This window comes from Mycobacterium sp. IS-2888 (assembly GCF_001954215.1).
Taxonomy (GTDB): Bacteria; Actinomycetota; Actinomycetes; order Mycobacteriales; family Mycobacteriaceae; genus Mycobacterium.
Map to the genome: position 1 here is coordinate 1 of NZ_MBET01000071.1, position 57224 is coordinate 57224.

The 57224-nt window shown below is 69.0% G+C and carries 56 protein-coding genes and 1 pseudogene; 25 read left to right on the forward strand and 32 right to left on the reverse strand.

Annotation, left to right across the window (positions count from 1 at the left end; genetic code table 11):
- Positions 1-115: class I SAM-dependent methyltransferase (locus A5745_RS24395; RefSeq protein WP_175879821.1), on the forward strand; the 115-nt coding region annotated here is incomplete at its 5' end.
- 7 nt (positions 116-122) lie between these two features.
- On the opposite strand, the gene A5745_RS13860 is transcribed toward A5745_RS24395, so the two are convergent.
- Complete coding sequence (locus A5745_RS13860; RefSeq protein ID WP_254848574.1) at positions 123-869, reverse strand: demethylmenaquinone methyltransferase; 747 nt, start codon at positions 867-869, stop codon at positions 123-125.
- 180 nt (positions 870-1049) lie between these two features.
- Here A5745_RS13860 and A5745_RS13865 point away from each other — a divergent pair, with 180 nt between their 5' ends.
- The 3 genes from A5745_RS13865 (at position 1050) to A5745_RS13875 (ending at position 4609) form a co-directional block, all read left to right on the forward strand.
- On the forward strand, positions 1050-1310 hold the full coding sequence (locus A5745_RS13865; RefSeq protein ID WP_076060875.1) for a Nif11 family protein: 261 nt from the start codon (positions 1050-1052) through the stop codon (positions 1308-1310).
- 141 nt (positions 1311-1451) lie between these two features.
- Positions 1452-4298, forward strand: a complete 2847-nt coding sequence (lanM, locus tag A5745_RS13870; protein ID WP_175879822.1) for a type 2 lanthipeptide synthetase LanM — start codon at positions 1452-1454, stop codon at positions 4296-4298.
- A 50-nt stretch (positions 4299-4348) separates the two neighbouring features.
- Positions 4349-4609 carry a hypothetical protein gene (locus tag A5745_RS13875; RefSeq protein WP_076060871.1) on the forward strand — a complete coding sequence of 87 codons (261 nt, stop codon included), beginning with the start codon at positions 4349-4351 and terminating at the stop codon, positions 4607-4609.
- Between the two features lie 47 nt (positions 4610-4656).
- On the opposite strand, the gene A5745_RS13880 is transcribed toward A5745_RS13875, so the two are convergent.
- From A5745_RS13880 to A5745_RS13905, 6 genes are all read right to left on the reverse strand, one after another.
- Positions 4657-5811: a glycosyltransferase family 1 protein gene (locus tag A5745_RS13880; RefSeq protein WP_076060968.1), complete on the reverse strand. Its 1155-nt coding sequence runs from the start codon at positions 5809-5811 to the stop codon at positions 4657-4659.
- 77 nt (positions 5812-5888) lie between these two features.
- Positions 5889-6416, reverse strand: a complete 528-nt coding sequence (locus A5745_RS13885) for a DUF3592 domain-containing protein (protein WP_076116830.1) — start codon at positions 6414-6416, stop codon at positions 5889-5891.
- A gap of 8 nt (positions 6417-6424) precedes the next feature.
- Positions 6425-8059: a 2-succinyl-5-enolpyruvyl-6-hydroxy-3-cyclohexene-1-carboxylic-acid synthase gene (menD, locus tag A5745_RS13890; RefSeq protein WP_076116672.1), complete on the reverse strand. Its 1635-nt coding sequence runs from the start codon at positions 8057-8059 to the stop codon at positions 6425-6427.
- Positions 8060-8093: 34 nt separating this feature from the next.
- The gene (locus A5745_RS13895) at positions 8094-8882 is read right to left on the reverse strand and encodes an alpha/beta fold hydrolase (RefSeq protein WP_076116832.1); all 789 of its coding nucleotides are present in this window, start codon (positions 8880-8882) and stop codon (positions 8094-8096) included.
- Positions 8879-9850 carry an o-succinylbenzoate synthase gene (locus A5745_RS13900; protein WP_076116674.1) on the reverse strand — a complete coding sequence of 324 codons (972 nt, stop codon included), beginning with the start codon at positions 9848-9850 and terminating at the stop codon, positions 8879-8881. Before A5745_RS13900 ends, A5745_RS13895 begins: the two co-directional genes overlap by 4 nt.
- The gene (locus A5745_RS13905) at positions 9847-11463 is read right to left on the reverse strand and encodes an amidohydrolase (protein ID WP_076116677.1); all 1617 of its coding nucleotides are present in this window, start codon (positions 11461-11463) and stop codon (positions 9847-9849) included. The genes A5745_RS13900 and A5745_RS13905 overlap by 4 nt, the downstream gene beginning before the upstream one ends.
- Positions 11464-11548: 85 nt before the next feature.
- On the opposite strand from A5745_RS13905, the gene fadD8 reads away from it, so the two are divergent.
- Positions 11549-13183 (forward strand): fatty-acid--CoA ligase FadD8, encoded by a 1635-nt coding sequence (gene fadD8 / locus A5745_RS13910; RefSeq protein ID WP_371336943.1) that lies wholly within the window; start codon positions 11549-11551, stop codon positions 13181-13183.
- A gap of 36 nt (positions 13184-13219) precedes the next feature.
- Here the strand turns inward: fadD8 and A5745_RS13915 are convergent, their stop codons facing one another.
- Positions 13220-13768 (reverse strand): TetR/AcrR family transcriptional regulator, encoded by a 549-nt coding sequence (locus A5745_RS13915; RefSeq protein ID WP_076116681.1) that lies wholly within the window; start codon positions 13766-13768, stop codon positions 13220-13222.
- Positions 13769-13853: 85 nt separating this feature from the next.
- Here A5745_RS13915 and A5745_RS13920 point away from each other — a divergent pair, with 85 nt between their 5' ends.
- The 11 genes from A5745_RS13920 (at position 13854) to A5745_RS13970 (ending at position 23464) form a co-directional block, all read left to right on the forward strand.
- Positions 13854-14753 carry an aldo/keto reductase gene (locus A5745_RS13920; protein WP_076116834.1) on the forward strand — a complete coding sequence of 300 codons (900 nt, stop codon included), beginning with the start codon at positions 13854-13856 and terminating at the stop codon, positions 14751-14753.
- A gap of 80 nt (positions 14754-14833) precedes the next feature.
- On the forward strand, positions 14834-15736 hold the full coding sequence (locus A5745_RS13925; RefSeq protein ID WP_076116836.1) for a 1,4-dihydroxy-2-naphthoyl-CoA synthase: 903 nt from the start codon (positions 14834-14836) through the stop codon (positions 15734-15736).
- Positions 15737-15758: 22 nt separating this feature from the next.
- Positions 15759-16649 carry an SDR family oxidoreductase gene (locus A5745_RS13930; protein WP_076116684.1) on the forward strand — a complete coding sequence of 297 codons (891 nt, stop codon included), beginning with the start codon at positions 15759-15761 and terminating at the stop codon, positions 16647-16649.
- A gap of 15 nt (positions 16650-16664) precedes the next feature.
- On the forward strand, positions 16665-17288 hold the full coding sequence (locus A5745_RS13935) for a maleylpyruvate isomerase family mycothiol-dependent enzyme (protein ID WP_076116686.1): 624 nt from the start codon (positions 16665-16667) through the stop codon (positions 17286-17288).
- A gap of 13 nt (positions 17289-17301) precedes the next feature.
- Entirely contained in the window at positions 17302-17712 is a 411-nt protein-coding gene (locus tag A5745_RS13940; RefSeq protein WP_076060854.1) for a VOC family protein, read from the forward strand.
- A 93-nt stretch (positions 17713-17805) separates the two neighbouring features.
- Positions 17806-19038, forward strand: coding sequence for an inorganic phosphate transporter (locus tag A5745_RS13945; RefSeq protein ID WP_076060853.1), 1233 nt, complete (start codon positions 17806-17808; stop codon positions 19036-19038).
- Positions 19035-19340 carry a hypothetical protein gene (locus tag A5745_RS13950; protein WP_076060851.1) on the forward strand — a complete coding sequence of 102 codons (306 nt, stop codon included), beginning with the start codon at positions 19035-19037 and terminating at the stop codon, positions 19338-19340. Before A5745_RS13945 ends, A5745_RS13950 begins: the two co-directional genes overlap by 4 nt.
- Positions 19341-19392: 52 nt before the next feature.
- Positions 19393-19695 (forward strand): DUF3349 domain-containing protein, encoded by a 303-nt coding sequence (locus tag A5745_RS13955; RefSeq protein ID WP_076060850.1) that lies wholly within the window; start codon positions 19393-19395, stop codon positions 19693-19695.
- 68 nt (positions 19696-19763) lie between these two features.
- The gene (gene menE, locus A5745_RS13960; protein ID WP_254848582.1) at positions 19764-20846 is read left to right on the forward strand and encodes an o-succinylbenzoate--CoA ligase; all 1083 of its coding nucleotides are present in this window, start codon (positions 19764-19766) and stop codon (positions 20844-20846) included.
- 11 nt (positions 20847-20857) lie between these two features.
- Complete coding sequence (locus A5745_RS13965) at positions 20858-22210, forward strand: hypothetical protein (protein WP_076116689.1); 1353 nt, start codon at positions 20858-20860, stop codon at positions 22208-22210.
- A 6-nt stretch (positions 22211-22216) separates the two neighbouring features.
- The gene (locus A5745_RS13970) at positions 22217-23464 is read left to right on the forward strand and encodes an APC family permease (RefSeq protein WP_076116691.1); all 1248 of its coding nucleotides are present in this window, start codon (positions 22217-22219) and stop codon (positions 23462-23464) included.
- Positions 23465-23535: 71 nt separating this feature from the next.
- Here the strand turns inward: A5745_RS13970 and A5745_RS13975 are convergent, their stop codons facing one another.
- The 4 genes and pseudogenes from A5745_RS13975 to A5745_RS24720 all read right to left on the reverse strand — a co-directional run bounded on the left by A5745_RS13975 (position 23536) and on the right by A5745_RS24720 (position 28649).
- Positions 23536-24201, reverse strand: coding sequence for a DUF2064 domain-containing protein (locus tag A5745_RS13975; protein WP_076116694.1), 666 nt, complete (start codon positions 24199-24201; stop codon positions 23536-23538).
- The gene (locus A5745_RS13980) at positions 24198-24851 is read right to left on the reverse strand and encodes a glycosyltransferase family 2 protein (protein WP_076116697.1); all 654 of its coding nucleotides are present in this window, start codon (positions 24849-24851) and stop codon (positions 24198-24200) included. The genes A5745_RS13975 and A5745_RS13980 overlap by 4 nt, the downstream gene beginning before the upstream one ends.
- A gap of 326 nt (positions 24852-25177) precedes the next feature.
- Positions 25178-26830, reverse strand: a pseudogene (locus tag A5745_RS13985) (hypothetical protein); the annotation flags it as partial.
- A 148-nt stretch (positions 26831-26978) separates the two neighbouring features.
- A complete protein-coding gene (locus A5745_RS24720; protein ID WP_076116701.1) occupies positions 26979-28649 on the reverse strand; it encodes a hypothetical protein in 1671 nt (556 codons plus the stop codon).
- A 447-nt stretch (positions 28650-29096) separates the two neighbouring features.
- Between A5745_RS24720 and A5745_RS13995 the strand changes: the two genes are divergently transcribed.
- Positions 29097-30656 (forward strand): hypothetical protein, encoded by a 1560-nt coding sequence (locus tag A5745_RS13995; RefSeq protein ID WP_254848583.1) that lies wholly within the window; start codon positions 29097-29099, stop codon positions 30654-30656.
- Here A5745_RS13995 and A5745_RS14000 read toward each other — a convergent pair.
- Entirely contained in the window at positions 30653-31699 is a 1047-nt protein-coding gene (locus tag A5745_RS14000) for an NAD-dependent epimerase/dehydratase family protein (protein WP_076116704.1), read from the reverse strand. The genes A5745_RS13995 and A5745_RS14000 overlap by 4 nt on opposite strands.
- Complete coding sequence (locus A5745_RS14005) at positions 31696-32472, reverse strand: S-methyl-5'-thioadenosine phosphorylase (RefSeq protein ID WP_254848575.1); 777 nt, start codon at positions 32470-32472, stop codon at positions 31696-31698. The genes A5745_RS14000 and A5745_RS14005 overlap by 4 nt, the downstream gene beginning before the upstream one ends.
- 34 nt (positions 32473-32506) lie before the next feature.
- Here A5745_RS14005 and A5745_RS14010 point away from each other — a divergent pair, with 34 nt between their 5' ends.
- Positions 32507-33385 carry a 1,4-dihydroxy-2-naphthoate polyprenyltransferase gene (locus tag A5745_RS14010; protein WP_076116707.1) on the forward strand — a complete coding sequence of 293 codons (879 nt, stop codon included), beginning with the start codon at positions 32507-32509 and terminating at the stop codon, positions 33383-33385.
- Between the two features lie 56 nt (positions 33386-33441).
- Here the strand turns inward: A5745_RS14010 and A5745_RS14015 are convergent, their stop codons facing one another.
- Positions 33442-34008: a Clp protease N-terminal domain-containing protein gene (locus A5745_RS14015; protein WP_076062460.1), complete on the reverse strand. Its 567-nt coding sequence runs from the start codon at positions 34006-34008 to the stop codon at positions 33442-33444.
- Positions 34009-34011: 3 nt separating this feature from the next.
- Entirely contained in the window at positions 34012-34242 is a 231-nt protein-coding gene (locus tag A5745_RS14020; protein ID WP_076062462.1) for a helix-turn-helix domain-containing protein, read from the reverse strand.
- A gap of 121 nt (positions 34243-34363) precedes the next feature.
- Between A5745_RS14020 and A5745_RS14025 the strand changes: the two genes are divergently transcribed.
- On the forward strand, positions 34364-35371 hold the full coding sequence (locus A5745_RS14025) for a beta-ketoacyl-ACP synthase III (protein WP_076116709.1): 1008 nt from the start codon (positions 34364-34366) through the stop codon (positions 35369-35371).
- A gap of 10 nt (positions 35372-35381) precedes the next feature.
- Here A5745_RS14025 and A5745_RS14030 read toward each other — a convergent pair whose 3' ends face one another.
- A complete protein-coding gene (locus A5745_RS14030) occupies positions 35382-35717 on the reverse strand; it encodes a DUF4229 domain-containing protein (protein ID WP_076116711.1) in 336 nt (111 codons plus the stop codon).
- Between the two features lie 46 nt (positions 35718-35763).
- Between A5745_RS14030 and A5745_RS24420 the strand changes: the two genes are divergently transcribed.
- Entirely contained in the window at positions 35764-35925 is a 162-nt protein-coding gene (locus tag A5745_RS24420; RefSeq protein ID WP_139329607.1) for a hypothetical protein, read from the forward strand.
- An 8-nt stretch (positions 35926-35933) separates the two neighbouring features.
- On the opposite strand, the gene A5745_RS14035 is transcribed toward A5745_RS24420, so the two are convergent.
- The 7 genes from A5745_RS14035 to hemL all read right to left on the reverse strand — a co-directional run bounded on the left by A5745_RS14035 (position 35934) and on the right by hemL (position 43180).
- Complete coding sequence (locus A5745_RS14035) at positions 35934-37172, reverse strand: MinD/ParA family protein (protein ID WP_254848584.1); 1239 nt, start codon at positions 37170-37172, stop codon at positions 35934-35936.
- A 94-nt stretch (positions 37173-37266) separates the two neighbouring features.
- Entirely contained in the window at positions 37267-38244 is a 978-nt protein-coding gene (gene ccsB / locus A5745_RS14040; protein WP_076116714.1) for a c-type cytochrome biogenesis protein CcsB, read from the reverse strand.
- Complete coding sequence (locus tag A5745_RS14045; protein ID WP_076116716.1) at positions 38241-39803, reverse strand: cytochrome c biogenesis protein ResB; 1563 nt, start codon at positions 39801-39803, stop codon at positions 38241-38243. The genes ccsB and A5745_RS14045 overlap by 4 nt, the downstream gene beginning before the upstream one ends.
- Positions 39804-39850: 47 nt before the next feature.
- Entirely contained in the window at positions 39851-40639 is a 789-nt protein-coding gene (locus A5745_RS14050) for a cytochrome c biogenesis CcdA family protein (RefSeq protein WP_076116718.1), read from the reverse strand.
- Positions 40636-41220 carry a TlpA disulfide reductase family protein gene (locus A5745_RS14055; RefSeq protein WP_076116840.1) on the reverse strand — a complete coding sequence of 195 codons (585 nt, stop codon included), beginning with the start codon at positions 41218-41220 and terminating at the stop codon, positions 40636-40638. The genes A5745_RS14050 and A5745_RS14055 overlap by 4 nt, the downstream gene beginning before the upstream one ends.
- A 17-nt stretch (positions 41221-41237) precedes the next feature.
- Entirely contained in the window at positions 41238-41846 is a 609-nt protein-coding gene (locus A5745_RS14060; protein ID WP_076116720.1) for a histidine phosphatase family protein, read from the reverse strand.
- Positions 41846-43180 carry a glutamate-1-semialdehyde 2,1-aminomutase gene (hemL, locus tag A5745_RS14065; protein ID WP_076116722.1) on the reverse strand — a complete coding sequence of 445 codons (1335 nt, stop codon included), beginning with the start codon at positions 43178-43180 and terminating at the stop codon, positions 41846-41848. Before hemL ends, A5745_RS14060 begins: the two co-directional genes overlap by 1 nt.
- 73 nt (positions 43181-43253) lie before the next feature.
- On the opposite strand from hemL, the gene A5745_RS14070 reads away from it, so the two are divergent.
- Both A5745_RS14070 and A5745_RS14075 read left to right on the forward strand, forming a co-directional pair.
- Positions 43254-44129 (forward strand): hypothetical protein, encoded by an 876-nt coding sequence (locus A5745_RS14070; protein WP_254848576.1) that lies wholly within the window; start codon positions 43254-43256, stop codon positions 44127-44129.
- Positions 44130-44161: 32 nt separating this feature from the next.
- Complete coding sequence (locus A5745_RS14075; protein ID WP_076116844.1) at positions 44162-44557, forward strand: nitroreductase family deazaflavin-dependent oxidoreductase; 396 nt, start codon at positions 44162-44164, stop codon at positions 44555-44557.
- A 27-nt stretch (positions 44558-44584) separates the two neighbouring features.
- Here the strand turns inward: A5745_RS14075 and A5745_RS14080 are convergent, their stop codons facing one another.
- The 4 genes from A5745_RS14080 to A5745_RS14095 all read right to left on the reverse strand — a co-directional run bounded on the left by A5745_RS14080 (position 44585) and on the right by A5745_RS14095 (position 49956).
- Entirely contained in the window at positions 44585-45943 is a 1359-nt protein-coding gene (locus A5745_RS14080; RefSeq protein WP_076116846.1) for an amino acid permease, read from the reverse strand.
- Between the two features lie 55 nt (positions 45944-45998).
- Positions 45999-47363, reverse strand: coding sequence for an HNH endonuclease signature motif containing protein (locus A5745_RS14085; protein ID WP_076116723.1), 1365 nt, complete (start codon positions 47361-47363; stop codon positions 45999-46001).
- 104 nt (positions 47364-47467) lie between these two features.
- Complete coding sequence (locus tag A5745_RS14090) at positions 47468-48808, reverse strand: MFS transporter (protein WP_076062482.1); 1341 nt, start codon at positions 48806-48808, stop codon at positions 47468-47470.
- Between the two features lie 2 nt (positions 48809-48810).
- Positions 48811-49956, reverse strand: coding sequence for an LLM class flavin-dependent oxidoreductase (locus tag A5745_RS14095; protein WP_076116725.1), 1146 nt, complete (start codon positions 49954-49956; stop codon positions 48811-48813).
- Positions 49957-50193: 237 nt separating this feature from the next.
- Here A5745_RS14095 and A5745_RS14100 point away from each other — a divergent pair, with 237 nt between their 5' ends.
- Positions 50194-51069: an esterase family protein gene (locus A5745_RS14100; protein ID WP_083662929.1), complete on the forward strand. Its 876-nt coding sequence runs from the start codon at positions 50194-50196 to the stop codon at positions 51067-51069.
- Positions 51070-51114: 45 nt separating this feature from the next.
- Positions 51115-53241 carry an acyltransferase family protein gene (locus A5745_RS14105; protein ID WP_076116729.1) on the forward strand — a complete coding sequence of 709 codons (2127 nt, stop codon included), beginning with the start codon at positions 51115-51117 and terminating at the stop codon, positions 53239-53241.
- Between the two features lie 247 nt (positions 53242-53488).
- Here A5745_RS14105 and A5745_RS14110 read toward each other — a convergent pair whose 3' ends face one another.
- Positions 53489-54184, reverse strand: a complete 696-nt coding sequence (locus A5745_RS14110; RefSeq protein ID WP_076062489.1) for a GDSL lipase — start codon at positions 54182-54184, stop codon at positions 53489-53491.
- A 199-nt stretch (positions 54185-54383) separates the two neighbouring features.
- A complete protein-coding gene (locus A5745_RS14115) occupies positions 54384-55622 on the reverse strand; it encodes an acyltransferase (RefSeq protein ID WP_076116731.1) in 1239 nt (412 codons plus the stop codon).
- 362 nt (positions 55623-55984) lie between these two features.
- Between A5745_RS14115 and A5745_RS14120 the strand changes: the two genes are divergently transcribed.
- Positions 55985-56404, forward strand: coding sequence for an STAS domain-containing protein (locus A5745_RS14120; protein ID WP_076116733.1), 420 nt, complete (start codon positions 55985-55987; stop codon positions 56402-56404).
- Here the strand turns inward: A5745_RS14120 and A5745_RS14125 are convergent.
- On the reverse strand, positions 56388-56642 hold the full coding sequence (locus A5745_RS14125; RefSeq protein WP_371336944.1) for a hypothetical protein: 255 nt from the start codon (positions 56640-56642) through the stop codon (positions 56388-56390). The genes A5745_RS14120 and A5745_RS14125 overlap by 17 nt on opposite strands.
- The gene (locus A5745_RS14130) at positions 56642-57160 is read right to left on the reverse strand and encodes a DUF3093 domain-containing protein (protein ID WP_076116734.1); all 519 of its coding nucleotides are present in this window, start codon (positions 57158-57160) and stop codon (positions 56642-56644) included. The genes A5745_RS14125 and A5745_RS14130 overlap by 1 nt, the downstream gene beginning before the upstream one ends.
- Between the last annotated feature and the right edge of the window lie 64 nt (positions 57161-57224).

Genomic DNA, 57224 nt, shown 5'->3' on the forward strand with positions numbered 1-57224 from the left:
CGACCAGGCGACGCTGGCGGGTCGAATTTCGGCCGCGGGTTGGTCAGCGGTGCGGTGGCGCAACCTGACGGGCGGCATTGTCGCCTTGCACGCCGCGTACAAGGCGCTGCGTTGACCGGGGCCTAGCGACCGGCGCTTTGTACGAAGCCGACCTGGTCGGGGCAGTAGTGGTCGACCGCGGCGCCGAGGAACTGGAACGCCTGCCCCTCGGTGGTGCCGCCCGTCAGGTTGCGCCACCGCACCGCTGACCAACCCGCGGCCGAAATTCGACCCGCCAGCGTCGCCTGGTCGGGCCAGGCCCTGATCGACTCCGCGAGATACACGTAGGCGTCGGGGTTGCTGGACACCGCCCGCGCCACCCGCGGCAGCGCGCGCATCAGATATTCCTTGTAGGCGGTGGCGAACAGCGCGTTGGTGGGAGTGGAAAATTCGCACACCACCAATCGACCGCCGGGCCGGGTGACCCGCGCCATCTCGCGCAGCGCCGCCTGCGGGTCGGCCACATTGCGCAAGCCGAAACTGATTGTGACCGCATCGAATACGTTGTCACCGAACGGCAGCTGGGTGGCGTCGCCGGCGACCTTCGGCACCGTGCGCGCGGCGCCGGCGGCGAGCATCCCGATCGAGAAGTCGGCCGCCACACACCACGCCCCGGACTTGCCCAGCTCCACGGTCGACACTGCGGTGCCGGCGGCCAGGTCGAGCACCTTCTGGCCGGGCGCGAGCCTCAGCGCCGAACGGGTTGCGCGACGCCAGTACCGGTCCTGGCCCAGCGACAGCACGGTGTTGGTCAGGTCGTAGCGGCGGGCGACGCCGTCGAACATCGACGCAACGTCGCGGGGGTCCTTGTCCAGCGCCGCGCGGCTCACGCCGTCGACGCTACGCCCAGCGACAACGCAGCCCGCGCAGCGGGTCGGGGGGCCGTGAAAATTCAGAATTGCGACCAATTTTCGCGAACGGTCCAGCCTGGCGCTCAGCACGTCCGCTCCATGTCTTGCCTCAATTTTCCGAGATCAGTACGCTCAGGCTCGAGGAAAGGGCGGCAGCGAATGAGCGAATACAGCTTGGAGCAATTCTTTCAGGCCCTTGCGTCCGACGCGGCGCTCAGGGAACGCGTCGTCCAGGCTGAGCAGGAGGCCGACAGACGCATGCGGCGCGAATCCGACGCTATCGCCGCAATTGCTGCCCAGGCCGGCTTCGACCTGAGCGAATGGGCCAAGCGGCCATCCGATGGCAAGCCCGAGCCGTCTGGCCATCAGACGCACTGCTCACTGACCTGTTGCGCGGTGGGGACTTCGTCGTTCTGGTGATCGGTTGGGCGGGTGCGGTTTTCAGCGATTCAGGCGTGGTTGCGCGAATCGCCGCCCATTCGAGACGATGGCACACGACCGGGCCCGGCACCCTCTTTCGCTGAACTTTGGGCGCCGATCGCCGCCGGTGCCGGTGCGGTCTTGGCTTCGAGCCTGACCGACGGACCCGAGCCGGGGGTTATCCAGGACCTGCGCGACGACCTGACAGGTCGGCTATCGGAGGTCGGCGAGGCGGTCGTCTGGCAATTCTTCAACACCCACCGAACGCTTCCCGAGTTAGTCAAGGCGCATCTGCAAGCCTCGGACGCCGGGTTTCCGCGGACGCTGTATTGTCGCGCGCTCGAAGCGCTCCGCGCGGACGGTCTAGTGCAGCTGACCGACGAATACCCGGTGCTAGCACGCCATCTCGGCATGACGGTCGCATCGTGGCTGGATTCAAGCCGAGAGCTTCTTGAGCGAGTCCGACGCGATCGCAATGTGCTGGCGGAAACGTTCGGCCTGCCATCCGAAGCCGGACTCGTCGGGGTGCGGACCGGCCTCAGCGATCCCCACCGCGGCGGGCGTACCGTCGCGATCCTGACGTTCGCGACGGCCGCCGACACCCGAGCCGTCGTGTACAAGCCGAAGGATCTCGAGGTCGATGCCGCCTATAACGCGCTGATATCCGACCTGTCGCGGGCGACCCCCGGCGCTCCGCCTCTCCGCAGCCTGACCGTTCTGCCGCGCGAAGGCTACGGTTACGCGGAATATGTCGGACATCGAATCTGCGAGAGTGACGAAGAGTTACGCGGCTTCTATCGCAACGCGGGACGTCTGACCGCCATCCTCTACATCCTGGGCTGCAATGACTGCCATTACGAGAACGTGATCGCCCACGGCGACCAGCTGATTCTCGTCGACGGCGAAACCTTGTTCCAGGGCACCCTGCACCCCGGGTTTTCGGGCGCCGGCGTGGCGACCGCACGCGCCGCACTGGATACGCGTCTCGCCGACTCTGTCGTCAGGATTGGGCTGCTGCCGCACTGGTTCTTCGTCGGCCCAGAGCGCATGCCTCGCGACTTCAGCGCGCTCGGAATCGAGTCGCGGAAATCCGCTCACGAGAAATTCACGGGTTGGCTGGCGTTGAACACCGACGGCATGGTCACCGGCGACGCGGAACGGACCGCGGCCCAGCCCATGTCGTTGCCGGTCGGTATCGGTACCCTCAACCCGCTCAACAAGTTCTCCCGCGACTATTGCGCGGGATTCGAAGGGCAACTCAAAGTCGTTGTGGCAAATAAAGACTCATGGTTGGCCAGCAACGGGTACCTCGAACGGTTCCGCGATCAGCGATGCCGTTTCATTCGGCGGCCGACGTGGACCTACATGAAAGCGCGTGGGCAGTTGCTCGAGCCGGCGGCCATGACGAGCGAAACCGCCCAACGAGAGGTTCTGGAACGCCTCGGACAGTCGATTGCGACCGCGGCCGGGGTAACGGACGACGCCGTATTCGATGCCGAGCTGGCTCAGCTGCGCGACCTCGATGTCCCCTTCTTCGAGCACTCCAACACCGAACGCGACCTCCGGCTCGGCGATGGTGCTTGCGCGGCGGGCTTCTTCTCCAGCAGCGGTCTCGCCAGCGCACGCCGCCGGATCGAATCACTCGATTCCGAGGAAATCCACCTGCAGCTGACACTGATCAACGGACTGCTGTCCGTTAAGGACAGGCTGGCGCATCGCGACCAGCAGCCCGACTTGTCGTTGGCCGACGCCACCGTCGAGCTGCCAACGGCCGGTACCCGTCTCGGCGCCGCCATTGCGATCGGCGAATTGCTATCTCGCACAGCGGTATCCGACGACACCGGCAGCATGGAATGGCTCGGCATCGACTCCGCGGTCGACGCGGAACACTCCTGCTACGGGCCCCTCGGCCCATCGCTCTACAGCGGCCGGACGGGGATCGCGCTGTTTCTCGCCGCACTGGCGCGTGCGCAATCGGACCAGCGAACCTCTGGCGTGTATGCCCGGGCGGCCGCGGGCGCCTGCGCCGATCTGGTTCGGTTGCTCGCGGATTCGGCGCTCGACAAGCAGCGGTGGTGGCGGGAAAAACCGCTCGGCCTGGCGGGAGCCGGTGGCCAGCTGCTCGCGCTTATCCTGCTCAATGACCAACTGCCTGATTTAAGTCGCGCGGCGGATACCGGATTGCCCGCACTTTTGAATTCGCTGGATCCGGAAACTGTCCGCGCCGACGAGGATCTGGACGTCATCTTCGGGTGCGCCGGACTGATCGGCCCCCTGCTGAAGATCGGCACACCCCTTGCGGTTCAACTCGCACGGGTGGCCGGCGACCACCTCGTCGATAGGCAGGGCAAGGACGGCGGCTGGGTGGTGCCGTCGACGGGAGGCCGCGCGCTCACCGGGTTTTCCCACGGAGCGTCGGGCAGGGCCGCCGCGCTCGGGCGTCTCGCCGCCGTGACGGGGCAGGGTAGCTATCGCGAAGCCGCCGAGCGAGCGTTGGGGTATGAGCGATCGCAATTTGTCCCGGCCGAGGGCAATTGGCCGGACTACAGGCGCACCGAGATCGAGTCGGAGGAGCCGCGATTCATGCTCAGCTGGTGCCATGGAGCACCCGGAATCGCGTTGGCCCGGCTGTGCCTCAAGACCACACCGCTGTGGGACGACGCGGTCAATGCGGATCTCGAACACGCACTGAACGCGACGACCGACCTCACCCGGCCGGAGGACTCCTTGTGCTGCGGTCGCTCTGGTCGGGCGGCCATTCTGCGTGCCGCCGGTCGTCGCGACGGCGACCCGCGTTGGACCGAAGCAGCCGACAACCTCGAGGGCCAGGTGCTCGCAAATCGGCGCGCACGAGATGCGTTCAGCTTCGGCGAGGTCCTCGGACTGTTTCAAGGCGCGGCGGGCGTGGGCCTGGCGCTACTGGATGGCCTGCCGTGCACAGCTGCGCCGCTCTTGCCGATGATCTTGTCCGCCGCCTTGATCGATTGACGCATGCCTCATTACGATTGCACCGGCGCCTACACAGAAAGGCCTCGTTCATGAGCGAATCGGCCATGGCTGGGTTTCTCCACTACCTCGTCGACCACCCGGAAGAAAAGCTCCGTGTCCTCGATTTGGAGCGTTCGCTCGCCACCGCGTTCCGCGAGGGACAGGACACGATCGTCGGGATCGCGGCTGAGGCAGGTTTTGACATCACGGGGTGGGTACGCCGACCGGGCGTGGTGGAACCGGCATCGAGCCATTCGGTCTGCTGCGGGATATTGACGTGGCCCACCGACGATCAGGCGAAGACTCCGTAGCGCCCAAACCGCCCGGACACAAATACTTTCGTCGTATCCGGTGATCTTCACTCACCCTGCGCGTGCCGCCGGAACGACATGCGCGCCGGGGCGTATGGCGAAAGAACGGCCTCGTAGTGGCCGAGCAGCTCGTCGCAGATGACCGGCCAGCTGCGGCCGAGTACGCTGCGCCGAGCGGCGTGCGAATAGCGGTGGCGTTCTTGGAGCAGGTGCGCGACGGCGCCGGGTAACCGCGCCTCGAACTCGTTGACTCCCAACAGGAGTCCGGTCCGCCAAGGAGCGATCAGGTCACGCGGTCCGCCAGCGTCGGGGGCGATCACCGGCAGTCCCGACGCCAGCGCTTCCTGCACGACTTGGCAGAACGTCTCGTGCTCGCCGGTGTGCACGAAGACGTCCATGCTGGCATATGCTTCGGCGAGCTCCTCGCCATACAGCGCACCGGTGAAAACCGCTGTGGGCATTGCCAACTGCAGTTTGCGTTGGTCGACGCCGTCGCCGACGATGACGAGCTGCACCGAGTCGTCGGTCCTCAGCGCGGCCAACCGCTCGGCGTGCTTTTCCGGCGCGAGGCGGCCGACGAACCCGACAATGGGCTTGCCCTGCGGCGACCACCGCCGGCGCAGGGCCTCGCTGCGCGCCGACGGCGCGAATCGCAGCACGTCGACGCCGCGCGCCCATCGGTGTACCCGCGGAAACCGGTGGGCCACAAGAGATTCCATTGTCACGCTGGATGGGGCCAGGGTGCGGTCGGCGAGGCTGTGCAGGTGGCGGAACCACGCCCACGCCGCGCGTGCCGTCATCGGAATCCCGTAGCTGGCCGCAAAACCGGGGACGTCGGTTTGGTACACCGCGACCGTCGGCACCCCCAGCCGCCGGGCCGCCTTCACTCCGCCGTAACCGAGCAGCGCCGGAGACGCGAGGTGCATGACGTCGGGATCGAAACCGCGTAGCACGCTAAGCATCCGGGGCGTCGGCACACCGAGCGGCAGCGTGGTCACCTTGGGGAACATCCGCGACGGCACCCGATGTATCCGCACGCCGTCGTGAACCCGATCCGCCCGGGGCTGGCCCGGCGGATTGTCCGGTGCGATCACAAGGGCTTCGTGACCGGTACGGCGCAGATGCTCCAGGACGCGCAGCACCGAATTGCTGACACCGTTGACATTGGGGAGGAATGATTCGGCGACGATTGCAACGCGCACGCCATCACCATGCCAGCATTGGCTGTCGTCAAGGTTGCCGACGGGCATACGGGGCGCGAAATCTGCTGCTTAACGCCCTACGACGGCGATTCGCCCGACTCCTCGGCGCCCGTCACCCGGCCGTCCAGCCGCCTGTCCAACAGCGCCAGGACGGCCAACACGGCGCCGGCGGCCAGCCAGGCCACCACCGCGATGGAGCCCGCCGGGATGATCGCGAGCCCGGCGTTGCGGTGCTGCACGCGGACCAGGTTCGGATCCCGTTTGTTGTATTCGACGTAAATCCGCATGCCGGTAGACAATTCCGACGGATACAGCACGCCCAGCTCGGGCCGATACGTGATTCGCTCGGGCGTGACGAATTCGATCGTGGATCGCCGTGGCCCGGCGCTGAGCACTTCGGCCTGCGCGACGCCCATGTTGCGTTGGATGGCAATGTCGTCGCGCCAGGCGCCGGCGACCAGCAGCACCGACTGCAGCGTGACCAAGCCGGCCACGATCAGCACGGCAATGCGCACCCACCGCAACGCGATTCTCGGGCGGGTCTTCGGCGGTTCATCACTGCGGCCGTGAATGAGGATGCGCAACAACGTCTTCGGCGATATCACACCGATCCTCATAGTGCCGCCTTGATGGCGGCGTGCAGCTGCCGCAGGGAAGACCGGTCCGCCTTGACTTCCAGCACCCGCATACCGGCCCCGGGTTCGTCGAGGGCCGCGTTGAGCTCTTCGACCTCGATCTGCCGGCTCTCCACGTGGTAGGCGCGACACAGCGCGCCCACGTCGACATCGTGCGGCGTCCCGAAGATCCGCGACGACACGTCGGAGAACCGCGGGTCGCCCTGCTCGAGGAGTTCGAAGATGCCGCCGCCGTTGTCGTTGGACACCACGATGGTCAGGCGCCGCGGTGTCGGCTCGGTGGGGCCGATCAACAGCCCGGAGCTGTCGTGGACGAACGTGAGGTCACCGATGAGCGCGACGGTGCGCCCGTCATGGGGCCCCTCATGGGCCAGTGCCGCCCCGATCGCGGTCGAGACCGTCCCGTCGATGCCGGCGACGCCACGGTTGGACCGGACCTTGATGCCGTGCGTGTTCAGGCCGACCAGGGCCGCGTCGCGCACCGGGTTTGACGCCCCGAGCACCAGCTGGTCGCCCGGGCGCAGCGCGTCGGCGACCGCGGCCGCGACATGCAGGCCGGTGGTCAGCGGGTGGGCCGCGAGCTGGCCCCGGACCGCGGTGACGGCGTGGCGGTTCATCTCCGCGCAGCGGTGCAGCCACGCCGGATTCGGCGTCCCGGTGGTGACGGCCCGGGTGCCGGTGGCCTGCGAGTTACCCGAGACGTCGGGCCAGCGCGGCCCGGTGGTCAGCGCGTACACCGGCACCTGCGGGTCGGCCAGCAGCGCCGACACCGGCCGGTGCAGGGTCGGGCGGCCCAGCATGATCACCTGCTTGGGGCGCAGCAGCGGCAGCGCCAGCGGATGCAGCGGATTGGCCGGCGGCGGGGCCGTCGGCTCGGCGACGGTGGGCAATTGCGCCAGCTCGGGCTGCGCGCCCGCCCCATGCCCGGCGATGACGACCGTGTCGGGTGCCAGGTCGATGTCGAGCGGCTGGTCGAAGCTGACCGCAGGGGTGTAGGTCCACGGTTTGCCGCCGGGCCGGCCCGGCGGCGTCACCGCTTGCGGTTCCGGATCCGGCACCAGCGGCTCGCGCAGCGGGATGTCGAAGTGCACGGGGCCGGCGTTGGCGGTGCGAGAACCCGTGGCGGCCACCAACACTCGGCAGGTGGCCGATCGCCAGGTGGCGTTGAACTCGGGCAGGCGCTCGGGCGAGTCCTCGGCCAGGCCCAGGCTGATGGTGGCGCGAACCTGGGTGCCGAAGTAGCCCAGCTGCTCCATGGTCTGGTTGGCCCCGGTGCCGAGCAATTCGTAGGGCCGGTTGGCCGAGAGCACGATCAGCGGCACCCGCGCGTAGTTGGCCTCCACCACCGCCGGGCCGAGGTTGGCTACAGCAGTGCCCGACGTCATCGCGACGCACACCGGCGCGTCGGCCGCGATCGCCAGACCGATGGCCAGATAGCCGGCGGTGCGCTCGTCGATGCGGACGTGCAGCCGGAGCCGGCCGGAACGATCGGCGTCCTGTAACGCGAACGCCAGCGGGGCATTGCGCGAGCCGGGGCATAGCACCACGTCGCGGACGCCGCCGCGGATCAGCTCGTCAACGACGACGCGGGCCTGTGTCGTCGAGGGGTTCACTCCTACAGGGTGTCACAGGGCCGCTGAACTGGCCTCAGGCCTTGTCGTCGGCGAAGAACTTCAACATCTCGGCGTTGACGACCTCCGGCCGCTCGAAGAAGCCGAGGTGACCGGTGTCGGGGATCTGCACGTAGCGGCCGTTGGGGATGGCGTCGGCCACCTCGCGCCCCAGGTGCGGCGGCGTCACCAGGTCGTCGCCGAACCCGATGACCAGCACCGGCGCCGAGATGGTGCGGTAGGCGGGCAGCCGATTGGTCTGCGGAGAGATGTTCAGCTGGCAGCGCGTTCCCGGGGTTTGCTTGGCCGGCCACGTGCTGAACATCGCGATCCAGTCCGCGACCGCCACGTCGTCGTTGAGGGTCTTGCGCGAAAAGCTTTCCATCAAGCGCATTTTCGCTTCATAGCCGGCGGGCAGCTTGACACCGGACGAGAAGAACTCGTTCTCGGCTTGGTGAAAGAACTCCCGCGCGCGGTCCAGGCGGCCGCGCGTCGCCATCAGCACCGCGGCGCTCACCAGATCGGGCCGGGCCACCATGAGTTCCTGGGCGATGTAGGAGCCCATCGAGACGCCGACGAGGCGGGCCGGTGCAGCGCCCAGCTTTTCGATCAGGGCCGCCGTGTCGGCGACCATGGTCTGCGTCGTGAACCCTTCGTCGTTCTCGGTGGCACCGATCCCGCGATTGTCGAAGGTGATGCAGCGATAACCCGCCGCCAGAAACGCCGGCACCTGATGCGGCAGCCAAGTGCGCCCGGCACCGCCGTGGCCTGCGATGAAGACGACGGGTTCGCCCGTCCCGCGGTCGTCGTAAGCCAGGTTGGTCACTCGGAGCACGTTACAAGCAGCGGGTGGCAGGCCTTGACCCGGTCGATCCACCACTGCCGCCGCGCCGGCGGCGCGCCCAGCTCCCCCAGCCGCGCGGGATCCGGCGTCACCGGCGCGACGGCCAGGCTCCCGTCGACGGGTGCGGCGCGCTCGGCGACGTCCTCGGCGAACAGGCCGCCGGTGCCCAGCCCGCACGCATGCCGGAGTTGCGGTAGCGCCGCGGCGGCGGTCAGGCCATGGCTTATGCCGACCGCCGAGTCCAGCGCACTGGAGACCACGACGGGGATGTCGATCCGCACGGCGATGTCGAGCAGCGCCGAAACCCCGCCCAGCGGAGCAACTTTCAGCACCGCGACGTCGGCAGCGCGAGCGCGGACGACGGCCAGCGGGTCGTCGGCTTTGCGGATGCTTTCGTCGGCGGCGATCGGCACGTCGATCCGCCGGCGCAGTTCGGCGAGTTCGTCGACGGTGGCGCAGGGTTGCTCGAGATACTCGAGCGGGCCGTCGGCGGTCAGGGCGGCCGCGGCCCGTACGGCCTGTTCGACGGTCCAGCCGCCGTTGGCGTCCACCCGCACGGTGGGGCACAGCTCCCGCACGGCGTTGACGCGCTCGACGTCGTCGGCGATCGTCTGTCCCGGTTCGGCGACCTTTACCTTGGCCGTGCGCGCCCCCGGGAACCGCGCCAGCACCTCGCCGACCTCATCGGCGGAAACGGCCGGCACGGTGGCGTTGATCGGGATCCGGTCGCGTCGCGCCGGCGGCGGGCGACGGTAGGCGGCCTCGATACCCGACGCCAGCCACGCGGCGGCCTCGGCGGGCCCGTATTCCACGAACGCACCGAATTCGCCCCAGCCCGCCGGGCCCTCGATCAGCGCGACCTCGCGGGTGGTGATGCCGCGGAAACGCACCCGCATGGGCAGCGCCACCACGTGCAGGCGGTCCAGCAGGTCGTCCAGTGCGGGCTTCACCGGCGGTAGACCTCGCGGCCCGCCAGAAACGTGGCGCGCACGTCGAGCTCGGCGATCCGCTCGGGCGGCACGGCGCGGGGATCGGCCGACAACACCACCATGTCCGCGTACTTGCCGACCTCCAGCGAGCCGATTACGTCGTCGGCGAACAGCTGCCAGGCGGCGTCGATGGTCTGCGCGCGGATCGCCTGCTCGACCGTCAGGCGCTCCTCGGGCGCCAACACCCGGCCGCTGGGCGCCGTCCGGGTCGCGGCCACGCTGATGTTGCGCAGCGGCTCCTCGGGCGTGACCGGTGGGTCGTTGTGCAGCGAGATGCGCATCCCCGTGGCGACCGCGGATCCCGCTGGCATCCAACGGGATCCGCGCTCGGGTCCGAACAGGCCGTCGACAATGACGTCACCCCAGTAGTGGATCTGGTCGACGAAGATGCTGCAGGTGACGCCGAGCTCGGCGGCGCGTTTGAGTTGTTCGGGCCGGATGGCGCCGACGTGCTCGAGCCGCAGCCGGTGGTCTGGACGGGGCCAGCGCTGCAGTGCTTTTTCGTAGACATCCAGGATGGTGTCGACGCCGTTGTCGCCGTGCACATGGCAGGCCATCTGCCAGCCCAACGGAAAGTAGGCGCCGACGATTTCGGTCAGCTGCTCGGCGGTGTAGTTGGCGCATCCGCACGAGCCGGGCGTCACGCCGATGGTGCGGGTCGCATCGGTGTCCAGGTAGGGGAAGGACAGGGCGATGTTGCCGACCCACGGTGACCCGTCGACCCAGATCTTGATGCCGACCTGGCGCAGCATGTCGTCGCCGCCGCCCGGTGCCGCGGTGGTCGACATCTGCGGGTTGGAGATCTCGTAGGTGCGCAGCCGCACCGTGAGCTCGCCGCGCAGTTGCTCGACCAGCGGCCGGAACGCGGGGTCGAAGGCCATCTCCGAGCAGGTGGTCAGCCCGGCGCGGTTGAGCCGGGCGCATTCGGCGTGCAGCATCGCCGGGTAGTCGGCGGGCTGGACGGCGCCGGCCAACAGGGGAAACACCGCGCCGATCTCCTCGGCGGTGCCGTCGAGTTCCCCGCCGGCGTCGCGGCCGAACCGGGCGCCCTTGGGATCCGGCGTGTCGCGGGTCAGCCCGTTGAGGCGGGCGGCGTGCGAGTTGAAGAAGGCCTTGTGCCCGGAGTTGTGGATGATCACCAGTGGCCCGTCGGGCGCGATTTCGTCGAGCCAGGCCAGCGTCGGCTCCGGAAGTCCGGACTGCAGGAGCGGATCCCAGCCGTTGAGGTAGGCGCCGTCCGCGCCGCGCTTTCCCACTTCGCGCCGGACGGCCGCGACGACGTCGTCGGCGCCCCGGAGGGTGACCGGGCGGATGTCGACGATCCGGTCCGACAGCGCGACGGCCTCCATCAGCGGATGGCCGTGCGCCTCAACGAATCCCGGCATGACGCAGGCGTCGCCGAAGTCGATGGTCTGGGTGCCGGGGCCTATCAGGCCCTCGACGTCGGACCGGGTGCCGACGGCGGTGATACGGCCATCGGCGACGGCCACGGCCTCGGCGGTGGGGCGCGCGTCGTCGACGGTCAGCACGGTTCCGGTGATGACGACATCTGCCTTGAGATCGGCCCCAGCCATGTGCAGGAATCCTAGTGATCCCAGGGTCCGACCGACCCGAATTGCAACACGTTCTAGTCTTGGGCCATGAGTCGCGCCGGCGACGATGCAGAACGAAGTGACGAGGAGGAGCGGCGCCATGGGTGACGAGCTGCTGCGCAACCCGACCCACAACGGCCACCTGCTGGTGGGCTCGCTCAAGCGCCACAAGAACAAGCCGGTGCTCTTCCTCGGCGACACCACGCTGACCGGCGGCCAGCTGGCCGAGCGGATCAGCCAGTACACGCAGGCGTTCGAAGCACTGGGCGCCGGCACCGGGGTCACCGTCGGCCTGCTGTCGCTCAACCGTCCCGAGGTCCTGATGATCCTAGGCGCCAGCCAGACCCAGGGTTATCGGCGCACCGCGCTGCACCCGCTCGGCTCGCTCGACGACCACGCCTACGTACTCAACGACGCCGGGGCGAGCGCGCTGATCATCGATCCCAACCCGAATTTCGTCGAGCGCGCGCTGGGACTGCTGGAAAAGGTGGACTCGCTGAAGCGGATCCTCACCATCGGTCCGGTTCCCGAGGCTTTGAGCGGCGTGGCCGTCGACCTGTCCGCCGAGGCCGCCAAGTACGAGCCGAAGCCGCTAGTCGTTGCCGACCTGCCGCCGAACCATATCGGCGGCCTGACCTACACCGGCGGCACCACCGGCAAGCCCAAGGGCGTGATCGGCACCACCGGCAACATCGCCACCATGACGTCGATCCAGCTCGCCGAATGGGAATGGCCGGAGAATCCGCGCTTCCTGATGTGCACGCCGCTGTCGCATGCCGGGGCGGCATTTTTCACGCCCACCCTGGTCAAGGGTGGCCAGATGATCGTGCTCGCCAAGTTCGATCCCGCCGAGGTGCTGAGAGTCATTGAAGAGCAACGCATTACGGCGACCATGCTGGTGCCGTCGATGCTGTACGCGCTGATGGACCACCCCGATTCGCACACCCGCGACCTGTCGTCGCTGGAGACCGTGTACTACGGCGCCTCGGCGATCAACCCGGTGCGGCTGGCCGAGGCGATCCGGCGGTTCGGCCCGATCTTCGCCCAGTACTACGGGCAGTCCGAGGCGCCGATGGTGATCACCTACCTTCCCAAGGCCGATCACGACGAGAAGCGGCTGACATCCTGTGGACGCCCAACGCTTTTCGCGCGGGTCGCGCTGCTGGGTGAGGACGGCAAGCCGGTGCCGCAGGGCGAGCCGGGCGAAATCTGTGTCAGCGGACCGTTATTGGCCGGCGGCTACTGGAATTTACCTGACGAGACGTCGAAGACTTTTAAAGACGGCTGGCTGCACACCGGCGACATGGCCCGCGAGGACGAGGATGGCTTCTACTTCATCGTCGACCGGGTCAAGGACATGATCGTCACCGGCGGCTTCAATGTGTTTCCCCGCGAGGTCGAGGACGTCGTCGCCGAACATCCGGCCGTCGCGCAGGTCTGTGTCGTCGGGACCCCGGACGACAAATGGGGCGAGGCCGTCACCGCCGTGGTGGTGCTGCGCTCCGATGCGGCCCGCGACGACGCCGCGATCGAGGCGATGACCGCCGAGATCCAGGCCGCGGTCAAAGACCGCAAGGGCTCGGTGCAGTCCCCCAAGCGGGTGGTCATCGCCGAGTCCCTGCCGTTGACCGGGCTGGGCAAGCCGGACAAGAAGGCCGTCCGCGCGCAGTTCTGGGAAGGCGCGGGACGCGCGGTCGGCTGAGTTAGTTGCCGGGCGCCCGGCTGGCCGGGCGCTCCCTCAGGCGGCGATCCCCGCCACCAGCAGGTCGAGCATGCGGCCCGTCTGCTCCGGAGAACCGCTGACGAGAAAGATTCCGATCAGGCTGGACACCACATCTTCGGCTTGCACATCGGGGCGGAGGGTCCCGTCGTCGGCGCCGGCCCGCAACAGCGTGTCGGTCGCGGCGACAATGCTGTCGCGAGTCTGGCTCGGCTCCATGGCGCCGGAGTCGAAGATGGCCTGCAGCGACTCGGCCATCCCGCGCTTGGCGGCCACGAAGCTGGCGTAGCGGTCCATCCAGCGGCGCAGGGCGGTCTTCGGCGGATGCCTCTTGAGCAGCCGCTCGGCCGCGGCCGCCACCTCAGCGAGCTCCGCACGGTAGATCGCCTCGACGAGGGCTTCCCGACTCGGGAAGTGCCGGTAGAGCGTGCCGACACCGACACCGGCCTCGCGGGCGATCGACTCGAGCGCGACCGGCCCACCGTTCGCGGCGGTGAACGCCGCGGTCGCCGCCTCGAGCAACCTTTCGCGGTTGCGGCGCGCGTCGGACCGGGCACTGCCTGACAAAGCGGAGGGTCCTCCGTTTCTGCTACCATCGACTAAGCGGAGGGGCCTCCGCATTTCTCCAGTGTCTCACGAGATTGGGAGCACCATGACAGACAAAGCTCGCCCCGGCGGCCAGAGCAGCATCGGCACGAATACCGTCGCGCGGGTCGGCTACGGCGCCATGCAGCTGTTCGAGGGCACGTCCGATACCGACGCCGCGGCGGTCCTGCGTCGCGCGGTCGAGCTCGGCGTCAACCACATCGACACCGCATCGTTCTACGGCCCCGGCGAGGTGAACCGCCGGATCCGACAGGCTTTGGCCCCCTATCCGGAAGACCTCGTCATCGTCAGCAAGGTCGGCGCCCGGTGGACCGGCGAACAACCGATGCCCCTGGCGTCGGCGCAGAAGCCCGCCGAATTGCGCGCGGCTGTCGAGGACGACCTGCGCCAACTCGGACTCGACTGTGTACCCGTGGTCAACCTGCGCCGCCACGACCTGGGGCCCAGGCCGGAAGTCGAGGAAGACCAGAAGATCGACCTCGATGACCAGTTGGCCGAGATGATCGCCCTGCGCGACGAGGGCAAGATCGGGGCGATCGGGATCAGCAGCGTGCCGCGCGACATCGTGCGTCGGGCGTTGCCTGCGGGCATCGCCTGCGTACAGGACGCCTACAGTCTGCTCGACCGCAGCGCCGAAGACGCGCTGGAGCTGTGTGAGGCTGAGGGCATCGCCTGGGTTCCGTACTTTCCGCTGGGGTCGGCGTTCCCCGGCGTCCCCAAGGCCACCGACAACGCTGTGGTGATCGACATCGCCGGCGAACTCGGGGTCACACCCGCGCAAGTCGGGTTGGCCTGGATCTTGGCTCATGCACCGAACACATTGCTGATTCCGGGCACTCGCTCGATCGCGCACCTCGAGGAGAACATCGGCGCGGGGAACGTCACGCTGAGCGCCGACGCCGTGGCGCGGCTGGATGCCGTCAGTGAGTTATCCCATCGAACGTGACACTGCAGTCACGTTCGCGGTCGAGTGTGACTGTGGCGTCACGCTCGACGGGCGCGGTTAGGGTTGCGGTCATGTCTGCCTTGAGTGACAACCCTTTTGACGCGACGGCATGGCGGCCCATCGACGGCTTCGGCGATCTGACCGACATCACCTACCACCGCCACGTCGACGATGCCACGGTGCGGGTGGCGTTCGACCGGCCCGAGGTGCGCAACGCGTTCCGGCCGCACACCGTCGACGAGCTGTACCGGGTGCTCGACCACGCCCGCATGTCGCCCGACGTGGGCGTGGTGCTGCTGACCGGTAACGGGCCATCGCCCAAGGACGGCGGCTGGGCGTTTTGCTCCGGCGGCGATCAGCGCATCCGCGGACGGTCGGGCTATCAATACGCGAGCGGGGAGACCGCCGACACCGTCGACGCGGCCCGGGCCGGCCGGCTGCACATCCTCGAGGTGCAGCGGCTGATCCGGTTCATGCCCAAGGTGGTCATCTGCCTGGTGAACGGGTGGGCGGCCGGCGGCGGGCACAGCCTGCACGTGGTCTGCGATCTCACCCTGGCCAGCCGCGAGCACGCCCGCTTCAAGCAGACCGACGCCGACGTCGGCAGCTTCGACGGCGGCTACGGCAGCGCGTATCTGGCCCGTCAGGTCGGCCAGAAGTTCGCCCGCGAGATCTTCTTCCTCGGCCGCGCGTACACCGCCGAGCAGATGCACCAAATGGGCGCGGTCAACGAGGTCGTCGCGCACGCCGAGCTCGAACACGTGGGGGCGCAGTGGGCGCGCGAGATCAACGCGAAATCGCCTCAGGCGCAACGGATGTTGAAGTTCGCGTTCAATCTGCTCGACGACGGTCTGGTGGGTCAGCAGCTCTTCGCGGGTGAGGCCACCCGGCTGGCGTACATGACCGACGAAGCCGTCGAGGGCCGCGACGCATTTCTGGAGAAGCGGCCACCGGACTGGACCCCGTTCCCCCGCTACTTCTGAGGGCCGCGCTTAGACTCCCTCGGTGAGCAAGAGTCCCCTTCGCCGCCTGACCGACCAGCTGGTGCTGGCCACGATGCGGCCGCCGATTTCGCCGCAGATTCTGGTCAACCGGCCCCCGATCAAACCGGTCAGCCTCGACGGCAAGCGGATTCTGCTCACCGGCGCGTCGTCGGGCATCGGCGAGGCCGGGGCCGAACTGTTCGCCAAACACGGGGCCACCGTCCTCGCCGTGGCCCGCCGCCAGGAGCTGCTGGACGCGCTGGTCGACCGGATCGCGGCCGCGGGTGGCGAGGCGACGGCGATGGCGTGTGACCTCTCGGACATGGACGCCATCGACGCGCTGGTGTCCGAGGTCGACGAGCGCCTCGGCGGCGTCGACATTTTGATCAACAACGCCGCCCGTTCGATCCGGCGGCCGCTGGCCGAATCGCTGGAACGCTGGCACGACGTCGAGCGAATCATGGCGCTGAACTACTACGGCCCGCTGCGGCTGATTCGCGGGCTCGCGCCCGGGATGCTCGAGCGCGGCGACGGCCACATCATCAACGTCTCGACCTGGGGAGTGATGTCGGAGGCATCGCCGATGTTCGGGGTGTACAACGCGTCGAAGGCCGCGCTGGGAACCATCGGCCGGGTCGTGGAAACCGAGTGGGGCCACAAGGGCGTGCACTCGACAACGCTCTACTACCCGCTGGTCGCAACTCCTATGATCAAACCCACGAAGGCGTATGACGGGATGCCCGCTTTGAGCCCGGAAGAAGCCGCCGAATGGATGGTCACCGCCGCCCGCACCCGGCCGGTGCGGATCGCGCCGCGGATGGCCGTCGCCCTCAACGCGTTGAACACCGTCGGCCCCCGCTGGGTCAATGCGCTCATGTCACGCCGCGCCGACCACCTCAACGATTCCGATTAACTCCGGGAGGTCGCCATGTCTGATCTGTGGGCCACCATCGCCGCCGAGCGCGGGGCGCTCGCCAACGACCTCGCCGACCTGGAGCCGGCGCAGTGGGATACGCCGTCGCTCTGCCCGGGCTGGACGGTCCGCGACATCGTCGCGCACCTGTCGGCGACCGCCTCACTGAACCCGGCCACCTTCTTTCTCAACATGGCCAAGGCCGGGTTCAGCTTCGACAAGTTCGCCAACGCCCAGATCGCCAAGCACCGCGGCCCCGATCCGGCTGCCACCCTGCGCGAATTCCGTGACTTGCAGGACTCCACCTCGGCACCGCCGGGCCCCAAGACCTCCTGGCTCGGTGAGGTGGTGGTGCATGGCGAGGACCTGCGGCGGCCGCTGGGCATTGCGCACGCCTACCCGCCCGACGCGGTTCGCGAGGTGATCGACTTCTTCAAGGGCTCCAACATGCTGATCGGATCCAAGAAGCGCGTCGCCGGGCTCGCCCTGAAGGCCACCGACGACGACTGGCAGCACGGAGAGGGCGAGGCGGTCGAGGGTCCGCTGCTGTCGTTGCTCCTCGCGATGACCGGCCGTGCCGCCGGGTGCGATGATCTCGCCGGTCCGGGCGTCGAAACCCTGCGCAGCCGGTGCACGTGATAGACACGACGCTATGGAGATCCTGGGCAGCCGGATGCTGCTCCGGCCGGCGGACTATCAGCAATCGTTGAGCTTCTACCGCGACAAGATCGGCCTGGCCATCGCCCGCGATTACGGTGCGGGCACAGTGTTTTTCGCCGGCCAATCGCTGCTGGAGCTGGCGGGCTATGGCAGCCCCGACCACTCCCGGGGCCCCTTTCCCGGCGCGCTGTGGCTGCAGGTCCGCGACGTCGCGGCGACACAGGCCGAGCTGGAGGGCCGCGGGGTGGCGATCGCCCGCGAGGCACGGCAGGAACCCTGGGGCCTGCGCGAGATGCACGTGACCGATCCGGACGGAATCACGCTGATTTTCGTCGAGGTCCCGCCCGAGCACCCGCTGCGCCGGGACACGCGCGGCGGGGGTGGGGAACGTAAGGTTAACTAAGCGCTAATATTCAACGACGAGTCGAGGTACACCTGCGTTTCCGCCATCTCAGCGTTCGACAATTTAATCCCCCAACTACCAGAATCAGGCGCTGTGAACATCGATTTGTTCCTCCTCATCATCGTCGTAATCACGGCACTCGCTTTCGATTTCACCAACGGCTTCCATGACACGGGCAACGCGATGGCGACCTCCATCGCCAGCGGCGCCCTGGCGCCCAAGGCCGCCGTCGCGCTGTCCGCTGTCCTCAACCTGGTGGGCGCGTTCATGTCCACCGCGGTTGCGGCCACGATCGCCAAGGGTCTGATCGACGGCCACATCGTGACGCTGCAATTGGTGTTCGCCGGCCTGGTCGGCGGCATCGTCTGGAACCTGCTGACCTGGCTGCTCGGCATCCCCTCCAGCTCCTCGCACGCGCTGATCGGCGGCATCGTCGGCGCGACGATCGCCGCCGTCGGCGCGCACGGCGTGATCTGGAAGGGCCTTGTGTCCAAGGTGCTGATCCCGGCCGTCGTCGCCGCGATCCTGGCCATCGTCGTCGGCGCGATAGCGACCTGGCTGGTCTACCGGATCACCCGCGGCATTGCGACCAACCGCACCGAGGCCGGCTTCCGGTACGGCCAGTGGGGCTCGGCGTCGCTGGTCTCCCTGGCGCACGGCACCGGCGACGCGCAGAAGACGATGGGCATCATCTTCCTGGCGCTGATGTCCTACGGCGCGGTCAGCAAGACCGACGCGGCGCCGCCCCTTTGGGTCATCGTCTGTTGCGCCCTGGCGATGGCGGCGGGTACCTACCTGGGCGGCTGGCGGATCATCCGCACCCTGGGCAAAGGACTGGTCGAGATCAAGTCGCCGCAGGGCATGGCCGCCGAATCTTCCTCGGCCGCAGTCATTTTGCTGTCCACCCACTTCGGCTACGCGCTGTCGACGACACAGGTCTGCACCGGTTCGGTGCTGGGCAGCGGGCTGGGCAAGCCCGGCGGCGAGGTGCGCTGGGGCGTGGCCGGGCGGATGGCGGTCGCATGGCTGGTGACCCTTCCGTTAGCCGGGCTGGTCGGGGCGATCACCTATTGGATCGTGCACCTCATCGGGGGATTCCCCGGCGCGATCATCGGCTTCGGCCTGCTGATCGCCACCTCTACGGCGATCTACCTGCGGTCGCGCAGGGTCAAGGTCGACCACAAGAACGTCAACGCCGAATGGGAGGGCAGCCTCACCGCCGGCCTCGAGGGGTCGGACGAAAAACCGCCGTCCGATACCGGCCCGAGGTCGGGCGCGGCCGGCACCGGCTCGCAGGACACCGTGAGCGCCGGGAACCCCTCATGAGCCACTTCAGCGATTGGTTCAACTACCAGGCGTCCCTGAAGATCCTGGTCTTCGCCATGCTGGCCGGCGCCGCGCTGCCGGGACTGTTCGCCCTCGGGCTGCGGTTGCACGCCGTCGGGGCCGGGCAGGTCACCACCGACGGCACCGCGCCACACAAGAATCCGATGCTGCTGGCGATCGCGTGGGTGATCTACGCGGTGGTGATTGCGGTGATTGCCTTCGCTCTGCTGTACATCTCCCGCGACTTCATCGCGCACCAGATCGGCCAGCCCTTCCTGGGAGCAAAGCCGCCGCACAAGTAGCATTGAATCGTTGTCCACCGACCTGCCGATCCCTCGCCCGGAGAGATAGCAAGTGAACCGATTCCTGAGTTCCGTTGTCTCGTGGTTGCGCGCGGGGTATCCGGAGGGCGTTCCGGCGACCGACACCTTCGCGGTGCTCGCGCTGCTATCCCGGCGGCTGACCAACGACGAAGTCAAAGCCGTGGCCGGTGACCTGATGGCGCGCGGCGAATTCGACAAGATCGACATCGGTGTGGCGATCAGCAAGCTCACCGACGAACTGCCGTCCGAGGACGACATCGAGCGAGTGCGCGTCCGGTTGGCCGCCAAGGGTTGGCCGCTCGATGGAGAACACGACGGCGGGGCCCACGCATAGCCGTTCTGCGGGCGCTGCGCGTCGCGCCGGGCTCCGCCACCAAGGAGCTGCTGCCCGCGCTGGCCGGGGTGCTGGATGGCGGTGATCCGGCTCTGGTCGTGGCCCCGGCGGGTGAGGGCGATTCCGAGCTGCACGCGTTGCGCGTGGGCGACGCCATAGACGACGACGTCGCCCTGGTGGCGACGACGTCGGGAACCACCGGCGCGCCCAAGGGAGCCTTGCTGACCGCGGCCGCCTTGGTCGCCAGCGCATCGGCGACCCACGACCGGCTCGGCGGCCCGGGGAGCTGGCTGCTGGCGTTGCCGCCCCATCACATCGCCGGCGTACAGGTGTTGGTACGCAGCGTGCTGGCCGGGTCCACGCCCGTCGAGCTGGATGTTTCCGCCGGCTTCGACGTCACCCAATTGCCCGGCGCCGTAAGGCGATTGGGCGCCGGCCGGCGGTACACGTCGCTGGTGGCCGCGCAGCTGGCCAAGGCCCTGACCGATGCGGCGGCGACGGCGGCGCTGGCCAACCTGGACGCCGTGCTGATCGGCGGAGGGCCGGCTCCGCGGCCGGTTCTCGAGGCCGCGGCCGAGGCCGGGATCGCGGTGGTGCGCACGTACGGGATGAGCGAGACCGCCGGCGGCTGCGTCTATGACGGCGTCCCGCTGGACGGGGTCCGGCTGCGGGTGACCGACGGGCGCATCGTGATCGGCGGCGCGACGCTCGCCAAGGGCTATCGCAACCCGGTCGATCCCGATCCGTTCGCCGAGCCGGGCTGGTTTCGCACCGACGACCTCGGCGCCATCGACGACGCGGGCGTGCTGACCGTGCTCGGCCGGGCCGACGACGCGATCAGCACCGGCGGGTTGACCGTGCTGCCGCAACCGGTGGAGGCGGCGCTGTGCACCCATCCCGCCGTCAGCGACTGCGCGGTCTTCGGGCTGGCCGACCCGACGTTGGGCCAGCGCGTGGTCGCCGCGGTCGTGGTGAGCGACGGTTGCGCGCCCCCGACGCTGGACGAGCTGCGCGCGCACGTGTCGCGCACGCTCGACGCCACCGCCGCGCCGCGCGAGCTGCACATCGTCGCGGCGCTGCCGCGTCGTGGGATAGGCAAGGTGGATAGGGCGGTGTTGGTGCGCCGGTTCGCCAACGCGGGCGATCAATAGGCTGGGCGATCGTGAGGATTGCTCGCCGGGAGTGGCTGGCCGTCGCCTTCGCTGTCGTCCTGCTGGCGGCGGCGTTCGTGCTACCGCGGTTGAACTGGGGCGTCAAACCCCGTTCGGATACCGGGCTGGAGCATTTTGCCATGCGGGCGGGCGCCGCGCCGATCTTCGGCTATTGGGACGCCCATGTCGGCTGGGGAACCGGCCCGGCCATTCTCATCGCGGTCGCCGCCGTGTTATGGGGACCGGCTGTGGCGCAACGTCTTTCGTGGCGCGCCCTAGTGCTGGTCAGCTGGGCAACCGCGTGCGGGTGGGCGTTTGCGCTGGCGATGATCGACGGCTGGCAAGGCGGCTTCGCCGGCCGGCTGACCACCCGCGACGAGTACCTGTCGCAGGTGGGAAGCATCACCGATATTCCAGCGGCGGTGCGCACCTTCTCCAGCCGGATCCTCGACTTCCAGCCGAACTCGTGGATCACCCATGTCTCGGGGCATCCGCCGGGTGCGCTGTTGACGTTCGTGTGGCTGGACCGGGTCGGCCTGCACGGCGGGGCCTGGGCCGGCCTGCTGTGCCTGCTCGCCGGGTCCAGCGCGGCGGCGGCCGTGCTGATCGGCGTTCGCGCGCTGGCCGACGAGCGGACCGCGCGACGGGCCGCACCGTTCGTCGCGGTGGCGCCGACGGCAATCTGGGTGGCGGTCTCCGCCGATGCCTACTTCGCGGGAGTCGCGGCGTGGGGCATCGCGCTGCTGGCGGTGGCGGTGCACCGGCCGGTTCGGTTTCCCGCGCTGGTTGCCGCCGCCGCGGGCCTGCTGCTCGGGTGGGGGGTGTTCGTCAACTATGGCCTGGCGCTGATGGGCATTGCGGCGTTGGCGGTGTTGGTGTCGGCGCCTGGCTGGCGAGCGGTCCTGCGGGCGCTCGGCCCGGCGTTTTTGGCCGCGCTGGCGGTGGCGGTGACCTTCGCCGTGGCGGGATTCTACTGGTTCGACGGCTATACCCTTGTGCAGCAACGCTATTGGCAGGGAGTGGCCAAGGATCGGCCGTTCGCGTACTGGAGCTGGGCCAACCTGGCGAGCGTGGTGTGCGCGATCGGGCTGGGCAGCGTCGCGGGGATCGCCCGGCTGTTCGACCGGGCCGCGATCCGCGGCCGCTCCAGTTTTCACCTGGTGCTGCTGGCGATGCTGGCGGCCATCGTCGTCGCCGACCTGAGCATGCTGAGCAAGGCCGAGGTCGAGCGGATCTGGCTGCCATTCACCGTCTGGCTCACCGCGGCGCCCGCGATGCTGCCGGTACGCTCACACCGAATGTGGTTGGCGCTCAACGCTGCCGGCGCCCTGGTGATCAACTCCGTAATCTTCACGAACTGGTAGGCGACTATGGAAGAACAGCCGCGGCTGGCCCGTCGGCTCGGCACGATCGACGCGGTGGTGATCGGGCTGGGCTCGATGATCGGCGCCGGTGTATTCGCGGCGTTCGGCCCGGCCGCGCGGGCGGCCGGCGCGGGCCTGCTGATCGGGCTGGCGGTGGCCGCCGCCATCGCGTACTGCAACGCCACCGCGTCAGCGCAACTGGCCGCGGTCTATCCAACGTCGGGCGGGACATATATCTACGGGCGTGAACGCCTCGGCCCGTGGTGGGGCTTCATCGCCGGTTGGGGATTCGTGATCGGCAAGACCGCCTCGTGCGCGGCGATGGCTCTCACGGTCGCCAGCTACGCGATTCCGGGGCCGGCCTGGGCGCAGCGAATCATCGGGGTGGGAGCAGTGGTCCTGTTGATCGCGCTGAACTACCGGGGCGTCACCAAGACCGCGCTACTGGCCCGAATACTGTTGGCCTGCACGGTGATTGCGCTCGCCGCGGTGGTCATCGGGATCGCGGTGACCAGGCCCGCACCGTCGCAGTTGATGCACTGGCCGACCGGCACGGTCTACGGTGTTCTGCAGTCGGCGGGGTTTCTGTTTTTCGCCTTCGCGGGTTACGCGCGGATCGCGACGATGGGCGAGGAGGTTCGCGACCCGGCCCGCACCATCCCCCGCGCAATAACGCTCGCCCTGGCCATCGCGGTAGCGATCTATTTCGTGGTCGGCGTGGCGGCCCTGCTCGCCGCGGGACCCGACCGCCTCGCACATGCCGCCGCTCCGCTGGCGGAGGCCGTCCGGGCCGCCGGGATCCCGGCGCTGGTGCCGGTGATCACCGTCGGCGCCGCGCTGGCCAGCCTGGGCGCGTTGCTCGCGCTGATCGCCGGGCTCGGCCGCACCGTGCTCGCGATGGGCCGTCATCACGATCTGCCCGCGTGGCTGGCGGCCGTTCACCCCCGCTACCGGGTGCCGCACCACGCCGAGGTCGCACTCGGCGTCATCGTCTGCATCCTGGTGGCCACCGTCGATCTACGCGGGGTGATCGGCTTCTCGTCGTTCGGGGTATTGATCTACTACGCGATCGCCAACGCCTCCGCTTACACGCTGCCCGCCGACAGGCGCCGCCGCCGCCTCCTGAACGTCTGCGGCGTGACGGGTTGCCTGCTGCTGGTCGCCACCTTGCCGTGGCAGGCGGTGATTTCGGGGCTGGCCGTATTCGCCGTCGGGATCGTCGGGCGGTTAGTGGCGTTGCGGTTGCGGGCCTGAATTCGCTTGCCGCGTGTGCGTTGATGGCGCCCTGGACGCAGTCTGACCGCCCAGGACGCACACCCGGGCGGTCAGAGTCCGGCTGCGCGCGTGACGCGGGCGAACCGACTGGCCGGCCCGCAGGCATCGCGGACCGCGGCGATGTCGGCGGCGACATCGAAGTCGGCCAGCCGTTGCACCAAGGTGACGTCGATACCGTTGTCCTGCAACGCTTTCGCTGTGAGCTCCCCGGTGTCGGGTTGAGACATCGGGATGTCGCGCAGGCATTCGGCCATCGCCGGCGTGCGCACGCCCAGCACCCACCATCCGCCGTCGCGCGCCGGCCCGAGCACGGCGGGCGACTCGACCAGGCGCCGCGCGCAGCCGGTCAACACCTCGGCGGTCACCTGCGGGGTGTCCATGCCAATCTGCAGCACCGGATATCCCTCGACGCCCGCGTCGGCGTGTGCGTTGGCGAGCCGGTCGGCGAAGCCATCACCACGCTGCTCGAACACAGTGAACGACGCGAGCCGTTGCCGGATGTCCTCGGCGCCGGCGGCGGCGTCCAAATCGCCGGTGAGCGCCACCACCCGCGCCGCCACCCGGGCGGCCGCCACCGCGTCCAGCGTGTCCAGGAGCGCGGCGGCGGCGATGTCGGCCGCGACCCCGTCGCCGACCGTCGCGGCGAGCCGGGTCTTGGCCAGGCCGGGCTCCGGCGCCTTGGCGACCACCAGCAGGGTCACCGGCAAGCCACTCATGAAATCACCTTCCAGAAGTCCACGATCGCGGTGATGCTGCCCCGCAGCGAACCGCTGACCTTCGACTTGCCGCCCGTCCGGGGGCCATAGCTGACGTCGAGCTCCACCACACGCCAGCCGGCGGCCGCGGCTCGCACCAGCAGTTCGAGCGGGTACCCCGACCGCCGGTCGGCAACTCCCAGACCAAGCAGCGCCTCCCGCCGCGCGACGCGCATCGGCGCGATGTCGTGCACCGGGAGGCCGTGGCGGGTGCGCAGCCGCCAGCTCATCACGACCGTGCCGATCCGGGCGACCCACGGCCAGTGCAACCCCGGAACGGGTCGGCGCCGGCCGATCACCAGGTCGGCACCGTCCTCGAGCGCGGCGACGAGTCGCGGCAACTCGCCGGGATCCATGGAGCCGTCGGCGTCGATGACCGCGACGATCGGCGTGGCGGCTGCGACGACGCCGGCGTGCACCGCGGAGCCGTAGCCGGGCCGCGGCTCGGCGACCACCTCAGCGCCGTGGCGGCCCGCGACCGCGGCCGTGCCATCGGTGCTGTTGTTGTCGACCACCAGCGCCCGATAACCGGCGGGGATCGCCGCCAGCACCTCCGGCAGCGACTCCTCCTCGTTGAGGCAGGGCAGGACCACCGTCACCACGTCGGGCATGGCTGCCGAGAATAGCCCGACGACGGGGTTCGGGATGCCGTGGCGGGCCCTTAGTAGTGGCGTGGCTGCTGCGGGACCAGCGGCTGCTGGGGGACCAATGGCTGCTGCGGGACCAATGGCTGCTGCGGGACCACCGGCTTTGGGACCACTGGCTGTTGCGGGACCAGTGGTTGCTGCGGCACCACAGGTTGCTGCGGGACCACCGGCTGCTGCGGGACCAATGGCTGTTGCGGCACAACCGGTTTCGGGACCACCGGCTGCTGCGGGACGAGTGGTTGCTGCGGCACCACAGGTTGTTGCGGCACCACAGGTTGTTGCGGCACCACAGGTTGTTGCGGCACCACAGGTTGTTGCGGCACCACAGGTTGCTGCGGCACCACCGGTTTCGGGACCACCGGCTGCTGCGGCACCACAGGTTGTTGCGGCACCACCGGCTGCTGGGGCACCACCGGTTTCGGGACCACCGGCTGCTGCGGCACCACAGGTTGTTGCGGCACCACCGGCTGCTGCGGCACCACAGGTTTCGGGACCACCGGCTGCTGCGGCACCACCGGCTGCTGCGGGGCTACCGGCGGCAGCGGCACCACTACCGGCGGTGGCACCACGGGGGGCTGGGGCACCACCACGGGCGGCTGCGGGACTACGGGCGGCAAGTTTGGCGGTGCCTGTTGCACCGGCAACGGAATGATGATCGGGATCGGCACAAGCGGGTTCGGGTTGGGCACAAAACCCGGAAGGCCCGGTGCTGCCGGGGCCGGGTTGACCGGCGCTTCCGGCACCGGGTTGACCGGAGCAACCGGGGCCGGGTTGACCTGGACTACCCGCGCGGGAGTGCCGCCACCGCGCGACACCAACTGCGGCGGAATGTAGCCCTTGGAGTCCGGAACGACGCCACCCTGGAAACCCGCGTTGGGCTGATTTTGCGGGGGTGGCGGAACCGGCGCCTGCTGCTGCGTTGGCAACAGTGGCATGAACTTCCCGGGGGCGGCATTCTGGATCCCCACCAGAGGCGCCGCGCTCGCGGTCGGCCGAACGGCGACCGCCACCGCGACGGCCAGCGACGCGAATCCGATGACGGCGAACGCGATGACCGCGTTACCGAGCAGCACCGACCGTCCGCTCAGCGGTATCCGAACGGTCGCGGCGGGGTCGTCATCAAAGTCGTCGTACTCGTCAAAGTCGTCCGCGAATGGTTCGGCATCGTCGGTCTCCGAGTATGCGAGCTGTGGTTCCTCCGCACCCGAATCCGCCAGCCCGGACGTGGGGGCGATCGCGGTCGAGTCTCCGCCGACCGGGGTCACGGGAGCTATCGAGGTCGCCGCTGCCGCTGTGATCGTGGGCGTCAACCCGGCTGCCAGCGCCGCGCCGCGGGCGAGTGCGAACGTGGGGTCTTCGGGAATCTCCACTCGCACGGTTGAGGCGTCGCGAAGCTGGTCGGCTACCCCGATGAGGTTGGACGACGCGCCGACGAGGTAGACGTCCTGCGGGACCCCCGGCTGGCCGTCGAGGGTGGCCATCATCGTGTTCAACGCGGAGGTGGCGTCACCGCCCCCAAGGGGCTGCCTGGACAGCATCGTCGGCGCTTGACCATCGCCGTCCGCACCCACCAGCGACAGCGTCGCCGTGTCGTCGTCAACGACGAGCACACCGCCGGCCCGCCCGGCCGCACGCATCAACGCCGTCACCGCCTCCGACTCCGACAGCACGGCAACATCGCGCACACCCGAGTCTTCGAGCGCGCGGCGGAGATCGTCGGCCTTCGGGGCGTCCGGCCAGCACAGCCGGGTCGCGACCAGGCGATGGTCCTCGTCGGCCAGCAGCCGATCCGTTCCGACCACGGCACGGGTTAGGGTGTCGATCGGCTGGTCGGCGATGTCGAACACGGATTGGTCGAGCACGCCAGATCCTGGTGCGCCTGACCCGACGAGCGCCATGCGTGCGACGGGACCTGCGACCGCGACTCCCAAGACGACGTCCATCCCGGCGCTCCTTAGGCTGGCTAACTCGCAACCAGCATGCCCAGGGATCATTACACTGCGTTACCGCCCGCAATAACAGTCATTTGGGCAAAAATTTTTGCCGGTCCCAGTGGCCGGGTCAGCAAACCGCTCGAGCGCTACGACACGATCAGTGGTGCGGGGTCAAAATGGGCGCCTTTGGGGTCACCGGCTGCTGCGGGGTCACCGGCTGCTGCGGGGTCACCGGCTGCTGCGGGGTGACCGGCTGCTTCGGAATCGTCTGAGTCGGAATCGTCTGAGTCGGAACTGTCTGCTGCACCGTCGAGGTCGGCGGTGTCGTCGTCACCACCTGCTGCTGCTTCGTCGTCGTCGGCTGCGTGGTGGTCGTCGTCGGCTGCGTCGTGGTGGTCGTTGGCTCCGTCGTGGTGGTCGTTGGCTCCGGGGTAGTCGTCGTCGGCTCCGTCGTAGTCGTGGTCGTCGTCGATGGACCCAGCGACGTGGTTGTCGTGGTGGTCGTCGTCAGCGTCGTCGTGGTCGTCGTCGTAGTCGGCCCCAACGGCGGGTACGGAACGATGATCGGGATCGGCACATACGGATTCGGGTTCGGCACGAAACCGGGAACGCCCGGGGCGGGGTTGACCGGGGCAGCCGGCGCCCCACCCGACATCAACTGCGGGGGAATGTAGCCGTTTGAGTCCGGAACAACACCGCCCTGGAACCCCGCGTTGGGCTGACCGGGCGGGGGCGGCGGAACCGGCGCCTGCTGTTGCGTCGGCAGCAGCGGCATGAACTTGCCCGGGGCGGCGTTCTGGTGCCCGACCACCGGCTGCGCGCTCGCGGTCGGCCGAACGGCGACCGCCACCGCGACTGCGAGCGACGCGAATCCGACGACCGCGAACGCGATGACCGCATTGCCGAGCAGGACCGACCGCCTGCTCAAGGGCAACGGACCGGTCTCGGCGTCGTCGCCGTCGAACTCGCCGTACTCATCGTCGAACTCATCGGCCCCGAGGGGCTCGCCCTCTTCGGCCATCGAATACGCCAGCTGTTGATCCTCGGCGGCCGGTTCGGCCGCGGGCGCGAAGGCGGTCTCGTCTCCGGTGCGCCCGGTCACGGGCGAATAGGCCGTCTCGTCTCCCGTGAGCCCGGCCGCGGGCGCCATCGCGGTCGCGTCTCCGGCCGCCGACAGCGCCCCCGGCACGGCGGCCAACGCCGCTCCGCGGGCCAGCGCGAAGGTGGGGTCGTCGGGGATCTGCACCCGCATCGTCGACGCCTCGCGAATCTGGTTCGCGACGGTGTTGAGGTCGGACGACGCGCCCACGAGGTAAAGGTCGCCGGCGGCGTTCGGCTGGTCGCCCAGCCTGGCCATCAACGTGTCGAGTGTGCCCGTGGCTTGATCGCCCGAGTCGCCCGCCAGCGGTGCGCTGGCCAGCAGGGTAGGGGGCGCGTTCTCGTCCCCCACCGCAGGGCCCAGTAGGGTCGCCGCGTCGTCGCCGACCACCAGCGCGGGACCGGACCGACCCGCCGCGCGCATCAGCGCGGCGACCGCCTGCGATTCGGACAGCACCGCGACGTTGTTGACGCCGGAATCTTCCAGCGCCTGCCGCAGCCGGTCAGCTTCGGGGTGGTCGGTCCAGCAAAGCCGCGTGGCAGTCAGCCGATGGTTCTGATCAGCCAACAGCCGATTCGTGCCGACCACGGTCTCGGTCAGCGTGCCGACCGGGTTGGCAGCCAGCTCGACCTCGGATTGGTCGATCACGTCGGCACCGTGCGCGCCCTGCCCGACAAGCGCCAAGTGGGCAACGGGGCCGGTGACCGCGACCCCCAAAACGACGTCCATCCCCACTCTCCTTCGGCTGGCCACCCGGCAACCAGCATGTCCCTGCGTCACTACACTGCGATACGTCGGCAGTAACAGTCATTCGGGCGACAGCGTCCGCCTATGAGCGCAGCGTAACCGTTCCCAGACCGCGGGACCGTCTCCGCGGAACAACATCCGCGGAATCGCACGTTCTCATCGCAGCCACTGCCGCGTCGTCCGAACGGGGATTATGTTTCCAAGTAAGCAACGCAGTCGGCCGGGCAGGTGGTTCCCGCGCCACCCAACCGAAGCGGCGCCGCCAGCAACCGTCCTCGATACCCGGGGGGAACAGTGAGCCAGAGCAGCGACGACGCGCCCACCGGCCCGATCCACGACCAGACGCAGCGACTAACCGCGGTCGACCCACCCGGTCAGGCTCCGCGCGCGGCGCAGCGGCCGAAGCGGCGCCGAAACGTCGTCAGCGACCTGATCGCCGCCGCGTTGCTGGTCATCGCGCTGGTGCTGCCGTGGAATCTGTACTCGGGCCTGGCGATCCCCGGCAGCAGCCGGATCCTGTTCGCGGTGCTGTTCGCGGTGACGTTGCTGTCCCTGATCTCGCTTGTCGCGGCCGGTGCCTGGCGGTCGTCCACCCCGCAATACAACGCCGCGGCGGCCAACCGGATTCGTCTCTGGCTCAACGTCCCCTACCTGGTGCTGGTGCTCGGCTTCGTCGCCTTCGATGCGGTCGAGACCATCCGCTTCGGTGGCACCGTGACCGTGCCCGGCGGCGTCGGACCGGGTGCATGGTTCGGCATCGCCGGCTCGCTGCTTTGCGCGCAACCGGCGATCACGGGTGCCGGAGGGGACGACGAGAAGTTCGCCGGGTGGCAGCGCTCCGCCCGGATCATGGGTTACGCGTCCTTGGTGCTGGCGGTGCTGAGTTTTGCGTTCAACCTCTACTGGCGGATCAAGTACGCCGTGACCGGCGGATCGGGCGGCTTCGGCAAGCAGAACATCTCGGTCATCGCGACGGCGGTGGTGTACGGCGTGGTGGCATTGGTCGCCGTGCTCCTCGCGTCGCGGTGGCTTCTTCGCAGCACCAAGGCTTCCCGGCTGGCCACCGTCGCGCTTGGCGCGTCGACACTCGTCGCTGGGCTCGTTGTGTGGAGCCTTCCCGCCGGCCGTGACATCGACGCTTTCCATGGCATCGCGCAGAACACGTCGACGGCCGGGGTCGGGTTCGAGGGCTATCTGGCGTGGGCGGCGGTCGCGGCGATCTTCGCGCCCCGGGCGCTGTTCGGCGACCGCACCCGCTCGACGACCCAGGAAAACGTTTGGCGCGCGGCCGCCCGAAATGGCTTGCTGCTGATCGTCGTGTGGTGCGTGGGATCCATGGCGATGCGGTTTACCGACCTATTCGTCGGGGTGGCGCTGAACTACCCGTACTCGCGATACGACAGCATCGTGCTGGCGGGATTCGATCTGGGCACCGCCGCCCTCGCGATCTGGCTCCGCGTCAACCTGGCCAACGACGCTATGTCCGCGCGGCTGATCTCGTCGCTGTGCGGACTCGTTGCCACGCTGAGCATTTCGCGTGTGGTGGTCGGCGTCGTACTGGCTCCGCGGTTCGAGGAAATTCCGAACTCCGCCGCGCAAAACCCGGTCTACGGAAACAATCTCGCCCAGCAGATCACCAGCACCTTCGACGTCGCGCTGTGCGGGCTGGCCCTGTGCATACTGGCCGCCGCGATCGTCACGGGTCAGCTCACCGGCCGGCGGCTGCGACGCAAGAAGCCCCGCGCCGCGCACACCCGTGGTGCGGGGGCTCAGCCGGGTCCTCAGCAGGAGGCGGGGACCACCCGCATTCCGGCCGCGGCGACCACCCGCATCCCGGCCGGCGCGCCGCCGCCGTCGGCCGCACCGACGACGCGTGTGCGGGTCGGCGGCGGGTCCGACGCGCCCCGGATCTTCCGCGGCGACGACTCCGGCACCCGCCAGATTCCCGTCCCGAAACCCAAGATCTTCCGGCCGCCGGCCGGTCGCTAGCGCAGCGGGGCGAACGCGAATTCGCGCAGCCCGTCGCGCGGATGAACGGCCGCACGGAATCCCAGCACCTCGGCGGCCCGGGAGGGATCCGCGACGATGTGGCGCACGTCGCCGCTGCGGTACTGCCCGGTGATCACCGGGTTGACCGCACCACCGGAATCCCTGCGCGCATCGCACAGTGCCGTGGCGACCTCCAGGATCGAAATCGGCTGTCCCGAGCAGACATTCACCGCGGTGAAGCCGGAGCCGCCGGCCGAAACCGACGCCGCCGACACGTTGGCGGCGGCCACGTCGTCGACGTGGACGAAGTCGCGCATCTGGCCACCGTCCTCGAAAACCCTTGGCGGTTCACCCTTTTCCAGCGATGAACGAAAGATCGCGGCCACGCCGGAGTAGGGGGTGTCGCGCGGCATGCCCGGACCGTAGACGTTGTGGTAGCGCAATGCCACGACCGAGCCGCCCGTCGACTCCGACCACGCCAGCGCGTAATGCTCCTGCGCGGTCTTGCTGGCCGCGTACAGGCTGCGCGGTCGCAGCGCGGCATCCTCGTCGACCAGCAGCCACCCCAGCTCCTCGCCACCCTCCGGGCAGCGGTGCTCGAAGATCCCGGCGTCCAGGTCCGCGCGTCGCCGCGCCAGCGGGTCGACGGGCCCGTGTTCGGGGCAGTGATAGCGGCCCTGCCCGTAGACCACCATCGAAGAGGCCAGCACCAGACGCCGCACGCCCGCGGCGAACATCTGCGCCAGCAGCACGGTGGTGGCGAAGTCGTTGTGACCGCCGTAGGCGGGCGCGTCGGCGGCATCCACGCCCGCGCCCACCATCGCGGCCTGGTGGCAGACCAGGTCGACACCGCGCAGGAGCGGGGCCAGCGCGTCGGCATCGCGGACGTCGACCCTTCGGCATCCCGGCGGTAACAGCGGGTTCGGCCCATGGGCGGCGGGCAGGAGCGCGTCGACGGCGATCACTTCGTGGCCGGCCGCGCGCAGCGCAGCGTCCACCCGCGATCCGATGAACCCAGCCGCCCCGGTGAGCAACACCCTCACGGCAGCTCCACCGGCAACGTCACCCCGGTGTGCGCCAGGCAGTGCGTGCAACCGCGTTCGGCGTCGACATTGCCGATCGCCGAGGCCACCAGCTTCTTGAACGGCCCCATGTTCTTTTCGAACTGGTCGAACACATCGGTGGCCTTCACGCCTTCGCCGGCCGTGACACCGGCATCCAGATCAGTCACCAAAGCGATTGCCGCATAGCATATTTCGAGTTCCCGAGCCAGCACCGCCTCCGGATATCCGGTCATGTTGACCAGACCGAAGCCGGCCGAGGCGAACCACCGACTTTCCGCGCGAGTGGAAAATCGCGGTCCCTGGATCACCACCATGGTGCCGCCGTCGACCACACCGGGCAGGCCGGTGACCGCCGAGCGCAATGTCGGGCAGTAGGGGTCGGCGAAGTCGACATGGACGGCACCGGAGTCGAAGTAGGTGTCGGGGCGACCGGTGGTGCGGTCCACCAGCTGGTCGGGCACCACCACGCTGCCGGGCCCGTAGTCGGGGTTCAGGCTGCCGACCGCGCACGGCGCGAAGACCCGCCGCACCCCGAGCTTGCGCAGCGCCCACATGTTGGCCCGGTAGGGCACGGTGTGCGCCGAGTATTCGTGTTTGGCGCCGTGGCGTGGCAGGAAAGCGACCTCGTGCCCCGCGACGGCACCGACCGTGACGGGGGCGCTGGGCTCGCCGTACGGGGTGTCCACATCGATGTCGCGGACGCCGGACTCGAAGAACGTGTAGAAGCCGCTGCCGCCGATCACTCCGAGCATCCGACCATTGTGGTGCATAGGGCAGGATGCCCTGGTGGCCAGTTTCGCGCAGTGGATCTCGGGGGCTCGGCCGCGGACGCTGCCCAACGCGGTGGCACCGGTGGTCGCGGGCACCGGCGCGGCGGCGTGGCTGCACTCGGCCGTGTGGTGGAAAGCGCTGCTGGCGCTGACCGTCGCGGTCGCGCTGATCATCGGCGTCAACTACGCCAACGACTACTCCGACGGCATCCGCGGCACCGACGACGAGCGGGCCGGCCCGGTGCGGCTGGTCGGCTCGCGGCTGGCCAGCCCGCGCGCGGTGCTGACGGCCGCGGTGGCGGGCCTGACGGTCGGCGCGGCGGCCGGGTTGGTGCTGGCGCTGATGGTCGCGCCGTGGCTGATCGTGGTCGGCGTGGGATGCATCGCCGGGGCGTGGCTGTACACCGGCGGGTCAAAACCCTACGGGTACTCGGGTTTTGGCGAGATCGCGGTGTTCGTGTTCTTCGGCCTGGTCGCCGTGCTCGGCACCCAGTACACCCAGGCGTTGCGGGTGGACTGGGTGGGCCTGGTGCTGGCGGTGTCGATCGGGGCGCTGTCGTCGTCGGTGTTGGTGGCGAACAATCTGCGGGACATTCCGACCGATGCGCAGTCCGGCAAGATCACCCTGGCGGTACGGCTGGGCGATGCCCGCACCCGGGTCCTGTATCAGGCATTGCTGGCGACCGCCGGGGTTATGACCCTGGTGCTGATGCTCGCGACGCCGTGGTGCGCAACGGGATTGGTGGCCACGCCGCTGGCCGTGCGCGCCGCGCGGCCGGTCCGATCCGGCCGCGGCGGGCCCGAGCTGATCCCGGTGCTGCGCGACACCGGGCTGGCGATGATCGTGTGGGCGATCGCGGTGGCCGCGGCGTTGGCTGTGCACTCAGGGCTTTGAGTGTGCGCCCCGGGCGGCGTAGACGCACACTCGATGCGAAGCGCGCGGCCCTAGCCCTAGGCGGCCTTGTCCAGCAGCTCCAGGATGGCGGCACGCAGCTGCGCGGTGTAGACGTGTTCGGTGATCAGGCCGACGGCCGGCTTGTCGCCGCTGCGCATGATGCCCAGTAGGAGATGCGCGCAAGCTATCTCGTTGTCCTTGTGGTGCAACGCTTCTCGCACGGCCAGCTCGACGCATTTCTTGGCGGCGCGGCTGAACGGGATGTGCCCGCGACGGCGGCGTCGGCGACCCGAGCGGGGTAGCGCGTTGTCGAACGCGTCGGCGCCGAACGTGCGCGCCACACTGTCGCGCACCGCTCGCAGGTCGATGCCGATGGCGCGCAGCGCCTCCGCATCCTCGTCGAAGGAATCGTCGGTGGTGGGGGCGGCCTCGAGCAGCCGGGCCCGAACCCCGTCGGCGGTCAGGCCGTAGCCGGTCAGCACCGCGGACAGGTCGTTGCCCGCCGCCTGCAGGACGCCGAGCAGCAGGTGCTGCGGGGTGATTTCGCGGGTCCGCAGTTCACGGGCTTCCTCCTGGGCGAGCACGACGGCGACCCGGGCTTGACGGGTGAAGCGCTCGAACATGCGTCATCTCCTCCGGTTGTACTTCTGGTGCACGGCCTGCCGGCTCACCCCGAGCGCCTCGGCGATGGCCTGCCAGCTCCAGCCCCGCTCGCGGGCGTTGGCGACGTGGATCGCCTCCAGGCGCTCCTGCAATCGCTGCAGCGCGCGCACCGCGCGCAGGCCTACCGCGGGGTCGGCGTTGCTCGCCGCATCGGCGGCCGGCCCCAGGTCGGGCAGGTCGGACAGTTCCGTCATAGACGTCAATGTAACTTGACAGAGCGCAGACGTCAATAAAGCTTGACAAAACCGATCCCGGCGCTCGTCGATTCCAGCGATCCGATAACAATGAAGGACCGGCGTCGGATCGAGGACTCCCATGAACCAGATCACCACGACCAGTGGGCCCAAGAGCATCGGCTTGCTCAGCGTCGGGGCATACCGGCCCGAGCGCGTCGTCACCAACGACGAGCTGTGCCGCAACATCGACTCTTCCGACGAGTGGATCCAATCGCGAACGGGAATCAAGACGCGCCGATTCGCCGCCCGCGACGAATCGGCCGCGTCCATGGCGATCGAAGCGGGCCGGCTGGCGATTGCCAACGCCGGACTGGCGGCCAGCGACATCGACGGCGTAATCGTCGCGACCAGCACCCATTTCCTACAGACCCCGCCCTGCGCCCCGGAGGTCGCGACGGGCTTGGGCGCTGCCGGTGTGCCCGCATTCGACATCGGGGCGGGGTGCGCAGGCTTCGGCTACGCGATTGGCGTTGCGGCCGACATGATCCGGGGTGGCAGCGCCGCCAAGATGCTCGTCATCGGCTCGGAGAAGCTATCCCCCACGATCGACATGCAGGACCGCAGCAACTGCTTCATCTTCGCCGACGGCGCGGCCGGCGTGGTGGTGGGCGAGACGCCCGTTCAAGGCATTGGACCGACCATCTCGGGTAGCGACGGTGAACAGGTCAAAGCCATCCGCCAGGACATCGACTGGATCGACTACATGGACGAACCGACCGGCCCGCGCCCCTTCTTGCGGCTCGAGGGCAGCGCGGTATTCCGCTGGGCGGCATTCGAGATGGGCAAGGTCGGCCGGCAGGCGATGGACGCGGCGGGAATCCGGCCTGACGAGATCGACGTGTTCATCCCGCACCAGGCCAACAGCCGAATCAACGAAGTCCTCGCCAAGAATCTGGGGTTGCGCCCGGACGCCGTGATCGCCAACGACATCGAGCACACCGGGAACACGTCCGCGGCGTCCATCCCGTTGGCGATGGCCGAACTCCTGGCGACCGGGGCGGCCAAGGCCGGCGACCTGGCGCTGCTGATCGGCTACGGCGCGGGGTTGAGCTACGCCGCGCAGGTCGTCGTGATGCCCAAGGGCTGACCGCAGGGGCTCACTCGTCGTGGTCGGCGTCCGCCTCACCGCGCAGCCGGGCCTGCAGCTGTTCCCGCTCGCGGCGGCGCCGCTCGCCGGCTATAGCGAGCGCGGCCGTGGCGCGCCGGCGCAGCGGGGCGAACAGCCAGATGCCCAACGGCATCGCGATGATCAACGCGAACAACGCCGCCACGACGACGGGGAACTGGGTGACCCCGAGCAGATGGGCAATTCCATAGATCCCCACGGCGAGCGCGACCACCAACAGCAACCGCGCGGCCGCGTAGACCAGGACGTCGACGACGACGCGATTTCCGGTGCGCTCGCCCGCAACCGGCCTCGGCTCTTCTGACACAGTGCGAGCCTACGGCGCGGGTATATTCGCTCAAAGGAGGTGTTGAGTGCTCTACCTGCTGCTCGTCCTGGTTTTGGGGACGCTGATCTACATTGGCTGGCGCGCGGCGCGGTCCCAGACCCACCGCCCGAAGAGCCGCGTCATCGGACCCGACGACGATCCAGAGTTCTTGCGGCGCTTGGGAAACGACGACAACAACCCTCTGTAGCACCCTGCCTAGGCGACGCCTGGGTTGCGCTCGCCGGGGAAGCCATCGGCGACGACGGCCGCCAGCTCGGTCAGCGCTTCGCGGGTGGGGCGCCGCAGCTGATCCAGAGCGATCTCCGCGCCCTCCTCCAGATGGGGGTCGAACGGTATCAGGCGCACCGCACGACAGCGCCGGGAGAAGTGGTCGACCACCTTGTTCATGTCGACCTTGCCGGTGCGTGAGCGCACCGCATTGATGACCGCGATCGAATTGCGGACCTTCTCCTCGTGACCGTGGGCGTCCAGCCAGTCCAGCGTCGCCGAGGCGGTGCGCGCGCCGTCGATGGATCCCGAGCTGACGACGATCAGCAGGTCGGCCTTCTCCAGCACCGACGACATCACGGAATGCAACAGCCCCGGGCCGCAGTCCGTGAGCACCAGGCCGTAGAACCGATCCAGGATGTCCAGGGTGCGGGTGTAGTCGTCGGCGCTGAACGCATCGGAGATCGACGGGTCGCTGTCCGACGCAAGGATTTCCAGCCCGCTGGGGCCCTTCGACGTGTACCGACGGACGTCGCTGTAGCGCTCGATTGTTCCGGCGTCGTGCAGCAGCTGGCGCACCGTGGCCGACGTCTCCAGCGGAATCTTCTGGCTCAGAGTGCCGTGGTCGGGGTTGGCGTCAACGGCCACCACCCGGTCGCCGCGGATCGAGGCAAAGATAGACCCCAGCGTCGCGGTGACCGTGGTTTTGCCCACCCCGCCCTTCAAGGACAGCAGCGCCACCCGGTACGAACCGCGCAACGGCCGGTTGACCTGCGCCACCAGGTTGTTGTAGCGGGCGGCACGCGGGCTCTCCCCCAGGTTGATCAGCTGACCGGACAGCACGTAGAGCAGCCTGCGCCAGCCCTCCGACGGCGGCGGTTTGACGGGCCGCAGCAGCATGCCGGTGGACAGTTCCGGATAGGGCGTGTGCGGGACATGCTCTGGGCGGTAAGCGGTTTCCTGGCCTTTCAAGGGCGGCGCGTCGGACGCGCCGTTGTAGTAGGCGCCGAATGCCGTCGGGTCGACCCGCGGAATACCGGTAACGGGCGTGGGATCCCAGGGCGGCATGCCCGCGGGGGCCGCCACCGTGGGCGGTGCCGGCTCCTGCCGCTCGGGTGCGGGCACCCGCCGCTCGGTGCGGAATCCGGCGAACGCCCGGGTCGGTGCTTCACCGGAATCGGCCGACGGTTCAACGGCGGGTCGTTCGGTCGAGTCGGGGGACCGCAACTCGGTCGTCGGATGTTCGGGCGCCCCCACGCCTGGCTGGTCGGACACGTGCAATCCCCCTTGCTGCAGTTTTATTTGGGTCGGTCGCTAACTGTCAGCCCACCCCGGCATAAGAATGCAGGCCCACGGTCACCAGGTTAACGAAGAACAAATTGAAGACCATGGCCACGAAGCCCACCACGTTTATCCACGCCGCTTTTCTGTCCCGCCAGCCGGCGGTCGACCTGGCGTGCAGATAAGCCGCGTAGATCACCCACGCGACGAACGAGACCGTCTCCTTGGGATCCCAGCCCCAATACCTGCCCCAGGCTTGCTCGGCCCAGATCGCACCGAAGATGACCCCGAAACCGAATACCGGGAACGCGAAGATCGTGGTGCGGTAGGCGATGCGGTCCAGGGTCTGGGCGTCGGGGAATCGCCGCACCACGCGTGCCAGCGTGCCCTCGGTCTCCGGGTCACCCAGCCGCGACGTGCGCAGCAGGAACAGGATGCTGGCGATGCCGGCGACCAGGAACACCCCGGAACCGAGGCTGACCACCGACACGTGGATGGGCAGCCAGTAGGACTGCAGCGCCGGCATCACCGGGGCGGCGTTGGTGTAGAGCCAGCGCCCGGAAACGGTCAGCAGGATCAACACCGGCAGCAGCAGGAAAACCCACAGGGGGCGGTACTGCGGGCGGCGCAGCACCACCGCGCCGGCCACCAGGCCGCAGAAGCAGGTCAGGTTGATGAACTCGTACATGTTGCCCCACGGCACCCGCACGGTGGCCAGGCCGCGCAGCACGATGCACGCCAGCAGCAGTCCGATGCCGAGATAGAGCACCGCCAGCCCGGCCCGCCCGACGCGTTCGTCGAATGGCCGTTGCGGGGCGTCGTCCACGATGCCGGGGCTCGCGCTGTCTGCGGCGACCGAACCGGCCAAAACCTGCGCGCGGTGGTCCGCACGGCGGCCGCCGACGTACGCAAGCTCGACGGCCAGCAGCAGCAACGCGACGACCAGGGCAACCACCGCCGAGGTGAACGCCCAGTCCGAGTAGCGCGCCAGGCCGACGTCGACGTGCAAGGTGTTCATGTGACGTCCACCTGAGAGCTCCTTCTGGACGCTGGCTCGCCCAGTCCGTCAAGCAACCGCTGGGTCAATCGCTCGAACTCGTCGCCCCACCCGGAGTTGTCGGTTCGTGCCAGCCCGCCCAATTCGACGTTCACGGTACCGGCCGCGTCGTCGCCGCCATCAGTGAGCCTGACCCAGACCCGGCGGCGGCGCACCAGCAGCGACACCAACAGCCCGGCCATCATCGCGATGGCGAAAATCAGCACCCATCGCTGGCCGGGGTCGTGGGAGACCTGCAGGTTGACGAATGGCACGGCGCCGTCGAATCGGACGACGGTGCCCGCCGCCGGGCCGTGGTCGATCCTGACCTCTTGCCCGGCGCGCAGGTTGACCCTGGCTTCCTTGGTCAGCCGGCCCTGTTGAATCAGCCGGGGGTCGAGGGTGAACAACGATTGGGGCCGGCCGGTGTCCAGGCCGGTGTCGCCGCGGTAGATGTCGACGGCGACCGCGGGGGCGTTCAGCGCCGGGAACCGCGACGACAGCAGCGTGCCGTCCAGTTGCTCGGTCGGCGCCAGCAGGCCCTGGATCGCGATCTCGTGTTGCCGGCGCTCGCCGGCGTTGGGGTAGCTGCCGGCGGGCGGGTCGATGCGCACCACGCCCGACGAGAGCAGGGTCAGCGGGTTGTCGGGTCGCCATTGCACGGTCGACGTGCGTGTCTGCCCGTCCGGGAAGGTAACCGTGAAGGTGGGCGCGTAGCCGTGGCCCTGCAGGTACACCCGGTCACCGCCGACCCGCAGCGGGTGGTTGACCTCCAGCCGGTAGGGCCGCCAGCTGTTGGCCGCCAGGTCGCGGCCGGCCTGATAGTCGATGTCGGCGGCGAACGAGGTGGCCTGCCCCGATTGCAGGTAGTGCGCCTGAAAGTCGTTGACCCGGACGCACATTGGGTGCAGCGACGTGCCGTCGACGGTGTTGCCGGCGCGGAACGAGTCGAACGCCGCTGGCGACGCCGAGCAGAAGCCGGGTCCGCCGTCGGCGATGACGATCACGTTGCCCTCGTAGCCGAACAACTTGCCGACTGCCACGGCGACCAGCAGGCCCAGCAGCGAGAAGTGGAACACGAGGTTGCCGAATTCGCGCAGATACCCCTTCTCGGCCGACACCTCGACGACTTCGCCCTCATGCCGGATGGCCGTGCGCCAGCCGCGCAGCCGGCGGGCGATGGCGTTCGCCAGCCTGTTCAGCTCCGCGGGCCCGGCGACGATCCGGGTTTCGGCGTGCTTGGGCAGCCGGGCCAGGTTGCGTGGCGCCGCGACGGGGGTGGCGCGCAGGCTGCGGGCGTGCTCGATCGTCCGGGGGGTGAGGCAGCCGACCAGCGACACGAACAGCAGCACGTAGATGGCGGTGAACCAGAAGCTGGAGAACACGTCGAAGGCCTGCAGCCGATCGAGCCACGGACCGATCACCTTGTGCGTGGCCAGATACTCGTCGACCTTGCCGGCGTTGAGGTTTCGCTGCGGCAACAGCGCCCCGGGTATCGCGCCGAGCGCGAGCAGGCACAGCAGCACCAGCGCGGTGCCCATCGACGTCAGCGCGCGCCAGGTGTTGCGTGTCCAGGCGAGGAGTTGCCTCAAATCGGCAGCCTCACGTCGGACACGAACGCGTCGCGCAGCCAGGAGATGAAGTCGTTCCACACCCCGGTGACCAGCAGGGCGCCGACCGCGATCAGCAGCGCCCCGCCGAAGATCTGGATGGCCCTGGTGTGCCGGCGCAGCCAGCCCAGGCCGGCCACCGCCCGCGCCGAGCCGAAAGCCAGCAAGACGAACGGAATCCCGAGTCCCAGGCAGTAGGCGATCACCAAGGCGATGCCGCGCGCCACGTTCGCACCCTCGGTGGCCGAGGCGACGGTGATCACGCCGGTCAGCGTCGGCCCGAGGCACGGCGTCCACCCGAGCGCGAACACCGCGCCCAGCACCGGCGCCCCGGCCACCGTCGTGAACCGGCGCGGGCTGAACCGGGCCTCGCGCTGCAGGACCGGGACGAGGCCGACGAACACCAGCCCCATGACGATGGTGAGTACGCCCCCAACCCGTTGCAGCGCAAGCTGATTGGTGATCAGCGTGGTGGTCATGCCGAGGACCGCGACGGTGCCGAGCACGAAGACGGTGGTGAACCCGGCCACGAACAGGGCCGCCGACCCGGCGACCCGCCAGCGGGCGGCCGGCGGGGCTTTGACTCCGCCGGGCCCCGGCTCATCGTCCACCCCGGCCTCGCCCACTAGGGCCGCCAGATACGACAAATAGCCCGGCACCAGCGGGACCACGCACGGCGAGGCGAACGACACCAGACCCGCCAGCAGGCACACCCCCATCGCCACCAGCAGCGGCCCGGCGGCGGCGATCTGCGTGAACCCGGTCATCGTTCCTGCGCCACGCGCTGGACCACCGGCCGCAGGTCGTCGGCCAGCAGCTCACGCAGGAACACCGCCGCGACCCGGTGTTGGCGGTCCAGCACCAGGGTGGACGGGATGACGGTGGTGGGGTACTTGCCCCCGAAGGCGATCAAGGTACGCATCGCCGGGTCGTAGATCGACGGGTAGCTCACGTGCCGGTCGTCGACGAAGTCCAGGGCGGCTTGGCGGTTGTTGTCGCGCGCGTCGATGCCGAGGAAGGACACCCCGGAGCCGCGGGTGGCGTCGTACACCCGCTGCAGTTGATCGACCTCGGCCCGGCACGGCCCGCACCACTGCCCCCAGATGTTGATGACGACGACGTTGCCGGCGAAGGTTTGGTCGGCCAGCGAGATCGCGTGCGCCGGATCCGCGAGGTCCGGCCCGGTCAGCGGGCCCGGACGGCCGCGGCTTGCGGGCGGATCATAGAAGATGTCGGTCTTGCCGCCCGGCGACACGAATTCGAAGGTGCCGCCCTGGGCCACCGCGTCGCGGCCGGAGCAGCCGGCCAGCACCATGGCGACCAAGCCAGCCACCACCGCCCCGGCCATCGCCAGCCACCGCACGCTCAAGAGCTCTCCGGCTGGAAGTATTCGACGTCGACCAGCCGGTCGCCGTCGTAGACCAGCGTGGTCACCGAGGCCAGCCCGCATTCCCGCCGGCGTGGGTCGTGCCAGAGCCGCTTGCCGGTCAGGTGCAGCCGCAGCGTCCACACGGGCAGTTGATGGCTGACGCACACCACCTCGTGGCCGGCGCCGCGGGCGCGCGCCTTGTCCACCGCGGTGGTCATCCGGGCCGCGATCTCGGTGTACGGCTCGCCCCAGGACGGGGTGAACGGGTTGCGCAGCTGCCACCAAAACCGCGGGTCGCGCCAGGCGCCGTCGCCCGGGCCGACGCGGCGGCCTTCGAAGAAGTTGGCCGATTCGATCAGGTCGGGGTCGGTGTCGACGGGCAGGTTGTGCTTCGCGGCGATGGGCGCGGCCGTTTCCTGGGCCCGCTGCAACGGGGAGGAGATCACCGCGACGACATCGCGGTCGGCCAGCGCGTCGGCCACCGCCTGCGCTTGCGCCCGGCCCGCCTCGGACAGGTGGAATCCGGGCAGCCGGCCGTAGAGGACCCCGGTGGGGTTGTACACCTCGCCGTGCCGCACCACATTGACGCGGGTGTGCTCGGCCATCAGGGTCCGTCCTTCTGGGCGGCCGCTTGGGCGGCGGTGGGCAGCGCGGCGGCGATGCGGTCGAATGCGGCGTCGTCCAGAGCCGCCGAAACGAACCACGCCTCGAAGGCACTGCAGGGCGGGTAGACGCCGGCGTCCAGCAGGGCGTGGAAGAACGGTGGAAACCGCCAGGTCTGGCTGGCGCGGGCGGACGCGAAATCGGTCACCGGGGTATCGGAGAAGAACACGCTGAGCATGTTGCCGGCCCGCGGAATCTGGTGCGGGACACCGGCTTCCGTCAACGCCTCGGCGAGCAGACCGGCCAGGCGGTCGGCATTGGCGTCCAGCGTGGCGTAGACCGCATCGTCGGCGGAGCGCAGCGTGGCCAGCCCGGCGGCCATGGCCACCGGGTTGCCCGAGAGCGTGCCGGCCTGATACACCGGGCCCAACGGCGCCAGTCGCTCCATCACCTCGGCGCGGCCGCCGAACGCCGCGGCCGGCAACCCGCCGCTCATCACCTTGCCGAACGTGAACAGGTCGGCGTCCACGGGATCGATTCCGTACCAACCACTTCGGCTTACCCGGAAACCCGTCATCACCTCGTCGACGATCAGCAACGCGCCGTGCTGGGCGGTGATCGCGCGCAGCGCCGCGTTGTAGCCCGGCGCGGGCGGCACGACTCCCATGTTGCCGGGGCTGGCCTCGGTGATCACCGCGGCGATCTGGTCGCCGTGTCGCGCGAACGTGTCACGTACGACATCAATGTCGTTGTAGGGCAACACAATTGTGTCGGCCGCAGCGGCACCGGTGACCCCGGGCGAGGACGGCAGGCCCAGCGTCGCCACCCCGGAACCCGCGTCGGCGAGCAACGCGTCGACGTGCCCGTGGTAGCAGCCGGAGAACTTGACGATCTTGGCCCTGCCGGTGAAGCCGCGGGCCAGCCGGACCGCGCTCATGGTGGCTTCGGTGCCGGAGTTCACCAGCCGGATCCGCTCGACCGGCGTCACCCGGCCGATGATCTCGGCGGCCAGCTGGGTCTCGGCCGGAGTCGGCGCCCCGAAGGACAGGCCGTTGGCGGCGGCCTTGGCGACGGCGTCGACGACGGCCGGGTGGGCATGGCCCAGGATCATCGGGCCCCACGAGCACACCAGGTCCACGTAGCGGTTGCCGTCGGCGTCGGTGAGCCAGCATCCGTGCGCCTCGGTGATGAAGCGCGGGGTGCCGCCCACCGCCGTGAACGCGCGCACCGGCGAGTTCACCCCCCCGGGAATGACCGCGCACGCATCGTCGAACAGAGCCGCCGAGGTCCTCACAGCCCCTCCAGTCTGAGGGGCGGCCTGGTCAGTGCTGCCCATGGCCACCAGTGTTCCAGCCTCCCCGTGCGGATCAACTACAGGGTGTAAGAGATGGCTCCGCCACAATCGACTGGTGACTCGGGAGACGGCCGTCGAGATCGCCCGCGGCAGGGTTGCCGCGGTCCGCGAGGACCCCGAGGCCCGGCTGGCACTGATGCGCGAGCTCTACGAAGTCCCGCGGCGGGTGGACCGGGGCCACCTGCCGTATCGGCTGGCGGCATCGGCCTTTATGGGCTGGCAGCTGCGACGCGGGCTGCTCAACCCGCCCGACGAGCCAGCCCCGGGCAGCCCCTGGTGGCGCGCGATGAACGAACGCCTGCTGTGCGACGGCTGGGAAGCCCGCGCGCTGGCGTTCGGGCATCCCGGCGATCCCAGCTCCCCTGCGGTCGCCGCAACACTCGAGTTCATCCGGCGCCCGTCCGCGCGGCGGTGGTACCGGGCACACAACATCAGCGTCGTCAGCGCCTACCTCGACCACCGGGACCTCGCATCGCGCGAGTCCCGCGTCGAACGCTTCTTCATCAACCTGGTGCTGATGCGGGTGCTCTATGCCCACGCGCTGGTCGCCGCGCCCCGGCTCGCGCTCGGCTGGCTGGCGTTCGCGGGTCGGCCACTCGGGGACCCGCGATTGGGCATGACCGGCATCTTCCTGTCGCTGTCCCGGGTGCTCCCCGACCGCTACCCGCTGGGCGACGACCTGGCGCCTTATCTGCGGGCGGAACACGGGGTTGCGCATCTGCTCGATGTCGGCGTCATCCAGCCGCGCGTCGAGGCCCTCTACGACTGGTCCGCCGGCGCCCTCGCCGTTCCCGGCCTGCGACTGCTGCTGGCCGAGGGGACGCCGTGCTACGCGTGGCCAGCGGACGACCGGCAGCCGTGGCATCCGCCGCCGTCGCGGCCGGCCCGGCTGGCGCGCACGCTGGTGCCCGCGCCGCGCCGCACGGGTTGAAGTCGGCCGTCGGGGACGGGTTGGATGGTGGCATGCAATTGCCACAGCGGCTCGCCCGCTTCAACCGTCACGTGACCAACCCCATTCAGCGGATGTGGGCCGGCTGGCTGCCGCCGTTCGCGATCGTCGAGCATGTCGGACGGCGCTCCGGAAAGCCTTACCGCACACCGGTGAATGCGTTCTACACCAGCGTCGACGGCAAACCCGGGGTGGCGATCGTGCTGACCTACGGCCCGGATCGCGACTGGCTGAAGAACCTCGACGCGGCCGGAGGTGGCCGGATGCGCCGCAACGCCAAGACTTTCGGCATCACCGACCCGCGGGTCGTCAGCAAGGCCGAGGCGGCCCCGCACGTTGAGGGTAGGTGGCGGGCGGCTTTCGCCCGGCTGCCGTTCGAGCAGGCGGTGCTTCTCACCAAGACTGACTGACCAGACCGACTGACGGGACCGACCGAGCTATTGCGCTGCGCGCGCGGCGATTCGGCCGCGGGCCCGGGCGGCGATGTACAGGCCGATGACCACCGCCCACGACAGCAGCGACAGCCAGAGCTGACTGCGCGCCGAGCGGTCGAACGCCATCTGCACCAGCACCGCGGTGATTCCGGCGAGGGTGAGAACCGACAGCACCGGGAAGAGCCACATCTTCACCCGCAGCTTTTCCGGCGGTGTCCGGCGACGCAGGATGATCTGCGACAGCGCGATCAGCCAGTAGACGAACAAGATGACGGCGCCCGACGAGTTGAGCAGGAAAAGAAACACGGTGCCGGGCGCCAGCCACGCCATCACGACGCAGCCGAATCCGATGGCCGACGAAAAAAGGATGGCGAGATGGGGGACGCCACGCCGGCTGAGCTTGACCAGCCGAGCCGGCGCTTCACGCCGGTCGGCGAGGACGAACAGCATCCGCGACGCCGTGTAGAGCCCGGAGTTCAGGCACGACAGCACCGCGGTGAGCACCACCGCGTTCATCACCTGACCCGCGCCGGGCAGACCCATGCGTTTGAGCGCCGCGACATACGGCGAGGCTCCCACCTCGACCGAATTCCACGGCAGGATCACGACAAGCAGAAACACCGAGCCGACGAAGAAGACCGCGATGCGCGCGACGACCGATCGCGTGGCGCGCTGGACCGCGAGCTCGGGATCGCGGCTCTCGGCGGCGGCGACGGTGACGATCTCGGCGCCGACCATCGAGAAGATCACCACCACGATGGCCGCGAAGACCGCGCCGACACCCTTTGGGAAGAATCCGCCGTGCGACGTGAGGTTGGAGACGTCGGCGTGGTGGCCGGGCAGGAGCCCCAGCACGAACACCCCGCCGACGGCGAGGAACACCGCGATCGTCGCGACTTTGATTCCGGCGAACCAGAATTCGAATTCGCCGAAGGACGTCACCGAGAACAAGTTGGTCGCGGTCATCAGCAGCATCAGGCACAACGACAGCAGCCACAGCGGCGCGTGAAACCAGTAGCCCAGCACCTTTCCGCCGGCGACCGCCTCGAAGCCGACGACGATCACCCAGAAGTACCAATACAGCCAGGCCACCGAAAACCCCGCCCAGCCGCCCAGCGCCCGCCCCGCGTAGTCGGCGAACGATCCGGTAGATGGGTTCGCGGCGGCCATCTCCCCCAGCATGCGCATCACCAGAACGATCAGCAGGCCGCACAACGCATACGTCAGGAACGCGGCGGGGCCGGTATCGCGGATCACCACGCCCGACCCGACGAACAGCCCGGCGCCGATCACGCCGCCGAGGGCGATCATGCTGAGTTGCCGTTGCGACAACCCTTGGCGCAGTTGCGTTGTGCTGGCCATGGTTAACCACAGCACATCGGCGGGCAAGGCGGCAATCGGGCTGGCCGGCGGCGCGTCAAACGGGTTCGTCGCCGTCTTGGCCACGCAGGAATCGTTCGGGGTGATGAAACGCGTTGGTTCTGGGCTGGCCGCGATCTAAGTGCGGCGGCGGTAGCCATTCGGTGTGGCCTCGTGCGTTGGTGCGGGTGGTCCAGCCCTTTTCGACGAGGCGGTTATCGGGGCCGCAGGCCAAGGTGAGGTCATCGATGTCGGTGCGGCGCGTTCTGGCCCAGCCGCGGACGTGATGCACCTGGCTGTGGTAGGCCGGTGCGTCGCAGCCCGGCCTCGTGCACCCACGATCCCTGGCGTAGAGCATGATTCGCTGCGCCGGGGAGGCCAACCGTTTGGTGTGATGCAACGCCAGCGGCCTGCCCTGGCCGAAAATCGCCAGATAGTGATGGGCGTGGCCGGCCCAGCGGATCACATCCGACATCGGCACCAGGGTGCCGCCACCGGTGAGCGCCTTGCCGGCGGCGGCCTCCAGTTCCTGCAGCGTGGTCGTCACCACGATCGACACCGGCAGCCCGTTGTGCTGACCCAACTCGCCCGAGGCGAACAGGGCGCGCAGTCCGGCCAGCACTGCGTCATGGTTGCGTTGGGCTTGGGATCGGCTGTCGCGGCGCACCGCATCCTCGTCCGGTTCCTGGTCAACGACCGGGATTTCGTCCTCGGGGTTGCAGGCGCCGGGGGCGGCCAGCTTGGCCAACATGGCCTCGATCGCCGCCCGCAACTCCGGGGTGATCAGGCCGCTCAGGCGCGACATGCCGTCGAATTCCTGCCTGCCCAAGGTGATGCCGCGCTTGCGGGCGCGCTCGGCGTCGCTGAATTCGCCGTCGGGGTGCAACCAATCCATGATCCGCTGCGCGTAGCGGGCCACCTCATCGGGGCGATAGTGGCTGGCCCGCTCGGCCAAATCGGCCTCAGCGGCCTCGCGGGTGCACAGGTCCACCTCGGCGGGCAAGTGGACGAAGAAGTCGCGGATCACCTTCACATGCCCGTCGCCGATGCGTCCCTGGCGCTGGGCGCTCGCGGTCGCGCTCAAGTGCGGCGCCAGCGGCTCCCCGGTCAGCGCCCGCCGCGGCCCGAGGTCTGCGGCTTCGGCGATGCGCCGCGCCGCGTCGGCCTTCGTGATGCGCAGCCGGTCGGCCAGCGCCGAGCGCAGCGGGCCACCCAGTTCTTCCGGACCGGCTTGTGCGCCGATTTGGTTGATCAGCGTGTGCTGCGGGGCCCGCAGCCGCCGCGCCACCCGCTCCAGACGCTCGAGGGCCCGCAACACCTCCGGACTGGTGAACACGTCAAAGGACAACTCGCACAAGCGATCCAGGTCGGCATCGAGGGCGTCGAAGACCTCGACGATCTCCTCACGCGTGCTCGAACCCATACCGGCATCCTAGAAACGGCCACTGACAAGAATCAGTCGTCGTGGGACCACTGAAGCCAAAGTGACACAAGGGATTACAACAAATCAAGCGCCCCCGGCCAGGCTCAGAAATGCAAGTCGCGCTCGCGTATCAGCGCCGTGGCAACCACGCTGATCGCCGCCGTCGCAACGAGATACCCGCATGCCCACCACGGCTTGCCCCCGGCCGCCGCGATCAGCGCGGTGAGGATCATCGGGGTGACCCCGGAGGCGTAGATGCCGGACACCTGGTAGACGAACGACAAGCCGGTGTAGCGGGTGCGCGTCGGATACAGCGCGGAGTACAGCGTGCCCTGCGCGCCGTAGAACAGCGCGTGCACCACACCGAACACGACGACCATCGCCAGCCCGAACCAGAGCAGGTTCTTGGTTCCGAACAAGGCGAAGGCGGGAAAGGCCGCCAGGCCGTAGCAGATCACGCCGGTCAGGTACACCCGCCGTGCGCCGTAGCGGTCGGTCAGGACCCCCGATACGGGTAGCAGCACCGCCATCAGCAGGGCCGCGATGGTCACCACGACCAGGACCGACACGCGGTGCAACCCCAACGCGCCGGTGGCGTAGCTGATCGCGAAAACGCCCCAGGTGTTGAATGCCGAACCCTCCGCCCAGCGCGACAGCAGTCCGAGGACGGTGTTGCGCCGGGACCGCGGTTCGCGGACGATCTCGCGGATCGGCACGCTGGATGCGGCCTCGGCCTCGGCCAGCTCGCGGAAAGCCGGGGTTTCCTCCACGCGCAACCGCACCACGATCCCGATCACGACCAGCACGATGCTCAGCAGGAACCCGATCCGCCACCCGTAGGCGAGGAACCGGGCCGAACCCAACACGATCTGCAGGTACGCGAATATGCCTGTGCCCAAAGCCAATCCGAGCGCCAGGCCGACCTGGGGAACCGCTCCGAAGCGGCCGCGCCGGTGTCCGGGGCTGTGTTCGACGGCCAGCAGCACCGCGCCGGCCCACTCGCCGCCGAGCGCGAAACCCTGCAGGATGCGCAGCACCAACAGCAGGATCGGCGCCCAGGCACCGATCTGCGCCGCGGTGGGCAGCGCCCCGATCAACGCCGTCGCGCCGCCCATGATCAGCATGGTCAACGCCAGGCTGCGCTTGCGGCCGATCCGGTCGCCGATGTGGCCGAACACCAGCCCGCCGATCGGGCGCATGACGAACCCGACGGCGAACGTCGCGAACGCCAGCAGCGTGCCGACCAGGGAGCTGGCGTCGGGAAAGAAGACCTTGTTGAACACCAGGCCGGCCGCGGTGGCGTACAGGAAGAAGTCGTACCACTCGACGGTGGTGCCCAACAGGCTAGCCGCGATGACGATGCGCAGCCGCCGTCGTCGCTGGACGTCGGATTCGTCGTGACCTACCGGCGCGGCGATCCCCGCGTCGGGCAACGTCGTTGCCATGACTAGTGCGCCGATGCGATCGCGAACGGCGTCGACGGGGCCGGCTGCGACTGGCGGCTGGGATGCTTCCACAGGCCCAACCGCTCCAGCAGCGGCAGCACGCCCTCGCCGAACCAGTAGGCCTCTTCGAGGTGCGGATACCCCGACAGGATGAAGTGGCTGATGCCCAGCTGCGCATACTCGGCCAGCCGTTCGGCGACCTCGGCGTGCGACCCGACCAGGGCGGTACCCGCTCCCCCGCGGACCAGCCCCACCCCGGCCCACAGGTTGGGCCCGACAAGTAGCCGGTTGGTGCTGCCGCCGTGCAAGTCCAGCATCCGGCGCTGACCCTCGGATTCGCTGCGCGCCAGGCTGGCCTGCACCCGTTCGACGTCCGCCGGGTCGACGGCCGCCAGCAGCCGGTCGGCCTCCGCCCACGCTTCCTCTGCGGTGGGACGGGTGATCACGTGAATTCGCAAGCCATACCGCAGAACCCGGCCGGCGTCGACGGCCAGCCCCCGAATCCAGTCCAGCTTCTGCGCGACCGCCGCGGGCGGCTCACCCCAGGTGAGGTAGACGTCGGAGTACTTGGCCGCCACCGGCCCGGCGGATCCGGACGACCCGCCGAAGAACACCGCGGGGATCGGGTCGGGTGGGTTGTTCAGCTGCGCGCCCTCGACGCGGATGTGGTCGCCGGCGAAGCTCACCGGCTCGGTCGAGGTCCACAGCTGGCGCACCACATGCAGGAACTCGGCGGTGCGGGCATACCGCGACTGCTTGTCCAGGAAATCCCCGTAGGCGCGTTGTTCGTGCGGTTCGCCACCGGTGACGACGTTGAGCAGCAGCCGCCCATCCGAGTGCCGCTGGAAGGTCCCGGCCATCTGCGCGGCCAGGGTCGGGCTGAGCAGCCCGGGACGGAACGCCACCAGGAACTTCAGCGTGTCGGTGCCCTCGATCAACGTCGCCGTCGTCAACCAGGCGTCCTCACACCACAATCCGGTGGGCGTGAGCACCGCCTCGAAGCCGTTGTCCTCGGCGGCCGCGCAAATCTGGTGCAGGTAACGCAACGTCGCAGGCCTGTCGCCGTGCATCGCGGTGCCATGCCCGCCCGCGACCAGATTTCGGGAATCGCCGTAGGTCGGCAGAAACCAATGAAATGCCAGGCTCATTCAATCCTCTTTCGGTCAGCCGTCGGCCAATGCGCGAAAGCTTCATCGTGTAAAACCTCGGCGGGCCATGCGAGGGTTGAAACCGCGGAGATCGCAAGTGGCGGTGGCGCAAGTCGGCATAAAGTCGGCAGGGAAGGTAACCGCTTCGTGTCCGAGTGATCACACGAGATCACACAATGCTTCCAATACGGCGTGGCTCGGCCGGTAATACCCGCTCAGCGCGGCATCATTGCGACCATGCCTCACCTGACCCGTCGCGCCATCTTGCGAATGGGCGTCGGAGCCAGCGCGGGAGCCGCCGGAGTGTGGGCTTTGAGCGCCCTGCTGGATCCGCTCGAGTCGCAAGCCGCGATGTTGCCGCAAGCTCCCGCGCCGTTCGAGCCCTCGGCGGCGGGCAGCACTCTGTCGAACAAGCTCACCGGTTCGTTCATCTCTGCGGCCCGCGGCGGCGTCAAGACGAATTGGGTGATCGCCCTGCCGCCCGGCCAGAACTCCCAGAGCGGATCCCTGCGCCCGGTGATCGCCCTGCACGGCAAAGACGGCAACGCGAACATGGTGCTGGACTGTGGTGCCGAGAAAGCGCTCGCGCAATTGGTCAAGGAGGGCAAGCCGCCGTTCGCCGTGGTGGGTGTCGACGGCGGCAGCAACAGCTATTGGCACCGCAGGGCCGACGGCACCGACGCCGGCGCGATGGTGCTCGACGAGCTGCTGCCGATGCTGTCCTCGATGGGTTTCGACATCTCCCGGGTGGGCTTCATGGGCTGGTCGATGGGCGGCTACGGCGCGCTGCACCTGGGCGCCAAGCTGGGGCCGGCGCGGACTGCCGGGATCTGCGCGATCAGCCCCGCGCTGTACACCTCGTACACCGGCAGCGCCCCGGGGGCGTTCGACAGCTACGACGACTGGGTGCAAAACAGCGTGGTGGGGCTGCCGGCGCTGTCGCAGATCCCGCTGCGCGTCGACTGCGGCACCGGCGACCGCTTCTACTTCGCCACTCGTCAATTCGTCAACCAGCTGAAAAAGCCTCCGGCGGGCGGCTTTTCGGATGGCGGGCATGACATGGACTACTGGCGCGCGCAATTGCCCGGCGAACTAGCCTGGATGGCGACCTAGCCGAGACCGATGACGATCCCGCGGAACCCACCCCCACCCCGCCAAGTGGAGCGGGCGGTGAAGCGGACCGGATTTCGCCCGGACATCGAGGGCCTGCGCGCCGTTGCGGTGCTAGCCGTCGTGCTGTACCACGCCGAGATACCCGGTGTCGCCGGCGGCTACATCGGTGTGGACGTCTTCTTCGTCATCTCCGGATTCCTCATCACCGGGATCCTCTGGCGCGAGGTAACGACCGACAGCACCATCCGGCTCGGCCGCTTCTACGGTGCACGCGCGCGGAGGCTGCTGCCCGCCGCGGCCACCGCCGGCATCGCCACCGCCATCGGCGCGGCCATCGTGCTGCCGCCGTTGCAGGCACGAAGCGTCTTCGTCGACGGCGTCGCGAGCGCCCTCTACGTCGGCAACTACCGGTTCGCCCGGCAGGGCACCGACTACCTGGCCTCGAACCTGCCGCCCTCGCCGTTCGAGCATTACTGGTCGCTGGGCGTCGAGGAGCAGTTCTACCTGGTGTGGCCGATGCTGCTGATCGGCACCGCGTGGCTGGTCCGGCGGGTACCACTGTTGCGCCGCCGCGCCTCCGAAGCCACGCCCTACGGGCTGGTCCTCGCGGTGGTGGCGGCGGCGTCGCTGGCGGCGGCCGTGCTGTGGACCCGGACGTCACCCGCGTGGGCGTTCTTCTCGCTGCCCACCCGAGCCTGGGAGCTGGCCGTCGGCGGGCTGGTGGCATTGACGGTCGGGCAATGGCGGCGGCTGCCGCTGCTGCCCGCGACGATCGTCGGCTGCGGCGGCCTGGCCCTGATCGTGCTGACCTGCACCCAGCTGGGCCCTCACACCCCGTACCCGGGCACCGCGGCGCTGCTGCCCGTCCTGGGCACCGCCCTGGTGATCGGCGGCGGTTGCGTCACCGGCAGCCTGGGGCCGGGCCGCCTGCTGTGCCGGCCGGCGATGCGGGCGATCGGCCGGATTTCGTACTCGTGGTACCTGTGGCACTGGCCGGTGCTGTTGCTGATGCCGCCGCTGCTCGGCATGCCCGCGGGACTGCCGGCCAGGCTGAGCGCGACCTTCGTCTCGGCCGGGCTCGCCGTGATCACCCTGCACCTGGTCGAAAATCCCGGCAGGTTCGCGGCCGCCCTGCGCCGATCGGCGCGGACGAGCCTGCTGGTAGCGGGCGGCGCCAGCGCCGTCACGGCGTGCGCGTGCCTGCTGCTGTTGAATGTCATACCGGTGCCGGTGGGTCACGGCACGGCCGCCCCGAAGGCCAACATCGTCGCGCTGCCCCCGGCGCCGGCGCCCGACGTCAGCCCACAGGAAGCCGCGGTGCGCCAGGCCTTCGCGCAGGCCCGCGACGCGGTGGCGGTGTCCGCGGACCTGCGCGCCGTCCCGTCCAACCTGGACCCGTCGCTCGCCGACGCGCCGGCCGACAAGGCCGCGGTGTTCGTCAACGGCTGCACGCGATCCTGGCGTGACGTCGGGCAAGCCGAGTGCGCGGGCGGGGATGCGGCCGCGGCGACGACGGTGACGCTGGTCGGGGATTCGCATGCCGCCATGTGGTATCCGGCGTTCCAACAGGTCGCCGAGCAACGGCACTGGCGGCTCGAGACGCTGGCGAAGGTGACGTGTCCGCTGCAGGATCTGCGCATCGTCAGCCCGTATCTGGGCCGCGAATACACCGAGTGCGAGCAGTGGCGCGGCGAGATCATGGCGCGGTTGCGGGCCGAACACCCGCGCCTGGTGGTGCTGAGCATGAGCCGGCGCTACGGCGCGGACTTCGGTTTCACGTCATATGACGCGGGGTGGGTCGACACGTTGGGCCGCACCGTCAACGAGTTGCGCAACGCCGGTTCGACCGTCCTGGTCCTGGGGCCGGTGGCGGATCCGCGCTCCTCGGTGCCCGCCTGCCTGTCCGCGCATCTCGACGACGCCACCGCCTGCGCGCCACCGCGATTGGTCGCGGTCAACGGCGACGGAATCGCCGCCGAGCGGAAGGCGACGACGGGCGCCGGTGGCCACTACGCCGATCTGAGCGACCTGTTCTGCACCCCGGCCCGCTGCCCGATGATCGTCGGCAACACGCTGGTGTTCCGCGACGACAACCACGTGACGACCGAGTACGCGCAGCTGCTGGCACCTTTGATGGGCGCGCTCGCCGACCGGGCGGTGGCGAATGGATGAGCCGCCAATGAACTTCTCATCGCAGTCGAACGTCGTATCAATGAAGGGTTTTGGAGGTTTGGGGAGATGACTCCGCTGCTGCTGATCTGCATAGCCGTTGCCACACCGGTCGTGGGAATCGGCCTGACGCACCTGCAATCGCGTCTGGAGCAATGGGACTACGACCGGCACGCAGAGGACTGAAGTCCGCGCTGCTGTATCCCGAACACCTTGTGCGGCAGGCAATTTCGGCTGCCGACCCCATCATCTACCTCGACAACTGCATGCGAATGAGCGGCGCGATCTTGTCCGCCAGGTACTGGTGTCCCGCGTCGTTGGGGTGCACGCCGTCGGGCCCGATCAGGTCGGGCCTGTCGACGAACCAGCGGTCGCCGAGCGGATCGACGAACGCCGCACCCGCCGCGCGGGCCACGCCGTTGAGCACGTCGCGGATCATCAGCATGGAGCCAGGCACGTCGGCGGTCGGCCACGGCGGCCCGATCACCAGTAACCGCGCGTGCGGCGCAAAGCGGCGCGCCAGAACGAACGCATTGCGCGCCCGCTCGGTCAGCAGGCCGGGATCGACGTCCTGGTCGTTGCGCGAGCCGAAGAACACGACCAGCGTGTCGTCGGGCTTGACCGCCCTAGCGGTCAGGTCCTCGAAGACGCTGCCATGGTCGCCGGGGACGGCGTAGCCGGCTTTCCCCTCGGCCGCGACGTCGGCGGCGATCCGCAGTCCGCGCGCGCCGAGCGCCTGCCACGCGTGAGCGGTCCATGAATTCGGGCCCAGGCCGCCCTCGTCGGTGCCGGTGGTATAGGAGTCACCGATCACCGCGACGTGATTGAGCCGTGAATCGACGCTCAGCACGCCGTAGGCGCGCACGCGGGGCGGGCACGCCACGTCCGCGAAACCCACCCCGGCCAGCAGAGCCAGACTAATGACGAACGTCGTCAGACGACTCACTACTACCTCCCCGTGAACGGCATCCTCGTGCGCCGTATTCAGCAACGGAATCGTACGAGGAAACCGACGCGAAGCGGCGCCAACCCGCTGGTTAGCGGTCGCGAGTCGGGCAGGGGCCCCTAGAATCCCGGCTGGCCGCTACCGCAGCCGTATTCGAGAGAGTATGGGGCACAGCACCATTGGCGCATCGTGGCAATTGTCACACGGCGCGGGCCGGCACCGCTTCCAGCCCACCGTCGATCTGATGGAGTTTGGCGGTCGGCTGCTCGGCCGGCTCGGGTTTGGTGTCCACGACCCGGACGTCGACCATCTTGCGCATCCATCGGCGGGCGGGTTCTTCAACGAAGTGATACATCAGGGCCGAAATGCCCACGGCGATCGCGAACAGGGCGATGACGTTCCATTTCCACGGATTGTCCTGCGGCACGAGAGCGAACTGCTCGACCGTCCAACCCCACGACGTGTGCACCAGCTCATGCACCATGTACAGGCAGAACGAGATCTGCCCGCCGTACACCATCACCCGCGTCGACAGCAGCTTCGGCAGGCTGCCCAGGCCGATTGCCAGCGTGATCACCAGCGGCACAAACAGCACGTCGACCACCCCACCGCTGTCGTTCTCCACGACCCCGCTGATCGGGTGCGCGGAAAACCAGTACAGGACGCCCACCATCGCGGCCAGGAGAAGCAGCGAAACATACCCCGCCACCCGCCGACCACGATCGGTCAGCCGCAACCGGCGCACGGCCGCGCACGCCAGGGCACCGGCGGTGAACTGAGTCACGATGCGGGGCAACCAGCTCCATGGCGTGTAGAAGTGACCACTCGTCAGCAACATCACCACCGGCGGCAATGACGCGGCGAACGCCAGCAGCATCAGGCTGCGCGCCCTCGTCGCCTGCTTCATCCGCAAAATCACCAAGACGAGGACACCGAACAGCAGGTAGGCCAGCCATTCCGCGCTGATCGACCAGGCCGGACCGTCCCAACTGGAGTCGTCGAAGAACGGCACGAACCACAGCTGCACCAGCAGGACCTGGCGCACGTAGCTGATCGCGGTGAGCTGAGCCGCGTCCGGCGACGGGACGTGCCCGACGTGCAGGGTGAAGATCACCCACAGTGCGGCCAGATGCAGGGTGACCAGATACACCGGCCAAACCCTGGCCAGCCGCAGCCACAGGAAGTGCAGGGTGGCGCGCGCCGAAAACGACCGGCCCATGCGGTCGAGGTAATTCCAGGTCAAGACGAAGCCGCTGAGAATGAAGAAGAGGTCGACGCCCTGCGCGCCGCAGTTGAGCACCGGGGCGAGAGCGTCGCGGAAATCTTGCGAGGCGTCGCTGAGCATCGGGCGAAAGTGAAACAGCACCACCCATACCGCTGCGACGATGCGGAGTCCCGTCAGGGCCCTGATCTCGCCCCTGATCTCTGCGCCGCGCACGATGCTCTTTCCGTTGCGAGTCTGCTGTTTCGTTCGCCTGCTACTGCGGCTGACCGGGCGATTTCGCCCTTTTATTAGCCCCCCGACTGGCAACCGGCAGCTATGGCAGCGTAGCAGCGGGATCGCCGCGATGGCGGGACAGGACGTGGTGTGGCTGGCGGCGGAACGGTATCGAATTGGGGCCGCGCCGCGTGCCAATTGCCGGAAATCGCCGTTTTCGGCGTTGCCCGGTTCTCCGAAACCGCCCCGCCGGGCCCGTTATTTAGCAAAGAGTTAGACGCGGCTTTCGGTCTCCTTAGATTCTGCTGGTTTGGTTGGGGAACAGGGATAGTCGCGCTGCGTCCTTCGCAACGCCACGGGGAATGGGGCCGCTCATGACTCCACAGGAAAGCTGCACGTTTGACTGCGGTGGCGCCCAGATTCGGGCTCACTGTCGCTCCCTCGCGACGGTGGTGACCATCCGGGGCGAAATCGACGCCGTCAATGCCGATCGGGCCAGCAAGTACATCCGGCGATTCGTCGTCGGGCAAAATCCCGTGGTGCTCGATCTCAGTGACGTGACGCATTTTGCTCCGGCCGGCATCACGCTGTTGCAGATGCTCGACGAGGATTGCGACGCGGCCGGGACGGAGTGGACGTTGGTCGCGAGCCCGGCGGTCATCGAACTGCTGGGCGACGAGTGGGATGCGACGCGCTCGCTGCACGAGGCGCTGCACAACCTGGCCGACGCCATCACCAAGCGGCGTCAGCTAGTGCTGCCGCTGATCAAGAAGACGGCCTAGCGCCCCGCTCACGCCGCAGCCTGGCCAGTCCGACCACCGCCAGCACGCCGGCGGTGGTCAGCAGGACAAGGGTCAGCAGGAGCGCCTGAGGGTCGTAAACCAACGACGTGGTGAACGGCTGCCCCTCCGCGATGGGCGCGACGGCCACGGTGTGGCGCGCATGCAACCAGGTCACCGCCGCGCCCACCAGCGCGGCGATAGCCAGCACCAGTTCCACCGATGCTCGGTAGCGGCTCATCACAGCGCCGAGCCGGGGTCGTTGTCACGATCGATGTCGCTGACGTCCGATCGGGCGGGCTCCACGCGCTCCTGGACCAGCGGGGTGAGCGCGGCCCGGAGGTGACGATGACGGCGCGCCCACGCCTGCGCGGTGCGCCCCCCGGTGAGCTTGAGGCCGATGCCCACCCGCCGCCGCGGCACCCCGACCAATTCGCCGAGCGCGCGCGAAGACTGCCACTTCGCCAGCTCCTTGCCGGACGCTTCGTGGTGCTCGGGTTCGGGATACACCTTGACGATTTCGCGGACCAGGATGGTTTCGGTGCCCTGGCGCAGGGAGTCTTCGGTCAGTTCGACCGAGACGTGGATGCGCGCCGCCTTCACCTGCAACGCAACGAATGCCGACACCAGCACCAAGAAGATCGCCGGGACGACGAACGACACCGGGGCACCGCTCCACATTTCGATCAGGAGCATGGCGCCCGCCGCCGCCGGGCCCCACGCCACCCACCACCAGCTGGCACCGGGTTCGTAGAACAACCGCTTCGGGTCGCTACCCCTCGCTGGTGTCTGTGATGTCAAAGCAAACCCATCCCGTTCCCAC

Bases quoted from the DNA above. Each gene is read 5' to 3' on its own strand.
- A5745_RS13865 (WP_076060875.1), top strand. From the start codon at position 1,050: ATGAGCGAATACAGCTTGGAGCAATTCTTTCAGGCCCTTGCGTCCGAC.
- A5745_RS13875 (WP_076060871.1), top strand. From the start codon at position 4,349: ATGAGCGAATCGGCCATGGCTGGGTTTCTCCACTACCTCGTCGACCAC.
- A5745_RS13905 (WP_076116677.1), bottom strand. From the start codon at position 11,463: ATGGCTGGGGCCGATCTCAAGGCAGATGTCGTCATCACCGGAACCGTG.
- fadD8 (WP_371336943.1), top strand. From the start codon at position 11,549: ATGCAGAACGAAGTGACGAGGAGGAGCGGCGCCATGGGTGACGAGCTG.
- A5745_RS13920 (WP_076116834.1), top strand. From the start codon at position 13,854: ATGACAGACAAAGCTCGCCCCGGCGGCCAGAGCAGCATCGGCACGAAT.
- A5745_RS13935 (WP_076116686.1), top strand. From the start codon at position 16,665: ATGTCTGATCTGTGGGCCACCATCGCCGCCGAGCGCGGGGCGCTCGCC.
- A5745_RS13940 (WP_076060854.1), top strand. From the start codon at position 17,302: ATGGAGATCCTGGGCAGCCGGATGCTGCTCCGGCCGGCGGACTATCAG.
- A5745_RS13950 (WP_076060851.1), top strand. From the start codon at position 19,035: ATGAGCCACTTCAGCGATTGGTTCAACTACCAGGCGTCCCTGAAGATC.
- A5745_RS13970 (WP_076116691.1), top strand. From the start codon at position 22,217: ATGGAAGAACAGCCGCGGCTGGCCCGTCGGCTCGGCACGATCGACGCG.
- A5745_RS13975 (WP_076116694.1), bottom strand. From the start codon at position 24,201: ATGAGTGGCTTGCCGGTGACCCTGCTGGTGGTCGCCAAGGCGCCGGAG.
- A5745_RS13980 (WP_076116697.1), bottom strand. From the start codon at position 24,851: ATGCCCGACGTGGTGACGGTGGTCCTGCCCTGCCTCAACGAGGAGGAG.
- A5745_RS24720 (WP_076116701.1), bottom strand. From the start codon at position 28,649: ATGGACGTCGTTTTGGGGGTCGCGGTCACCGGCCCCGTTGCCCACTTG.
- A5745_RS14005 (WP_254848575.1), bottom strand. From the start codon at position 32,472: ATGCTCGGAGTGATCGGCGGCAGCGGCTTCTACACGTTCTTCGAGTCC.
- A5745_RS14015 (WP_076062460.1), bottom strand. From the start codon at position 34,008: ATGTTCGAGCGCTTCACCCGTCAAGCCCGGGTCGCCGTCGTGCTCGCC.
- A5745_RS14020 (WP_076062462.1), bottom strand. From the start codon at position 34,242: ATGACGGAACTGTCCGACCTGCCCGACCTGGGGCCGGCCGCCGATGCG.
- A5745_RS14025 (WP_076116709.1), top strand. From the start codon at position 34,364: ATGAACCAGATCACCACGACCAGTGGGCCCAAGAGCATCGGCTTGCTC.
- ccsB (WP_076116714.1), bottom strand. From the start codon at position 38,244: ATGAACACCTTGCACGTCGACGTCGGCCTGGCGCGCTACTCGGACTGG.
- A5745_RS14045 (WP_076116716.1), bottom strand. From the start codon at position 39,803: ATGGGCACCGCGCTGGTGCTGCTGTGCCTGCTCGCGCTCGGCGCGATA.
- A5745_RS14050 (WP_076116718.1), bottom strand. From the start codon at position 40,639: ATGACCGGGTTCACGCAGATCGCCGCCGCCGGGCCGCTGCTGGTGGCG.
- A5745_RS14055 (WP_076116840.1), bottom strand. From the start codon at position 41,220: ATGGCCGGGGCGGTGGTGGCTGGCTTGGTCGCCATGGTGCTGGCCGGC.
- A5745_RS14060 (WP_076116720.1), bottom strand. From the start codon at position 41,846: ATGGCCGAGCACACCCGCGTCAATGTGGTGCGGCACGGCGAGGTGTAC.
- hemL (WP_076116722.1), bottom strand. From the start codon at position 43,180: ATGGGCAGCACTGACCAGGCCGCCCCTCAGACTGGAGGGGCTGTGAGG.
- A5745_RS14075 (WP_076116844.1), top strand. From the start codon at position 44,162: ATGCAATTGCCACAGCGGCTCGCCCGCTTCAACCGTCACGTGACCAAC.
- A5745_RS14080 (WP_076116846.1), bottom strand. From the start codon at position 45,943: ATGGCCAGCACAACGCAACTGCGCCAAGGGTTGTCGCAACGGCAACTC.
- A5745_RS14085 (WP_076116723.1), bottom strand. From the start codon at position 47,363: ATGGGTTCGAGCACGCGTGAGGAGATCGTCGAGGTCTTCGACGCCCTC.
- A5745_RS14090 (WP_076062482.1), bottom strand. From the start codon at position 48,808: ATGGCAACGACGTTGCCCGACGCGGGGATCGCCGCGCCGGTAGGTCAC.
- A5745_RS14095 (WP_076116725.1), bottom strand. From the start codon at position 49,956: ATGAGCCTGGCATTTCATTGGTTTCTGCCGACCTACGGCGATTCCCGA.
- A5745_RS14100 (WP_083662929.1), top strand. From the start codon at position 50,194: ATGCCTCACCTGACCCGTCGCGCCATCTTGCGAATGGGCGTCGGAGCC.
- A5745_RS14120 (WP_076116733.1), top strand. From the start codon at position 55,985: ATGGGGCCGCTCATGACTCCACAGGAAAGCTGCACGTTTGACTGCGGT.
- A5745_RS14125 (WP_371336944.1), bottom strand. From the start codon at position 56,642: ATGAGCCGCTACCGAGCATCGGTGGAACTGGTGCTGGCTATCGCCGCG.